The organism is Bradyrhizobium sp. 62B (assembly GCF_030272265.2).
In the GTDB taxonomy this organism is placed as follows: Bacteria; Pseudomonadota; Alphaproteobacteria; order Rhizobiales; family Xanthobacteraceae; genus Bradyrhizobium.
The window spans coordinates 1,933,723-1,987,241 of sequence record NZ_CP092841.2; the positions used below are offsets into that span (position 1 = coordinate 1,933,723).

Annotated in this window: 61 protein-coding genes and 1 tRNA gene (2 of these 62 only partly in view); 36 read left to right on the plus strand and 26 right to left on the minus strand. The window is 65.2% G+C overall.

The genetic code is table 11. The features are described from left to right. The 4 genes in view from ML401_RS09115 to ML401_RS09130 are tightly spaced (at most 23 nt apart) and all read right to left on the minus strand, a layout consistent with a single transcriptional unit that may run on beyond the window. A protein-coding gene (locus tag ML401_RS09115; RefSeq protein WP_194406672.1) for an NUDIX domain-containing protein crosses the window boundary here: on the minus strand, positions 1 to 161 show its 5' end (the start). It extends 421 nt beyond the left edge of the window; 161 of the gene's 582 nt are visible here — the first part of the coding sequence; it begins with the start codon at positions 159 to 161; its stop codon lies off the left edge, out of view. Between the two features lie 15 nt (positions 162 to 176). Then, on the minus strand, positions 177 to 611 hold the full coding sequence (locus ML401_RS09120; protein ID WP_285811541.1) for a GNAT family acetyltransferase: 435 nt from the start codon (positions 609 to 611) through the stop codon (positions 177 to 179). Then, entirely contained in the window at positions 608 to 2,035 is a 1,428-nt protein-coding gene (locus tag ML401_RS09125; RefSeq protein WP_285811543.1) for an FAD-binding oxidoreductase, read from the minus strand. Before ML401_RS09125 ends, ML401_RS09120 begins: the two co-directional genes overlap by 4 nt. A 23-nt stretch (positions 2,036 to 2,058) precedes the next feature. Further along, a complete protein-coding gene (locus tag ML401_RS09130; RefSeq protein ID WP_212065550.1) occupies positions 2,059 to 3,048 on the minus strand; it encodes an L-threonylcarbamoyladenylate synthase in 990 nt (329 codons plus the stop codon). A gap of 68 nt (positions 3,049 to 3,116) precedes the next feature. Between ML401_RS09130 and ML401_RS09135 the strand changes: the two genes are divergently transcribed. Then, a tRNA-Pro gene (locus ML401_RS09135) sits at positions 3,117 to 3,193 on the plus strand. 204 nt (positions 3,194 to 3,397) lie between these two features. Here the strand turns inward: ML401_RS09135 and ML401_RS09140 are convergent. Both ML401_RS09140 and ML401_RS09145 read right to left on the minus strand, forming a co-directional pair. Continuing rightward, complete coding sequence (locus ML401_RS09140) at positions 3,398 to 3,709, minus strand: P-II family nitrogen regulator (protein ID WP_285811546.1); 312 nt, start codon at positions 3,707 to 3,709, stop codon at positions 3,398 to 3,400. Between the two features lie 7 nt (positions 3,710 to 3,716). After that, on the minus strand, positions 3,717 to 4,772 hold the full coding sequence (locus ML401_RS09145; protein WP_376717348.1) for a sodium-dependent bicarbonate transport family permease: 1,056 nt from the start codon (positions 4,770 to 4,772) through the stop codon (positions 3,717 to 3,719). An 11-nt stretch (positions 4,773 to 4,783) separates the two neighbouring features. Between ML401_RS09145 and ML401_RS09150 the strand changes: the two genes are divergently transcribed. Both ML401_RS09150 and ML401_RS09155 read left to right on the plus strand, forming a co-directional pair. Continuing rightward, entirely contained in the window at positions 4,784 to 5,641 is an 858-nt protein-coding gene (locus ML401_RS09150) for a LysR family transcriptional regulator (protein WP_249157378.1), read from the plus strand. Positions 5,642 to 5,870: 229 nt separating this feature from the next. After that, positions 5,871 to 6,335 carry a fasciclin domain-containing protein gene (locus ML401_RS09155; RefSeq protein WP_349629308.1) on the plus strand — a complete coding sequence of 155 codons (465 nt, stop codon included), beginning with the start codon at positions 5,871 to 5,873 and terminating at the stop codon, positions 6,333 to 6,335. A 78-nt stretch (positions 6,336 to 6,413) separates the two neighbouring features. Here ML401_RS09155 and ML401_RS09160 read toward each other — a convergent pair whose 3' ends face one another. After that, a complete protein-coding gene (locus ML401_RS09160) occupies positions 6,414 to 6,740 on the minus strand; it encodes a hypothetical protein (protein ID WP_194406679.1) in 327 nt (108 codons plus the stop codon). A gap of 208 nt (positions 6,741 to 6,948) precedes the next feature. Then, positions 6,949 to 7,173, minus strand: coding sequence for a hypothetical protein (locus ML401_RS09165; RefSeq protein ID WP_194406680.1), 225 nt, complete (start codon positions 7,171 to 7,173; stop codon positions 6,949 to 6,951). Between the two features lie 274 nt (positions 7,174 to 7,447). Here ML401_RS09165 and ML401_RS09170 point away from each other — a divergent pair, with 274 nt between their 5' ends. From ML401_RS09170 to ML401_RS09180, 3 genes are all read left to right on the plus strand, one after another. Continuing rightward, positions 7,448 to 8,419, plus strand: coding sequence for an N-carbamoyl-D-amino-acid hydrolase (locus ML401_RS09170; RefSeq protein WP_285811551.1), 972 nt, complete (start codon positions 7,448 to 7,450; stop codon positions 8,417 to 8,419). A gap of 377 nt (positions 8,420 to 8,796) precedes the next feature. Next, entirely contained in the window at positions 8,797 to 9,216 is a 420-nt protein-coding gene (locus ML401_RS09175; RefSeq protein ID WP_211419364.1) for a DUF4118 domain-containing protein, read from the plus strand. A 162-nt stretch (positions 9,217 to 9,378) separates the two neighbouring features. Then, positions 9,379 to 9,576 carry a hypothetical protein gene (locus ML401_RS09180; RefSeq protein ID WP_194406683.1) on the plus strand — a complete coding sequence of 66 codons (198 nt, stop codon included), beginning with the start codon at positions 9,379 to 9,381 and terminating at the stop codon, positions 9,574 to 9,576. Between the two features lie 14 nt (positions 9,577 to 9,590). Here the strand turns inward: ML401_RS09180 and ML401_RS09185 are convergent, their stop codons facing one another. Then, positions 9,591 to 10,823: a class I SAM-dependent methyltransferase gene (locus ML401_RS09185; protein WP_259204776.1), complete on the minus strand. Its 1,233-nt coding sequence runs from the start codon at positions 10,821 to 10,823 to the stop codon at positions 9,591 to 9,593. A gap of 149 nt (positions 10,824 to 10,972) precedes the next feature. On the opposite strand from ML401_RS09185, the gene rfbC reads away from it, so the two are divergent. Both rfbC and ML401_RS09195 read left to right on the plus strand, forming a co-directional pair. After that, positions 10,973 to 11,497, plus strand: coding sequence for a dTDP-4-dehydrorhamnose 3,5-epimerase (gene rfbC / locus ML401_RS09190; RefSeq protein WP_259204777.1), 525 nt, complete (start codon positions 10,973 to 10,975; stop codon positions 11,495 to 11,497). Then, positions 11,494 to 12,390, plus strand: coding sequence for an NAD(P)-dependent oxidoreductase (locus tag ML401_RS09195; protein ID WP_285811556.1), 897 nt, complete (start codon positions 11,494 to 11,496; stop codon positions 12,388 to 12,390). Before rfbC ends, ML401_RS09195 begins: the two co-directional genes overlap by 4 nt. Positions 12,391 to 12,601: 211 nt before the next feature. Here the strand turns inward: ML401_RS09195 and ML401_RS09200 are convergent, their stop codons facing one another. Continuing rightward, positions 12,602 to 13,579: a LysR family transcriptional regulator gene (locus ML401_RS09200; protein ID WP_285811558.1), complete on the minus strand. Its 978-nt coding sequence runs from the start codon at positions 13,577 to 13,579 to the stop codon at positions 12,602 to 12,604. A 119-nt stretch (positions 13,580 to 13,698) separates the two neighbouring features. Here ML401_RS09200 and ML401_RS09205 point away from each other — a divergent pair, with 119 nt between their 5' ends. The 11 genes from ML401_RS09205 to ML401_RS09255 all read left to right on the plus strand — a co-directional run bounded on the left by ML401_RS09205 (position 13,699) and on the right by ML401_RS09255 (position 26,047). Next, positions 13,699 to 14,736, plus strand: a complete 1,038-nt coding sequence (locus ML401_RS09205; RefSeq protein ID WP_285811560.1) for a class 1 fructose-bisphosphatase — start codon at positions 13,699 to 13,701, stop codon at positions 14,734 to 14,736. A gap of 12 nt (positions 14,737 to 14,748) precedes the next feature. Continuing rightward, positions 14,749 to 15,624, plus strand: coding sequence for a phosphoribulokinase (locus tag ML401_RS09210; protein WP_211419358.1), 876 nt, complete (start codon positions 14,749 to 14,751; stop codon positions 15,622 to 15,624). A gap of 16 nt (positions 15,625 to 15,640) precedes the next feature. Next, a complete protein-coding gene (gene tkt / locus ML401_RS09215) occupies positions 15,641 to 17,659 on the plus strand; it encodes a transketolase (protein ID WP_285811561.1) in 2,019 nt (672 codons plus the stop codon). 12 nt (positions 17,660 to 17,671) lie between these two features. Next, entirely contained in the window at positions 17,672 to 18,757 is a 1,086-nt protein-coding gene (fba, locus tag ML401_RS09220; RefSeq protein ID WP_285811563.1) for a class II fructose-bisphosphate aldolase, read from the plus strand. 31 nt (positions 18,758 to 18,788) lie between these two features. Next, positions 18,789 to 20,249 carry a form I ribulose bisphosphate carboxylase large subunit gene (locus tag ML401_RS09225; protein WP_194406692.1) on the plus strand — a complete coding sequence of 487 codons (1,461 nt, stop codon included), beginning with the start codon at positions 18,789 to 18,791 and terminating at the stop codon, positions 20,247 to 20,249. A gap of 11 nt (positions 20,250 to 20,260) precedes the next feature. Continuing rightward, positions 20,261 to 20,668 (plus strand): ribulose bisphosphate carboxylase small subunit, encoded by a 408-nt coding sequence (locus tag ML401_RS09230; RefSeq protein ID WP_194406693.1) that lies wholly within the window; start codon positions 20,261 to 20,263, stop codon positions 20,666 to 20,668. A gap of 98 nt (positions 20,669 to 20,766) precedes the next feature. Continuing rightward, positions 20,767 to 21,699: a CbbX protein gene (gene cbbX, locus ML401_RS09235; protein WP_285811565.1), complete on the plus strand. Its 933-nt coding sequence runs from the start codon at positions 20,767 to 20,769 to the stop codon at positions 21,697 to 21,699. Further along, on the plus strand, positions 21,696 to 22,433 hold the full coding sequence (gene rpe / locus ML401_RS09240; protein ID WP_285811567.1) for a ribulose-phosphate 3-epimerase: 738 nt from the start codon (positions 21,696 to 21,698) through the stop codon (positions 22,431 to 22,433). The genes cbbX and rpe overlap by 4 nt, the downstream gene beginning before the upstream one ends. Before the next feature lie 190 nt (positions 22,434 to 22,623). Next, entirely contained in the window at positions 22,624 to 23,775 is a 1,152-nt protein-coding gene (locus ML401_RS09245) for an FIST signal transduction protein (protein ID WP_285811569.1), read from the plus strand. A 2-nt stretch (positions 23,776 to 23,777) separates the two neighbouring features. After that, positions 23,778 to 25,649: a bifunctional diguanylate cyclase/phosphodiesterase gene (locus ML401_RS09250; protein WP_285812648.1), complete on the plus strand. Its 1,872-nt coding sequence runs from the start codon at positions 23,778 to 23,780 to the stop codon at positions 25,647 to 25,649. Positions 25,650 to 25,834: 185 nt separating this feature from the next. After that, positions 25,835 to 26,047, plus strand: coding sequence for a hypothetical protein (locus ML401_RS09255; protein WP_194406698.1), 213 nt, complete (start codon positions 25,835 to 25,837; stop codon positions 26,045 to 26,047). A 15-nt stretch (positions 26,048 to 26,062) separates the two neighbouring features. Here ML401_RS09255 and ML401_RS09260 read toward each other — a convergent pair whose 3' ends face one another. After that, the gene (locus ML401_RS09260; protein ID WP_211419351.1) at positions 26,063 to 26,899 is read right to left on the minus strand and encodes a universal stress protein; all 837 of its coding nucleotides are present in this window, start codon (positions 26,897 to 26,899) and stop codon (positions 26,063 to 26,065) included. A 211-nt stretch (positions 26,900 to 27,110) separates the two neighbouring features. Here ML401_RS09260 and ML401_RS09265 point away from each other — a divergent pair, with 211 nt between their 5' ends. Both ML401_RS09265 and ML401_RS09270 read left to right on the plus strand, forming a co-directional pair. After that, complete coding sequence (locus ML401_RS09265) at positions 27,111 to 28,658, plus strand: Do family serine endopeptidase (protein WP_285811572.1); 1,548 nt, start codon at positions 27,111 to 27,113, stop codon at positions 28,656 to 28,658. Positions 28,659 to 28,927: 269 nt separating this feature from the next. Then, entirely contained in the window at positions 28,928 to 29,290 is a 363-nt protein-coding gene (locus ML401_RS09270; protein ID WP_194408207.1) for a hypothetical protein, read from the plus strand. Between the two features lie 12 nt (positions 29,291 to 29,302). Here the strand turns inward: ML401_RS09270 and ML401_RS09275 are convergent, their stop codons facing one another. After that, positions 29,303 to 29,590: a DUF6496 domain-containing protein gene (locus ML401_RS09275; protein ID WP_285811573.1), complete on the minus strand. Its 288-nt coding sequence runs from the start codon at positions 29,588 to 29,590 to the stop codon at positions 29,303 to 29,305. A gap of 78 nt (positions 29,591 to 29,668) precedes the next feature. Then, the gene (locus tag ML401_RS09280; protein ID WP_135162095.1) at positions 29,669 to 29,863 is read right to left on the minus strand and encodes a DUF3072 domain-containing protein; all 195 of its coding nucleotides are present in this window, start codon (positions 29,861 to 29,863) and stop codon (positions 29,669 to 29,671) included. Between the two features lie 115 nt (positions 29,864 to 29,978). Here ML401_RS09280 and ML401_RS09285 point away from each other — a divergent pair, with 115 nt between their 5' ends. Further along, a complete protein-coding gene (locus ML401_RS09285) occupies positions 29,979 to 30,200 on the plus strand; it encodes a hypothetical protein (protein ID WP_285811576.1) in 222 nt (73 codons plus the stop codon). A gap of 18 nt (positions 30,201 to 30,218) precedes the next feature. Beyond that, positions 30,219 to 30,428, plus strand: a complete 210-nt coding sequence (locus ML401_RS09290; protein ID WP_285811578.1) for a hypothetical protein — start codon at positions 30,219 to 30,221, stop codon at positions 30,426 to 30,428. A gap of 96 nt (positions 30,429 to 30,524) precedes the next feature. Here the strand turns inward: ML401_RS09290 and ML401_RS09295 are convergent, their stop codons facing one another. Both ML401_RS09295 and ML401_RS09300 read right to left on the minus strand, forming a co-directional pair. After that, entirely contained in the window at positions 30,525 to 30,773 is a 249-nt protein-coding gene (locus ML401_RS09295; RefSeq protein WP_194406705.1) for a hypothetical protein, read from the minus strand. A gap of 94 nt (positions 30,774 to 30,867) precedes the next feature. Continuing rightward, positions 30,868 to 31,125 carry a hypothetical protein gene (locus tag ML401_RS09300; protein WP_194406706.1) on the minus strand — a complete coding sequence of 86 codons (258 nt, stop codon included), beginning with the start codon at positions 31,123 to 31,125 and terminating at the stop codon, positions 30,868 to 30,870. A 142-nt stretch (positions 31,126 to 31,267) separates the two neighbouring features. On the opposite strand from ML401_RS09300, the gene ML401_RS09305 reads away from it, so the two are divergent. Beyond that, the gene (locus tag ML401_RS09305) at positions 31,268 to 31,489 is read left to right on the plus strand and encodes a hypothetical protein (protein ID WP_211419713.1); all 222 of its coding nucleotides are present in this window, start codon (positions 31,268 to 31,270) and stop codon (positions 31,487 to 31,489) included. A 90-nt stretch (positions 31,490 to 31,579) separates the two neighbouring features. On the opposite strand, the gene ML401_RS09310 is transcribed toward ML401_RS09305, so the two are convergent. Then, on the minus strand, positions 31,580 to 33,070 hold the full coding sequence (locus ML401_RS09310; protein ID WP_285811581.1) for an HWE histidine kinase domain-containing protein: 1,491 nt from the start codon (positions 33,068 to 33,070) through the stop codon (positions 31,580 to 31,582). A 13-nt stretch (positions 33,071 to 33,083) separates the two neighbouring features. Continuing rightward, positions 33,084 to 39,377 (minus strand): HAMP domain-containing protein, encoded by a 6,294-nt coding sequence (locus ML401_RS09315; RefSeq protein WP_211419344.1) that lies wholly within the window; start codon positions 39,375 to 39,377, stop codon positions 33,084 to 33,086. Between the two features lie 277 nt (positions 39,378 to 39,654). Here ML401_RS09315 and ML401_RS09320 point away from each other — a divergent pair, with 277 nt between their 5' ends. Further along, positions 39,655 to 39,948: a hypothetical protein gene (locus ML401_RS09320; RefSeq protein ID WP_285811584.1), complete on the plus strand. Its 294-nt coding sequence runs from the start codon at positions 39,655 to 39,657 to the stop codon at positions 39,946 to 39,948. 5 nt (positions 39,949 to 39,953) lie between these two features. Here ML401_RS09320 and ML401_RS09325 read toward each other — a convergent pair whose 3' ends face one another. After that, complete coding sequence (locus ML401_RS09325) at positions 39,954 to 40,466, minus strand: DUF4142 domain-containing protein (protein ID WP_285811585.1); 513 nt, start codon at positions 40,464 to 40,466, stop codon at positions 39,954 to 39,956. 93 nt (positions 40,467 to 40,559) lie between these two features. On the opposite strand from ML401_RS09325, the gene ML401_RS09330 reads away from it, so the two are divergent. The 3 genes from ML401_RS09330 to ML401_RS09340 all read left to right on the plus strand — a co-directional run bounded on the left by ML401_RS09330 (position 40,560) and on the right by ML401_RS09340 (position 41,291). After that, positions 40,560 to 40,754, plus strand: coding sequence for a hypothetical protein (locus ML401_RS09330; protein ID WP_194406712.1), 195 nt, complete (start codon positions 40,560 to 40,562; stop codon positions 40,752 to 40,754). 116 nt (positions 40,755 to 40,870) lie between these two features. Next, positions 40,871 to 40,999, plus strand: a complete 129-nt coding sequence (locus ML401_RS09335; RefSeq protein WP_285811587.1) for a hypothetical protein — start codon at positions 40,871 to 40,873, stop codon at positions 40,997 to 40,999. Positions 41,000 to 41,069: 70 nt separating this feature from the next. Then, a complete protein-coding gene (locus tag ML401_RS09340) occupies positions 41,070 to 41,291 on the plus strand; it encodes a hypothetical protein (protein WP_194406713.1) in 222 nt (73 codons plus the stop codon). Between the two features lie 163 nt (positions 41,292 to 41,454). Here the strand turns inward: ML401_RS09340 and ML401_RS09345 are convergent, their stop codons facing one another. Further along, entirely contained in the window at positions 41,455 to 41,703 is a 249-nt protein-coding gene (locus tag ML401_RS09345; protein WP_285811589.1) for a hypothetical protein, read from the minus strand. Between the two features lie 171 nt (positions 41,704 to 41,874). On the opposite strand from ML401_RS09345, the gene ML401_RS09350 reads away from it, so the two are divergent. Further along, entirely contained in the window at positions 41,875 to 42,033 is a 159-nt protein-coding gene (locus ML401_RS09350; RefSeq protein ID WP_194406715.1) for a hypothetical protein, read from the plus strand. A 148-nt stretch (positions 42,034 to 42,181) separates the two neighbouring features. On the opposite strand, the gene ML401_RS09355 is transcribed toward ML401_RS09350, so the two are convergent. The 7 genes from ML401_RS09355 to ML401_RS09385 all read right to left on the minus strand — a co-directional run bounded on the left by ML401_RS09355 (position 42,182) and on the right by ML401_RS09385 (position 47,460). Beyond that, positions 42,182 to 42,667, minus strand: a complete 486-nt coding sequence (locus ML401_RS09355) for a hypothetical protein (protein WP_259204798.1) — start codon at positions 42,665 to 42,667, stop codon at positions 42,182 to 42,184. Beyond that, positions 42,667 to 43,014, minus strand: coding sequence for a DUF3147 family protein (locus tag ML401_RS09360; protein WP_194406718.1), 348 nt, complete (start codon positions 43,012 to 43,014; stop codon positions 42,667 to 42,669). The genes ML401_RS09355 and ML401_RS09360 overlap by 1 nt, the downstream gene beginning before the upstream one ends. Continuing rightward, positions 43,011 to 43,598 carry a phosphatase PAP2 family protein gene (locus ML401_RS09365; RefSeq protein WP_285811592.1) on the minus strand — a complete coding sequence of 196 codons (588 nt, stop codon included), beginning with the start codon at positions 43,596 to 43,598 and terminating at the stop codon, positions 43,011 to 43,013. Before ML401_RS09365 ends, ML401_RS09360 begins: the two co-directional genes overlap by 4 nt. Before the next feature lie 95 nt (positions 43,599 to 43,693). After that, complete coding sequence (locus ML401_RS09370; RefSeq protein ID WP_376717349.1) at positions 43,694 to 44,584, minus strand: SDR family oxidoreductase; 891 nt, start codon at positions 44,582 to 44,584, stop codon at positions 43,694 to 43,696. Between the two features lie 202 nt (positions 44,585 to 44,786). Beyond that, positions 44,787 to 45,341, minus strand: a complete 555-nt coding sequence (locus ML401_RS09375) for a DUF4142 domain-containing protein (protein ID WP_211419337.1) — start codon at positions 45,339 to 45,341, stop codon at positions 44,787 to 44,789. An 86-nt stretch (positions 45,342 to 45,427) separates the two neighbouring features. After that, positions 45,428 to 45,655: a hypothetical protein gene (locus tag ML401_RS09380; RefSeq protein ID WP_194406722.1), complete on the minus strand. Its 228-nt coding sequence runs from the start codon at positions 45,653 to 45,655 to the stop codon at positions 45,428 to 45,430. Positions 45,656 to 45,663: 8 nt separating this feature from the next. Next, complete coding sequence (locus ML401_RS09385) at positions 45,664 to 47,460, minus strand: thiamine pyrophosphate-requiring protein (RefSeq protein ID WP_285811596.1); 1,797 nt, start codon at positions 47,458 to 47,460, stop codon at positions 45,664 to 45,666. Positions 47,461 to 47,598: 138 nt separating this feature from the next. Here ML401_RS09385 and ML401_RS09390 point away from each other — a divergent pair, with 138 nt between their 5' ends. The 7 genes from ML401_RS09390 to ML401_RS09420 all read left to right on the plus strand — a co-directional run. After that, on the plus strand, positions 47,599 to 47,973 hold the full coding sequence (locus tag ML401_RS09390) for a PRC-barrel domain-containing protein (RefSeq protein ID WP_212065479.1): 375 nt from the start codon (positions 47,599 to 47,601) through the stop codon (positions 47,971 to 47,973). 15 nt (positions 47,974 to 47,988) lie between these two features. Continuing rightward, positions 47,989 to 48,147 (plus strand): hypothetical protein, encoded by a 159-nt coding sequence (locus ML401_RS09395; protein WP_211419335.1) that lies wholly within the window; start codon positions 47,989 to 47,991, stop codon positions 48,145 to 48,147. A gap of 198 nt (positions 48,148 to 48,345) precedes the next feature. After that, on the plus strand, positions 48,346 to 49,500 hold the full coding sequence (locus tag ML401_RS09400) for an HlyD family secretion protein (RefSeq protein WP_285812649.1): 1,155 nt from the start codon (positions 48,346 to 48,348) through the stop codon (positions 49,498 to 49,500). Continuing rightward, on the plus strand, positions 49,497 to 51,116 hold the full coding sequence (locus ML401_RS09405) for a DHA2 family efflux MFS transporter permease subunit (RefSeq protein WP_285811600.1): 1,620 nt from the start codon (positions 49,497 to 49,499) through the stop codon (positions 51,114 to 51,116). The genes ML401_RS09400 and ML401_RS09405 overlap by 4 nt, the downstream gene beginning before the upstream one ends. 96 nt (positions 51,117 to 51,212) lie before the next feature. Beyond that, on the plus strand, positions 51,213 to 52,214 hold the full coding sequence (locus ML401_RS09410) for a nitronate monooxygenase family protein (protein ID WP_212065476.1): 1,002 nt from the start codon (positions 51,213 to 51,215) through the stop codon (positions 52,212 to 52,214). 107 nt (positions 52,215 to 52,321) lie between these two features. Next, the gene (locus ML401_RS09415) at positions 52,322 to 52,741 is read left to right on the plus strand and encodes a hypothetical protein (protein WP_211419332.1); all 420 of its coding nucleotides are present in this window, start codon (positions 52,322 to 52,324) and stop codon (positions 52,739 to 52,741) included. Positions 52,742 to 52,859: 118 nt separating this feature from the next. Next, positions 52,860 to 53,519 carry the 5' end (the start) of an alkaline phosphatase gene (locus ML401_RS09420; protein WP_285811602.1) on the plus strand. It continues 915 nt past the right edge of the window, so only the first 660 of its 1,575 coding nucleotides appear in the window; it begins with the start codon at positions 52,860 to 52,862; the stop codon falls past the right edge of the window.

Genomic DNA, 53,519 nt, shown 5'->3' on the forward strand with positions numbered 1-53,519 from the left:
GGCAGCACGGCGGCGGCGTTGTCGCGCTCATAGGTCTCGCGATGCTGCGTCTGCCATTCGCCGCTGGCGCGCCGGTACTCGAACGTGGTGTTCTTGAGCGTGGTCCAATTGTTCGAGAGCACGCGGACGTCCTTGATGCGGACGCGGTCGGAAACGGTCATGATCTTCTTCCGGAACTAGGTGGGAGTGCGGCCGTCGAGCCACTTCTGGAACATCACGGAGGTCGATAGCTCGAAGCCCAGCGAGCCGTAGAACGCATTGGCCGCTTCGTTCTCGCGGCGGACCAGGAGCTGCAGCTTCGAAATTCCGGCCGCGCGCAGCCAGTCCTCGGCCGCCGCCATGATGAGGCGGCCGAAGCCGCGCTTCTGGCAGTCTGGATCGACCGCGACGTAATAGACCCAGCCACGATGGCCATCATGGCCGACCATGATTGTCGCGACGATCTCCCCGCCCTCGCGGCCGATCAGCACGGTGGAATTGTCGCGCCGCCGCGCCAGGGCGATGTCGGCATGCGGATCGTTCCAGGGCCGCGTCAGGCCGCAGCGCTGCCACAGCGCCACCACCGGTTCGACATCGGCATCGGTGATCGCGGAGATCGCGAGCGCACTCACAGCACCTTCCCCGGATTCATGATGCCCTGCGGATCGAGCATCGCCTTGATCGCGCGCATCAGCTCGATCGCGGTCTTGTCCTTGACTTCGGGCAGCTCGTCGCGCTTGAGCACGCCGATGCCGTGCTCGGCGGAGATCGAACCGCCCATGCGCAGCACGATCTCGAACACCACGGCGTTCACATCGTGCCAGCGCGCCAAATAATCGGCGGTGTTGGCGCCGACCGGCTGGCTGACATTGTAATGCAAATTGCCGTCGCCGAGATGACCGAACGGCACCGGCCGCGCGCCCGGGATCAGCTTCACCACGGCGGCATCCGCCTCGGCGATGAAGGCGGGCACGGCGGCGACGGGCACCGAGATGTCGTGCTTGATCGAGCCGCCCTCGGGCTTCTGCGCCGCCGACATCTCCTCGCGCAGCTTCCAGAAATTGTTGCGCTGGGCAAGGCTCGCCGCGATCACGGCGTCGTCGACGATCTCCTCTTCCATGGCGCGGGCCAGGATCGTCTCCAGCGGCGTGCGGGCGTCGTCGCCGGGGGAGGACAATTCCATCAGCACGTACCAGGGATGTTTCTCTGCGAGCGGATCGCGCACGTCGATGCCGTGCCGCACCGAGAAGTCCACCGCCATCTCCGACAGCAGCTCAAAGCTCGTCAGCGCATTGGCGGCTTCGCCTTGCGCGATCGTCAGCAGCTTCAAGGCCGCCGCCGGCGACTTCAGCCCGACATAGGCGGTCTCGACCGCTCGCGGCTTCGGAAACAGTTTCAGGGTCGCCGCGGTGATGATGCCGAGCGTGCCTTCGGCGCCGATGAAGAGATTGTGCAGATTGTAGCCGGTGTTGTCCTTCTTCAGCTTCGAGAGCGTGTTGAGGACGCGCCCGTCAGCGAGCACGACCTCTAATCCCAGCGCCATCTCGCGCGCCACGCCATAGGCGAGCGCGGCCGTGCCGCCGGCATTGGTCGAGAGATTGCCGCCGATGGTGCAACTGCCTTCCGCGCCCAGCGACAGCGGAAACAGCCGGTCCACCTCGGAGGCTTTCGCTTGCGCGACCTGCAGCACCACGCCGGCCTCACACGTCATGGTGTTGGAGGCGGTGTCGACCTCGCGAACCTTGTCGAGCCGGCGCAGCGACACCACGACCTCGCCATTGTGCGGCGTCTGCCCGCCGACGAGCCCGGTGTTGCCGCCCTGCGGCACCAGCGCGATGTTGTGCGCGGAGGCGAGCTTGCAGATTTCGGAGACTTCGGCCGTCGAGCCCGGGCGCAGCACCAGCGGCGAGCGGCCGTGGAACAGATTGCGCTCCTCGGTGACGTAGGGCTGGATATCGTTGGCATCGGTGATCGCGTGGCGCTCGCCGACGATCTCACGGAATTGTTCGATCAGCTCCGGCGCAAGCGGCGGGATGGCGGGTGTTTTGACGTTCATTCTGATGTCTCTTCTCAAGCTTCTTATCGCGCAACCGCCGCCCGGCGCAGCCGGTCGTTGATCGCTTCACCCAGATCGTCCTCGGGGATCGCCATCACCGCAATCGCCCGCGGGCCCTTCGCATCGAGCTCGCGAAGATAGCCGAACAGATTGGCGGCGGCTTCATCGAGATCAGCTGTGAGCGACAAATTCATGACGGCGGCGGCGGCCTCCATGCCGGGCAGGCGCGCAGGTCCGAACGCCAGCAGCGCCTCGCCTGGCGCCACGTCCTGCGCTTTGAGCCGCACAGGCGCGCGCGGCGCGTAGTGCGAGGCCAGCATGCCCGGCGCCAGCGGCTGGCTGTCGTCGCTATCTGTCTCCACAGGCGGCCGCGCCAGGCTCGCGCCCAGCACCGCCTCGATCCGCTCGCGCGACAGCCCGCCGGGCCGCAGCAGCATCGGCGTCTCGAAGCACCCGACAATGGTCGATTCGACGCCGACCGCGACAGGGCCGCCGTCGACGATCAGGTCGATCCGGCCCGCCAGGTCGCTCTCGACATGGGCCGCCAGCGTCGGCGAGACGTGGCCGGAGATGTTGGCGGACGGTGCCACCACCGCCCCGCCGAAGGCGCGCAGGATTGCCTGGGCGACCGGGTGGGCAGGAATGCGGATCGCGACTGTGTCGAGGCCGGCCGTGGCAAGATCCGCCACCGGGCAGTTCTCCGTCTTCGGCACCACCAGAGTCAGCGGCCCCGGCCAGAACGCCTCGGCCAGCTGCAACGCGCGCGCGTCGAACCGCCCGATCCGCCGCGCAGCGGCGATATCAGGCACATGAGCGATCAGCGGATTGAACGCCGGCCGCCCCTTGGCGGCGTAGAGATGGGCGATCGCCGTCGCATTGGCGGCGTCGGCCCCGAGCCCGTAAACCGTCTCGGTCGGAAACGCGACCAGCCCGCCGGCCGCCAATGTCCGGGCGGCAGCTTCCGCGCCGGCCCCACCGGCCGGTAAAATCAGCGTTTCAAGGCCCGTTTTCACAGGGACAAAATTCCTCATCTCGGCCGCTTGCGGTGCGTCAAACCCGACGCTATAAGCCGCCTTCTTGTCGGAGTGTGGCTCAGCCCGGTAGAGCACTGCGTTCGGGACGCAGGGGTCGCAGGTTCGAATCCTGCCACTCCGACCATTCTTCCAAAAGTTGACGTTTTCCAGAGGCTTGGCAGACCGGCTGTCAGCGCCTTGGAGCGCCTTTCTGCTACGATTTCGGGATCGGGTCCACGGCCGATTTGGCGGGGCAGGGCCGCTTGTTCCGGCGGCCCGGCATGAAGCTTTGCACACCGCCAAGGTTCGTCGGTCCAGGCGCCGGCCCGACCAGCCGCGCCTTTTGCCGTCAAAACCGCTCCGGACGCACCACCTGCACGTCACTGACCGAGACCAGGCCCACCTGCCGGGCGACGATGGCGAAGATGGCCTGAAGCAACTCGTCCAGGCGAGCTGCGTCCACGATACACCACAGCGCGAACATTCCGGCGGCATCGCCGATCTGGCCATCCGCTTCCCACCGACCGGCGTGGCCACGCCCGCCGGCGAGGGGCGCGACGGAGTAACCGCGCACGCCCGTGCGCTCGAGTTCGTCGGTCAGCCGCTTCAGCAGCGCCCGCTCGATCAGGATTTCGATCCGCTTCTTGGCAAACATCTGCATGCTGTCCTCATCGTGCGATGATCTGGGCGGCGGCGATGTAGAGCGGGATGCCGACGATCAGATTGAAGGGAAAGGTTAGGCCGAGCGAGAGCGTGAGAGCAATCGCCGGGTTCGCGGCGGGCAGGGCCAGCCGCATCGCGGCCGGGACCGCGATGTAGGAGGCGGATGCGCCCAAGGTCATCAGGATCGCGGTGCTGCCGGCCGACAGTCCGATCAGCCAGGCGAAGGCCGCAGCGAACGCGGCGCCGATGAGCGGCATTACCCAGGCAAAGCCTGCGACCGCAGCAGACAGCGATTTCCAGCCGTCCCGCAGCCCGCGTCCCGCGATCAGGCCCATGTCAAGCAGGAAGACGCAGAGGAAGCCGGGGAATGCATCGAGCAGGAACGGCTTGAGGGAGGCCATGCCGCGCTCGCCGGTGATGCAGCCGACGGCAAAAGCGCCGAGCAAGGCCACGATGGAGCCGTTGAGTGCGATCTCGCGCAGGAAGTCGCCGGAGAACTCGCCTTTCGCTTTCCCTTGTCCGCTGCGCGCGATCAGCAGCGCCGAGAAGATCGCCGGTGTCTCCATCGCGGCCGCGACCGCGATCATATAGCCATCAAAGGGCAGCGCGAGCTGGGTGAGCGCGCCGGTCACGGCCACGAACGTCACGGCCGAGATGGATCCGTAGTGACCGGCCACGGCGGCGGCGTTGATGTGGTCGAGGCCCGCGCCATAGCGCAGCAGGGCGTAGGCAATGAAGGGCAGGCCGGCCGACAGCACCACGCCGGCCCCGATCGTCAACGCCAGCGCCAGCGTCAGGCCCTGATGGGCGACCTCGGCGCCGCCGCGAAAGCCGATCGAGATCAGCAGATAGAGCGAAAGGAAGCGCGATCGCCTCCGGCACGGAGAGGTCAGAGCGGCCGAGCGAGGCGCCGAGGCCCATGCCGAAGAACAGCACCGAGGGTGAGACGAGATTCTGGACGGCGAGCGCGAGCAAGGGACCTCCTGGCGGGTTGGGCGAACGGAGGGCTGCATAGCTTTTCGTTTGTGTTTGTCAAAATTGATTGTATCAAGAATCATCATTGAAAAAGGCAATGATGATGCCTCGTTTCCGCCAAAACCTCGACATCGACCTGATCAGGTCCTTCGTCACCATCGTCTCGCTCGGCAACTTCACGCGCGCCGCGCGGACGCTGGGCTTGCAGCAGTCGACGATCTCCCTGCAGATCCGCCGGCTCGAGCAAATGGTCGGTGGCAAATTGCTCGAACGCTCGCCGCAAGCGGTCGCGTTGACCCCGGAAGGCGAGACGTTCTTCGACGATGCCCGGCGCATGCTCGACCTGAATGACGAAATGGTTGCGCGCATTCAGGAGCCGGCGATGCGGGGCCTCGTTCGCCTCGGCGCGCCCGAGGATTTCGCGACCCGCCATCTGCCCGACGTGCTCGCCCGGTTCGCTCACGCCTATCCCCAGGTCGATCTCGAAGTCACCTGCGATCTGACGATGAACCTGATCGAGCGCTTTCGCAAAGGTGCCTTCGATCTGGCTCTTATCAAGCGCGAGCGTTCGATCGAAATCCCCGGCACCCGCGTGTGGCGTGAGCCGCTGGTCTGGGTCACCGGCGGCGTCGATCTCAGGCAAGGCGTTCTTCCGCTCGCGGTCTCGCCGAAACCCTGCGTCTACCGGAAGCGCGCAACCGAAGCGCTCGACCGCGCCAGACGATCATGGCGTGTCGCCTACACCTGCGGTTCGCTGGCCGGGACGCTTGCCGCGGTCCGCGCGCGGCTTGGCGTGACGGTGCTTCCGAAGGATATGGTCCCTCCCGATCTCCACGTGGTGGACGGAAAGCCAATGCCCGATCTCAAGGACACGGAGATCGCGATCCTTGAACGCGACCGTCTTCCGCTGCCGGCGCAGCGGCTGAAGGATTTCGTGATCAAGACCTTGAGCTGAATGTCCGGCCCGGACCGGTGGGATGTCGGTGCGGCGTCTCGTCACTGTCTGTCGAATCTAAAAAGGGCGGTGATCCAGCCGTCGCGAGGCTTCGTTTCAAGGGGGTCGATCGCAACGGATCGGACGATGGGTGCGCGATAGCGCGCGCACCCATCGCGTCGGCATGGATCAATCACACCTGGAGAATTTGATGACGCCCGCAATTCGTTCGTTCGTGGCCGGAGCGGCCATGGTCGCTGGCCTGCTTGGTTCGTCTGCGGCACGCGCCGCCGACATCGTGGACACGGCGGTGTCTGCCGGCTCGTTCACCACGCTGGTGACGGCCGTGAAAGCGGCCGGCCTCGTCAATACGCTCAAGGGCAAAGGCCCCTACACCGTGTTCGCGCCCAATGATGCAGCCTTCGCCAAGTTGCCGCCCGGAACGGTCGAGTCGCTGTTGAAGAACAAGGCCAAGCTGGCGGCCATTCTGAAGTATCACGTCATCCCAGGCCGCGTGAAGGCTGCCGATGTCGCTGGCAAGTCGCTCAAGGTGGCGACCGTTCAAGGTCAGCCCGTGAACGTCGACGGAAGTCTCGGTGTCCGCGTCAACGATGCGCACGTGATCCAGCCGGATATCGAAGCGTCCAACGGCGTCATCCACGTCATCGACACCGTTCTGCTGCCGCCGGCTCGCGCAAAGAAAATGCACCATTGAGACGACTGCCCTACCGCCTGGCCGCTGCGGCGGCCAGGCATTTGCGGGACGAGGTCGTCGGCAGTCTGGCGCGGGGCTCTACCGCCGCGCTATCACAACGCCCGCGAGGAACGCGACCATCAGCGCCGGCAGCGGCGCCTCGCGCACCATGCCGCGGACGATGTCCGGCCAGTGCTGCTCGGGGACCAGTCGCGGCGATCGCACCTTTGGTGCGGATTCGATGCCCCAGTTCGAGGCGAGCTCGGCGACCTCGCTTTCCGCCAGGCGCACGCCGTCGCGCACGCGGAAGATCGCAGCCTCCGATCGCTCGCGCGGCGCGAGTTGCATCAGCGTCGCGACAGCGGTGCGCAACGTCATCTCGCCAAAGCCTTGCAGCCGTACCTGCTCCTCGGGGTCGGAGGTCATGCCAAATCCCTCACAGCGCAAAATGGCGCGCGAGGGCGAAGGCCGCCGTCGCGCACAGGACCAGCGTGGACACCGCGCCGGCCACGCCGCGTGCGAGATGGGCTCGCGTCAGGTGCCTGGTCATGATCGTGCTCCATGCTCTCATGGAAATGGCGGCACGTGACGTTGGTTCCTTCAGCGCCCCGAATCGACAAGCTCGCCCTGCTGATTACTTCCGCAGCAACTCGCTCAAGGCCGCCGTCGCCTCGGCGCAGCGGATGTCGTCGATCTCGCGGGACAGGCTGAGCGCGCTCGCTTTGAGCTCTTCGAGCTTCCCGCTCGAAGAATGCAGGCTTTCCAGCTGACCCAGGCGCTTGTTGAGATCGTCCAGTTTCGATTGGAGATGCCCGATGCTGGCGTCCCCGTTCACTTTCCAAACGCGTTGTGCACGCATCGTCGTTCCCCTGATAGTCTCACGGCCTTGTGAGAGCGGTTCGTGGCCGGATTGGGAGTTTGTTTTGTCCGGCTTCAGACCGTGGGGAACCGTTGCATATCCGCAACGAAGTTCCCGATTCTCAGCGAAGGCTCGCGCGGCTCCGCACGATGATACCCGCAGGCACGGAATTTGATTGTGTGCCGTCATGACGAAGGGCGAGGCGGCCTGTGCGTGCGGTGCGCCGCTCGCTAGGCTTGGGCCCGACGCACTCCGGGATATGAGGGACTGACGCGTGACGAGATTTGTGACTGTTGCAGCCGGCCAGCTTGGCCCGATCGCCAGGAGCGAGAGCCGGACCCAAGTCGTGGCACGGCTGATGGCCTTGATGCGCGAGGCGAAGGCCAGTGGCTGCGACCTCATCGTCTATCCCGAGCTCGCGCTGACGACGTTTTTTCCGCGCTGGTATTTTGAGGATCAGGCCGAAATCGACAGCTTCTTCGAGCGCGAGATGCCGGGCCCGGAGACGCGAGCCCTGTTCGATCTTGCGCGCGCGAGCGGCATCGGCTTTTGCCTCGGCTATGCCGAGCTGGCGGTCGAGGCCGGAATCGTCAGGCGCTACAACACGTCCATTCTCGTGGACAAGAGCGGCGCGATCACCTTGAAGTATCGCAAGGTTCATCTGCCCGGTCATGCCGAGCATGAGCCTTGGCGGAAATTTCAGCATCTGGAGAAGCGGTATTTCGAGCCGGGCAGCGGCTTCGGCGTCGCCAATGCGTTCGGCGGTGTGATGGGCATGGCGATCTGCAATGACCGCCGCTGGAGCGAGACCTATCGGGTGATGGGCCTACAGGGCGTCGAGATGGTGATGATCGGGTACAACACGCCGGTGCACAATCCGCCCGCGCCCGAGCATGACGATCTCTCGCTGTTCCACAACCACCTGGTCATGCAGGCCGGCGCCTATCAGAACGGCACCTTCGTGGTCGGCGTCGCCAAGGCCGGCGTCGAGGAGGGCGTCGACCACATCGGCGGCAGCTGCATCATCGCGCCCTCGGGCGAGATCATCGCGCGCTGCGCCACCAAGGGCGACGAGCTCGCGCTCGCCCGCTGCGATCTCGACCTCTGCAACTCCTACAAGCGCACCACCTTCAATTTCGACGTCCACCGTCAGCCGCAGACCTATGGCATGATCGTGGACCGGAAGGGCGTGACGACGATGGCGGATGGATCGCCCGTGGGCAAAGGCATGATCTCCTCGTCGTAGCCCGAATCAGCGCAGCGATACCCGGGGACAGGCCGTGGCCGTCGCCCGTTTCGCCCGCCGTCACTCCCGTGCCCCGGACGCACCGCCGCGCCCCCGGCGATGCGGAGCATCGTCCGGGGTGGTGCGTTGGAGAGCCGGGGACCATCGCACCGCATTGTACTGTGCCGCTGCTGGATCCGGCCTCTGCGCCGCAACGCCAAACGGCGTTGCAGCTTGTCCGGGACACGCACCCCAACCAGCCTGCAGGCCTCCCCGGGCCGTGCTTTGCGGCTCGTTTACCAATCCCATTCGGCTGCAATTTCCATCTCGCGGTTTGCCTGCGCCTGTAGTACTTTCGTCTCAAGCGGGCTCGGTCAACGGGCGGCAGGGGGAGGCTGATGAGGCGTGCGGGGCTGTTTGGCGTACCGCGGGTACGGCCATGGTCGTGGCAGGCGTTTTTGCTTGGATGCGTCGTTGTCGCTGTGTCGGCTGTGTTTCAGGGCATCTGCGTTTCGCTCGGCGCAAAGCTCTATTTTGCGGCGTTCCTGCCTGGCCTGTTCGTGCTCGGCCTCGTCGCGGGCACGCCGGCGGCGGGATTTGCCGCGCTGTTCACCATTCCCCTGGTGTGGTGGGCGTTCATTCCGCCCTTCTTCGAGTTCAACGCGCTGAGCAGCGCAAATACCGATTCCATCAACCTGTTCTGCCTGCTCGCGGTGCTGCTGATCGGCCTTGCCGATCTCTGCCGCGAGACGATGAGGATCATCAGCCGCGGCGGGCTGAAGTCCCCGGGCGAGAGCGCGGCAACGAATCCGCAATAAATCGCTTCTGAAACCGTCTTCGAAATCGTCCTGGCGGCACGTCGCGCGTTGCGTGCGCGCAACAGTCCGGCAACCATCCGCGAGCTTGCCGCGCGCCGCTAACTTTTCGAAAAAGATTTGGCCGCAGTTTCTCCCCCGGGAATGACGAGGGAGTTTTCGGACATGAACGGTCACGCCATCTTGGAGAATGTGCGCCGCTATCGCGGCATCGCATCGCTCTATCGCCAGACCGCTGCGTTCCGCCCGGGCCAGAGCTGGTCGCTGCTGGAGCAGGCGAAGGATTGGGAAGAGCGGGCTCTGTCGGAGCTGGAAGCCTATTTCGCGTTGCGCGCGGACCATTCCGCTCCGCTCGCTGCCTGATCGTTAACCATCGCTCAGGATACGATCGAAAGGTCGGGCGCGGGCACCACGAATTGTCCGCCCCAGGCGCGAGCCTCCGCCAGCTGCGCGATGATCTCGTCCTTCAGATTCCAGGGCAGGATGAAGACGTAATCGGGCCTCGCTGCGATCAAGGCGGCGGGATCGCGGATCGGCAGATGCGTTCCGGGCAGCAGCAGGCCCTGCTTGTGCGGATTGCGGTCCACGGTGAACGAAATCAACTCGGGCGTGACGCCGCAATAATTGAGCAGCGTGTTGCCTTTCGCGGGCGCGCCATAGGCCACCACCGTCTTGCCCGCGCGCTGCGCGCCGGCGAGAAAGCCGCGGATCATCTCGCGCTTCGCCGCGACCTTCGCCTGAAAATCACGATAGGTCGCAGGCTGGTCGAGTCCGGCGTCCCTTTCGCGTTGACGCAACCTTTCGAGCGTGGGCGAAGCGCCCTGAGGCGCGGCTTCGGCGCAGACATGCAGGCGCAGCGAGCCGCCATGGGTCGGCAATTCGTCCACGTCGAAGACGCGCAAGCCATGCGCGCGAAACACCGTCTCCAGCGTCGCGAGCGAGAAGTACGAGAGGTGTTCGTGATAGATCGTGTCGAACTGGATCTGTTCGATCAGATGCAGCAGATGCGGCAGCTCCAGCGTCGCACGGCCGGTCTCGGGCAGGAGAATGCGCAGCCCCGCGACGAAATCGTTGATGTCGGGGACGTGCGGCAGCACGTTGTTGGCGACGATCAGGTCCGGCTCGTGGCCTTCGGCGCGGAGCGCTGCGGCGGCATCGCGGCCGAAATAGCAGGTCCGGGTCGGAATCCCCTTTGCGATCGCCGTTGCCGCCGGACCGCTGGCCGGCTCGATCCCAAGCGCGCGGATGCCGGCGCGTTGAAAATATTGCAGCAGATATCCGTCATTGCTGGCGATCTCGATCACCTCGGACGCTGCACCGAGCCTCGCGCGGGCGATCATCTCGGCAGCGTAGCTCTCCGCGTGACGCAGCCAGCTCTCGGAATAGGACGAATAGTAGAGATAGCGGTCGAAGATGTTGGCCGCAGGCTCGAATTGCGGAAGCTGGACCAGTCCGCAGGCACCGCACGCGCGGGCATGCAGCGGATAGGTCGGCTCGGCCGCATTGGCCCGCTCCGTCGGCACGAAGGAGTTCGCCAAAGGCGACAGGCCGAGATCGACGAAGGTCTCGTCGAGCGCCCGCGCGCAGAAGCGGCATCGATGCCTGTCCATGAACGGGGCGTCCCGTTGTGCCGTCGTGCGGCGGCTGTTAGCTCTTCACAAGCCATGGAAACTCCGACAACGTTGCGCATGATGCAACCCCAAAGGCGTCGGGGTGAACGGATGTTCGCAACGGCGGTGTCGCGGTGCGGGGGCCTGAGATGAAGTTCACTGCATTGGCTCTGCCGGGCGTGGTTGAAATCGGGATCGAGCCGGAGCCTGATGCGCGCGGATTCTTCGCCCGGCTGTTCGACACCGAGACGTTCGCGGCGCATGGACTGCCCACGCATTTCGCGCAACACAGCCTGTCCCGCAACGAACGCGCCGGCTCCTTGCGGGGCTTGCATTACCAGGCCAGCCGGCCGGAGGCCAAACTGGTGCGCTGCATTGCCGGCCGCGCCTTCGACGTGATCGTCGATTTGCGCCGGTCGCTGCCGAGCTACGGACAATGGTGTTCGCTCGAGCTCTCTGCCGATCGGCACAATGCCGTGTTCATTCCCGCCGGATGCGCGCACGGCTTCCAGACGCTCGTGGACGGGACCGAGCTGATGTATTGCATCGACGTGCCCTATGATGCGCAAGGCGCAGCCGGCATTCGCTGGGACGATCCGTCGCTGGCGATCGCATGGCCGCTGCCTGATCCGATCCTGTCCGCGCGCGACCGCGCGCTGCCTTATCTCGCATGAGGCGGGTGCTGGTCACGGGCGCATCAGGCTTCATCGGCCGCGCATTGCTGCCTGTGCTGGCGGCTCGCGGCTTCGAGGTCCATGGCATCGCGCGCGCGGCGCAACCGGCGATGTCAGGCATGACGTGGCACGCGGCCGATCTCCTCACCGAAGCCGGCCGCGAGGATGCACTGGCCGCAGTGCGGCCGACGCACCTCGCTCATCTCGCCTGGGAGGCTCGGCCGGGCCGCTACCGCGAGGATCCCGTCAACCGGCTCTGGGCGGAGGCCAACATCGACCTGCTCGCGCGCGCCCGGGCCTGCGGCACCGAGCGGATCCTCGGCATCGGAAGCTGCCTCGAATACGGACCGCAGGGCGGACCTTGCGAGGAGCGCACCAGCCAATGCCGTCCCACGACATTGTACGGACAAGCCAAGCTCGCCGCGGCCGAAGCCTATATCGCGGCGGGCGCCGCCTGGGGCCGCGTGTTTGTCCCGTTCGGCCCGCACGAGCCCGAAGCGCGCCTCATTCCGTCGCTGATCCGAAGCCTTCACGCGGGACGGCCCTTCGACTGCTCGCATGGCGGGCAGCTGCGCGACTTCGTCTATGTCAATGACCTCGCACAGATGATCGCCGCCGTGCTCGACAGCGATCTCACCGGCGCGGTCAATCTCGCCAGCGGTGACGTGCGCAGCCTGCGCAGCGTGATCGAGCACGTCGCTGGGCTCCTCGATGCGCGCCATCTGGTCAGGTTCGGCGCCGTCACCGCCACGGGCGTCGACGCCGAGCCGATCATGGCCGCCGACGTCCGCCGCCTTCGCGAGGTGATCGCAGGCATACCGTCCATCGGGTTCGAAGAGGGGGCCGCACGCGGCGTTGCGTGGTGGATCGATCGTCTGTCGGGGAGGGCGTGAGATGCAGTTACCCCGCTGCACCCGTGGCAATTACGGAGTTGTCTCGCGGCCCGCCTATGCTAGCAACGGGCCGATCCAAATCACCTTCACGCCGGCCGGGGCAAGCGATGACCACGTTCAACCGCATCTTCACGACGGAGCGCCTGCTCCAGATCATCGTGATCCTGGCGGCCACCGTCGCGATGAAGCTGATGAGCTGAGCGCCGGCGCATTATCGCCCGCCGAACTCGGGCACGTCGGGCAGATAGTTCGACCCTTCCGAGCCCAGAAAATCGAACATCGCCTGCGCCGGCGGCAGCAGCACCTTGTCGCTGCGGCGGATCACGTACCATTGCCGCACGATCGGCAGGCCCGCGACGTCGAGCACGACGAGCCGGCCCTCGGTGAGCTCGTGCGCCACGGTGTGGGCCGAGATGAAGGCGATGCCGAGCCCGGCGATCACAGCCTGCTTGATGGTCTCGTTGCTGCTCATCTCCATGCCGATGATCGGCTCGAGGTCCGACTTCTGGAACATGCCCTCCATCAGCGTCCGCGTGCCCGAGCCGGGCTCGCGGGTGAGGAAGGTCTCGTGCACGAGATCGGTCAGGTTGAGGCCGGAATCCTTCTCCAGCCAGTGTCCCTTGCGCGCGACGATGATGTGCGGATTGCGGCCGAGCTGGCGGACGTCGACGGTGACGTCGGCCGGTGGCCGACCCATCACCGCGAAATCGAGGTCGTAGCCGTGCATGGCCCCGCGGATCTCCTCGCGATTGCCGATGGTGAGCTTGATCTCGATCTTGGGATAGCGCTTGGAGAACGCCGCGATCGCATGCGGCACGAAATATTTCGCGGTCGAGACCGCGCCGAGATGTACCGTGCCGCCGGTCCGTCCCGCGAGCAGATCGAGTGCGCCCTGGCAATCCGTGATGGCGGCCTCGACCCTCTCGGCCAGCGCCAAAACCTCCTTGCCCGCCTCCGTCAGCAGCATGCCGTCGCCGGTCCGCTGCACCAGCGGCAAGCCTGCGAGGTCCTGCAGCTGCCTGAGCTGCTGGGTCACGGCCGGCTGGGTCAGGCCGAGATGGCCGGACGCGGCCGTCACACTGCCCTTGGCCGAGAGCGCGGCAAGCGAGCGCAGCTGCCGGATCGTCAGATGCCGGAGCTGAGCCGCCGCATGGCTAGGACCATTATAAGAAAATTCTTTGACGGTCATTATGAATAGAAATTTTCCTTATTAAGTTGCCCCTGTCAATCTCCTGATGCCGGGACTGACCGCAACGACCTCCAGAGGGGAGGGAACGGATGCGGCGCCGGCAAAGGGGATGGACGCAGATGACCGGGCAACTCAGGCTGGACGATCACCTTCAACGGTATTCCGAGACCGCGCCGCATGCGCTGGCTGTGGCCGCCGCGGTCGATGCCATCGCGGCAGCAGCCATCGAGATCGCCGACCTCATCGCGTCAGGCGATCTCGCGGATGCCTCCGGCCTGACGACGGGGCGCAACAGCGACGGCGACGTCCAACGCAACCTCGACGTCCAGGCGGATGTGATCCTGCGCCGCTGCCTCAGCAAGCTGCCGATCGCTGCGCTGGCCTCGGAGGAGATGCGCGAGGCCCAGATCGGCGATCGCGAGGCAAAGATCTGTATCGCGATCGATCCGCTCGACGGCTCCTCCAACATCGACATCAACATGACCGTCGGCACGATCTTCTCGATCCTGCCTGCCCCGGATGACCTCACGCTCGCCTTCCATCAGCGCGGCTCGGCGCAGCTTGCGGCGGGCTTCGTCACCTACGGCCCGCAGACTTCCCTGGTGCTGACGCTTGGCGAGGGCGTCGACATCTTCATGCTCGACCGCAAGGCAGGCTGCTTCCGCCTCGCCCGCAGCGGCGTGCAGATCGCCGAGGCCTGCGAGGAATTCGCGATCAACGCCTCGAACCGCCGGCACTGGGATCCGCCGGTGCGCGCCTTCATCGACGAATGTCTCGCCGGCGTCGAAGGGCCCGCCAACCATGATTTCAACATGCGCTGGATCGGCTCGCTGGTCGCCGAGGCCTATCGCATCCTCACCCGCGGCGGCGTGTTCCTCTATCCCTCCGACGCGCGCCCCGGCTATGGCGACGGCCGCCTGCGCCTTGTCTACGAGGCGCATCCGATGGCCATGATCATCGAGCAGGCCGGCGGCTCCGCCACCACCGGGCGCGAGCGCATCCTCGACCTCTCGGCGCACAGCCTGCATCAGCGCGCGCCGCTGATCATGGGCTCGAGCAACGAGGTGCGCCGCGTCGAGGAGCTGCATTGCGATCCGCTGCTGGTTGCCAGCGTCTCGGCGCCGCTGTTCGCGCGGCGTGGCTTCTTCCGGCTGTGAGGAGGGTGACGCATGTCCAGGAAGCATCCGATCATCTCCATCACCGGCTCCTCCGGCGCCGGCACCACCTCGGTGAAGAAGACGTTCGAGCAGATATTCTTCCGCGAGAAGGTCAACGCCGCCTACATCGAGGGTGACGCCTTTCACCGCTATGACCGCGCCGAGATGCGCGCGCAGATGGCCAAGGAAGCCGATCGCGGCAACAAGCATTTCAGCCATTTCAGCCCCGGGACCAATCTGTTCGAGGAGCTGGAGCGCGCCTTCCGCGACTATGGCGAGACCGGGACGGCGGTGACGCGGCACTATGTGCACGACGCAGAAGAGTCCGCGCTGCACGGCGCGGCGCCCGGCACCTTTACCGATTGGGAGAAGCTGCCGGAGAACTCGGACCTGTTGTTCTACGAGGGCCTGCACGGCGCCGTGGTCACCGACAAGGTCAACGTCGCGCGCTATGCCGACCTCAAGATCGGCGTCGTGCCGGTCATCAATCTCGAATGGATCCAGAAGCTGCACCGCGACCGCAGCGCGCGCGGATATTCGACCGAGGCCGTCACCGACACCATCCTGCGGCGGATGCCGGATTACATCCACTACATCTGCCCGCAATTCTCCGAGACCGACATCAACTTCCAGCGCGTGCCGACGGTGGATACCTCCAATCCGTTCATCGCGCGCTGGATCCCGACGCCGGACGAATCGATGGTGGTGATCCGCTTCAAGAATCCGCGCGGCATCGACTTCCCCTATCTGCTGTCGATGCTGCCGCAGAGCTGGATGTCGCGCGCCAATTCCATCGTCTGCCCCGGCGCGAAGCTCGATCTGGCGATGCAGCTGATCCTGACGCCACTGATCATGCAGCTGATCGAGCGCAAGCGCAGCCTGAAGTGAACAGGGAGAGACACCGATGAACATCTCCGTCCACGCCGAAGCCGACCTCTCGGCGGTCACGCACAATGATCTCGCCAACGCCGTCCGCTTCCTCGCGGTCGATGCCATCGAGACGTCGCAGTCGGGCCATCCCGGCCTGCCCATGGGGATGGCCGATGTCGCAACCGTGCTGTTCTCGCGCTTCCTGAAATTCGACTCGGCTCATCCCAATTGGCCGGACCGCGACCGTTTTGTCCTCTCGGCCGGCCACGGCTCGATGCTGCTCTATGCGCTCCTGCATTTGACCGGCGGAGACGTCAGCCTCGACGACATCAAGGCCTTCCGGCAGTGGGGTTCGAAGACACCCGGGCATCCGGAATACGGGCACACCCCTGGTGTCGAGACCACCACGGGTCCACTGGGGCAGGGGATCGCGACCGCGGTCGGCATGGCGCTCGCCGAGCGCATGGCCAATGCCCGGCACGGCGACGGCCTCGTCGATCACTTCACCTATGTGATCGCCGGCGACGGCTGCCTGATGGAGGGCCTCAGCCAGGAAGCGATCTCGCTCGCCGGCCATCTCGGGCTCGGCCGTCTGATCGTGCTGTTCGACGACAACGGCATCTCGATCGACGGACCGACCTCGCTGGCCACCTCCGATGATCAGCTCGCGCGTTTCGCCGCCTCCGGCTGGTCGGTGCGCAGCATCGACGGGCACGATCCCGATGCCATTGCGCAGGCGATTGCAGAGGAGCGGGAGACCGCAAAGCCGTCGCTGATCGCGTGCCGCACCATCATCGGCTACGGCGCGCCCGACAGGCAAGGCACGGAGAAGGCGCATGGCGCGCCGCTGGGTACCGAGCAGGCCGCGGCGGCGCGGCGAACCCTCGGCTGGGATTATCAGCCCTTCGTGGTGCCGCTGCCGATCCTCAAGGCGTGGCGAATGATCGGGCAGCGCGGGCAGGTCGATCGACTCGCCTGGCTCGATCGCTATGAACGAGCGACGCCGGAGCAGCGCGACATGTTCGTCGAAGGCAAGGCCGTTGCTCTGCCTGCCGCCTATGCGCTGGCCGCCGCGAGATTGCGCGAACGCTTCGCATCCGAACGTCCGAAGCTCGCGACGCGGCAGGCCTCGCAACAGGTACTCGATGGCATCGCCGGGACGATTGCCGGCCTGGTCGGCGGCTCCGCGGACCTGACGCATTCGAACCTTACGCATGCCAAGGTGCAGGCGCCCGTCAAGCGCGGCGCGTTCGCCGGCGACTACATCCATTACGGCATTCGCGAGCACGGCATGGCCGCGGCGATGAACGGCCTCGCGCTTCATGGCGGCTTCATTCCTTATGGCGGCACGTTCCTGGCGTTCTCCGATTACAGCCGGCCCGCGATCCGCCTTGCGGCGCTGATGCGGCTGCGCGTCATCCACGTGATGACGCACGACTCGATCGGCCTCGGCGAGGACGGCCCGACGCACCAGCCGGTCGAGCATCTCGCGGCGCTGCGGGTGATTCCCAACCTCCTGGTGTTCCGCCCCGCCGACGCGGTGGAGACCCTGGAGGCCTGGGACTGCGCACTCAGCTCCGAGAACCGTCCGTCCGTCCTGTGCCTGTCGCGGCAGGCGCTGCCGACCTTCCGCAGCGACGCGCGCGGCAGAAACCGCGTCGCGTGCGGCGCCTATCTCGTGGTCTCGCCGGACGGCGGCCGCGACGTGACGCTGATGGCGACCGGCTCGGAAGTCTCGATTGCGCTGGAAGCCGCTCGCCTGCTTGCGACCGAGCATATCCGTGCGGCCGTGGTGTCCGCGCCGTGCTTCGCCCTGTTCGAGGAGCAGCCCGACGATTACCGCGCCACCGTGCTCGGCACCGCGCCGCGCGTCTGTGTCGAGGCCGCCGTCGCCGGCGACTGGCATCGCTGGATCGGCACGGACGGCGAATTCGTCGGCATGCGCGGTTTCGGCGCTTCGGCGCCAGCGCCGGTGCTGTATCGCGAATTCGGCATCACGCCCCAGAGCATCGCGGAAGCCGCCCGCCGGGCAATCGCCCGCAAGCGCCGATAAGGAGGATCAATCGTGGCTCGTATCACCCTTCGCCAATTGCTCGATCACGCGGCCGGCCATGGCTACGCGGTGCCGGCATTCAACATCAATAATATGGAGCAGGGCATCGCGATCATGCAGGCGGCGGCCGAGGTCGATGCGCCCGTGATCATCCAGGCCTCGCGCGGCGCGCGCAGCTATGCCGGCGATCTCATGCTCTCGCACATGATCGATGCGCTGGAGCGGACCTATCCGGACATCCCGCTCTGCATGCACCAGGACCACGGCAACGACGAAGCCACCTGCGCGTCCGCGATTGCCCATGGCTTTACCTCGGTGATGATGGACGGTTCGCTCAAGGCCGATGCCAAGACTGCCGCCGATTACGACTATAACGTCGCGATCACCCGCCGCGTCGTCGATCTCGCCCATTGGGTCGGCGCCTCCGTCGAAGGCGAGCTCGGCGTGCTCGGCTCGCTGGAACACGGCGGCGGCGAGCAGGAAGACGGTCATGGTGTCGAGGGCAAGGTCAGCCACGACCAGCTCCTGACCGATCCCGACCAGGCCGTCGACTTCGTCCGCGCCACCAAGGTCGATGCGCTGGCGATCGCGATGGGCACCTCGCACGGCGCCTACAAGTTCAGCCGGAAACCGGATGGCGACATCCTGGCGATGCGGGTGGTCGAGGAGATCCACCGCCGGTTGCCGAATACGCATCTCGTCATGCACGGCTCCTCCTCGGTGCCGCAGCCGCTGCAGGACATGTTCAACCAGTTCGGCGGTGAGATGCCGCAGACCTGGGGCGTGCCGGTGGAAGAGATCGTCCGCGGCATCAAGAGCGGCGTGCGCAAGGTCAATATCGACACCGACTGCCGGCTGGCGATGACCGCGGTGTTCCGCAAGGTCGCGGCGCAGACGCGCTCAGAGTTCGATCCACGCAAATTCCTCAAGCCGGCGATGGACGCGATGCGCGAGCTCTGCCGCGATCGTTTCGAGCAGTTCGGCACCGCGGGCCACGCCAGCAAGATCAAGGTCATTCCGTTGAGCGAGATGGCGCGGCGTTACCGCGCCGGCGAGCTCGATCCGCGCATCGGCGCGCGCGAGCCTGTTGCGGCCTAATCATTCAGAGAGAGAAGAGCAGGAGAGAGCCATGAATGCACACGCAGGCACCGTCCGCGGCAAGGAACGCTATCGTTCGGGCGTGATGGAATACAAGCGCATGGGCTATTGGGAGCCCGACTACACGCCGAAGGACACCGACGTCATCGCGCTGTTCCGCGTGACGCCGCAGGAGGGCGTCGATCCGATCGAGGCTTCCGCCGCGGTCGCCGGTGAATCCTCGACCGCGACCTGGACCGTGGTGTGGACCGATCGCCTGACCGCCGCCGAGAAGTATCGCGCAAAATGCTATCGCGTCGATCCCGTCCCGGGCTCGCCCGGCTCGTATTTCGCCTACATCGCCTATGATCTCGACCTGTTCGAGCCGGGCTCGATCGCAAACCTGTCGGCCTCGATCATCGGCAACGTGTTCGGCTTCAAGCCGCTGAAGGCGCTGCGTCTCGAAGACATGCGCTTCCCCGTCGCCTATGTGAAGACGTTCCAGGGACCCGCGACTGGCATCGTGGTCGAGCGCGAGCGGCTCGACAAGTTCGGCCGGCCGCTGCTGGGCGCGACGGTGAAGCCGAAGCTCGGGCTTTCGGGCCGCAACTACGGCCGCGTGGTCTATGAGGCGCTGAAGGGCGGACTCGACTTCACCAAGGACGACGAGAACATCAACTCGCAGCCCTTCATGCACTGGCGCGATCGTTTCCTCTATTGCATGGAAGCCGTGAACCGCGCACAGGCGGCTTCCGGCGAAGTGAAGGGCACCTACCTGAACGTCACCGCGGGCACGATGGAGGACATGTACGAGCGCGCGGAGTTCGCGAAGGAGCTGGGGTCGTGCATCGTCATGATCGACCTCGTGATCGGCTACACCGCGATCCAGTCGATGGCCAAATGGGCGCGGCGCAACGACATGATCCTGCACCTGCATCGCGCCGGCCACTCGACCTATACGCGGCAGAAGAGCCATGGTGTGTCGTTCCGCGTCATCGCGAAGTGGATGCGGCTCGCCGGTGTCGACCACATCCATGCCGGCACGGTGGTCGGCAAGCTCGAAGGCGATCCCAACACCACCCGCGGCTACTATGACGTCTGCCGCGAGGACTTCAACCCGACCAAGCTCGAGCATGGCCTGTTCTTCGACCAGTCCTGGGCGAGCCTCAACAAGATGATGCCGGTTGCCTCCGGCGGCATCCATGCAGGCCAGATGCATCAGCTGCTCGATCTCCTGGGCGAAGATGTCGTGCTGCAGTTTGGCGGCGGCACCATCGGCCATCCCATGGGCATTGCGGCCGGCGCGATCGCCAACCGCGTCGCACTGGAAGCGATGATCCTCGCCCGCAACGAGGGCCGCGATTACGTCCACGAGGGTCCGGAAATCCTGGCTCGGGCGGCCGAGACCTGCACGCCGCTGAAGGCGGCGCTCGAGGTCTGGAAGGACGTGACCTTCAACTATCAATCCACCGACACGCCGGACTTCGTGCCGACCGCGCTCGAAACCGTTTAGGGAGATTTGACATGAAGCTGACTCAAGGCTGCTTCTCGTTCCTGCCGGATCTGACCGACGACCAGATCTACAAGCAGGTGCAGTATTGCCTCACCAATGGCTGGGCGGTGAACATCGAGTTCACCGACGATCCGCATCCCCGCAACACCTATTGGGAGATGTGGGGCCTGCCGATGTTCGACCTTCAGGATGCCGCCGGCGTGATGATGGAGCTCGCCGAATGCCGCAGGGTGTATGGTAACAGCTACATCCGCATCAGCGGATTCGATTCCAGCCATGGCTGGGAATCGGTGCGGATCTCCTTCCTCGTCAACCGGCCGCCGCAAGAGGCGGAGTTCGAGCTGGTGCGGCAGGAAGTCGGCGGTCGCGCGATCCGTTACACCACGGTGCGGAAGCCGGCTGCGCACGCCTCTCCATAACCATTCTCCTCCGCGCGGAGCACTCCCTGCTCCGTTTCCTTGGCGGACCACTGCTTCGCCGCTCCCCCGCGGCGAAGCTCTTTTCTTCGAGGGTAGCCATGCTGGATGTTCCCCACGCAACCCCGGCCGAGGCCGGCGAGACCCATTTCGATCTCCGCAAGGAAGCTGAAGCGGCCGGGATCACCGACACGCTGCAGCAGCTCGAGCAGGAGCTGGTCGGATTGAGGCCGGTGAAGAGCCGCGTGCGCCAGATTGCCTCGCTGCTGCTGATCGAGCGCATCCGGCAGCGTGCGGGCCTGGCTTCCGCGCCGCCGACGCTGCACATGTCGTTCACCGGCAATCCCGGCACCGGCAAGACGACGGTGGCGCTGCGCATGGCCAGGATCCTGCACGGCCTCGGCTTCGTGCGGCGCGGGCAGGTGATCTCGGTGACGCGCGACGATCTCGTCGGCCAATATATCGGCCACACCGCGCCGAAGACCAAGGAGATCCTGAAGAAGGCGATGGGCGGCGTGCTGTTTATCGACGAGGCCTACTATCTCCATCGCCCTGACAACGAGCGCGACTACGGCCAAGAGGCCATCGAGATCCTGCTCCAGGTGATGGAAAACCAGCGCGAGGACCTCGTCGTGATCCTCGCCGGCTATGGCGAGCGCATGACGAGCTTCTTTGCCTCTAACCCCGGCTTCCGCTCACGCATCGCCCACCACATCGAATTTCCCGACTATGCGGAGGCCGAGCTGCTCGTCATCGCCGAGTTGATGCTGAAGGAGCGCGGTTATCGCTTCTCGGCGGCGGCGCGCGAGGCGTTCGAGAAATACATCGCGCTGCGCCGGACCCAGCCTTTCTTCTCCAATGCGCGCTCGATCCGCAACGCCGTCGACCGCATCCGGCTGCGGCAGGCCGATCGCCTGGTGTCCGATCTCGACCGCATGCTCGATGTCGCCGACCTCGAAACCATCGATCCCATGGACGTCCTGGCGAGCCGCGTCTTCAGCGGCGGCGCTGATGCGCGGAGTGCAAAATCATGAGCAGAGAGATCATCATCGCGCCGTCGATCCTGGCTGCGGATTTCGCGCGCCTCGGCGAGGAGGTCGCGGCCATCGACGCGGCCGGCGCCGACTGGATCCATTGCGACGTCATGGACGGGCACTTCGTGCCGAACATCAGCTTCGGCGCCGACATCATCAAGGCGATCCGGCCGACGACGAAGAGGATTTTCGACGTGCATCTCATGATCGCGCCTGTCGATCCCTATCTCGAGGCGTTCGCGAGGTGCGGAGCCGACGTCCTCACGGTGCATGCCGAAGCGGGCGCCCATCTCGACCGCTCGCTCCAGGCGATCCGCGCACTCGGCAAGAAGGCCGGCGTGAGCTTGAATCCCGCGACGCCCGAGAGCGCGATCGAATACGTGCTCGACCGTCTCGATCTCGTGCTGGTGATGACGGTCAATCCCGGCTTCGGCGGCCAGTCCTTCCTCGAATCCCAGCTCGAGAAGATCAGGCGCATTCGAGCCATGATCGGCGACCGGCCGATCCGGCTCGAGGTCGACGGCGGTATCACGCGCGACAATGCCGCTGCCGTGGCGGCAGCCGGCGCCGATACGCTGGTGGCGGGTTCCGCTGTCTTCCGCGGCAAGAGCGTTGCCGATTATGCCGCGAACATCCGGGCCATTCGCAGCGCCGCCGAGTCGGGCCGGGTTCCGAAGCGGCAGGATAATGCCGTGCAGCCGATGCGCGTCGGCGAAGGCGCGCGCACCCGGTAGATTACGGGTGGCATCTCCAGGCTATTGCGCGGCGGTATCGAAGTTTTTCCGGAGTCTTACGGAGAATTTGACGCGACTCCGCAATGCCTTCATGCCGGGGTAACCAACGGTGCCGAAGTACGCACGCGATTAACGGCGACGCAATGCGCCGCTTCACAATCTGTGGTTCAAGGACTGCAGAGAGTGTGGGATGCAGATTCAATATCTTCACTGGAATGCTGCCCATGGCTGGCGCGGAGCGGATGCTCTGCGCGAGCCTCCCCAGCTCGTGCTCTATTTCGGCAGCCGAGAGCAGCTGGTGGACGGCCAACGTTATGGCGAGCTGCGCGGGCTCTATCCCGACAGCCATATCGTCGGTTGCAGCACTGGCGGACAAATCCATGGCGACGACATTTGCGACGACGAAGTGGTCGCGGTCGCCTTGCGCTTTGCCCGCACGCAGGTGCGGCTGGTGCAGGAGCTCATTGAGAGCCGCGACGCGTCGCGGGCCTGTGGCGCGCGTCTTGCCCGTCAGGTCATGGCGGCCGATTTGGCGGGCCTGTTTGTCCTGTCGGACGGGTTGGCGGTGAACGGGGGCGAACTGCTTGCCGGAATCACTGAAGTGCTCGGACCGGATTTGCCCGTCACCGGCGGGCTTGCCGGCGATGGAACCCGATTTGAACAGACGATCGTCGGAGCCGACGCGGAGCCGTCGCCCAACCGTGTCGCTGCAATCGCATTCTACGGTGCCTCGTTCCGTTTCGCGCATGGCTGCGCCGGCGGCTGGGATGTGTTCGGGCCCCGCCGCAAGGTGACGAAGGCGGAAGGATCGGTGGTCGTGGAGCTCGACGGCGAGCCGCCGCTGGACCTCTACACCCGCTATCTCGGCGAGGAGGAGGCCGAGGCGATGCCGGGTTCGGGCCTGGCATTCCCGTTGCGCATTCACGACGAGGCGGAACCGAACCGGCAGATTGTACGCTCGGTGTTCGCGGTGGATCGCAATGCCCGCACCCTGACATTCGCCGCCGACATTCCGGAAGGATGTACCGCGCAATTGATGCGCGCCAATTTCGACAGTCTCGCCGCCGGTGCCGGCGAGGCCGGCAGGCAGGCACGCAACGCTCTCGCGGAAGGGGTCGCCGGCGACAAGCTTGCGATCCTGGTCAGCTGTACCGGCCGCCGCAGGGTGATGGGGCAGCGTACGCAGGACGAGCTGGATGCCGTTGCCGCCGAACTCGGCGAGGACGTCGTGCGGATCGGATTCTACTCCTACGGCGAGATCGCCTCGCCGGCCGCGTCCGGCCGCTGCGAGCTGCATAACCAGACCATGACCGTCACTGTCATCGCGGAGGCGGCGGCTTGACCATGCATCGGTTGCTCGCAAGACAAATCCGCCAGGCGACGGACGAATCCGGACAGGTCGATGTGACCAAGCTCTGTGAGCTCGTCGGCGCGGCCTATGAGGAGAGCGACCGGGATCGCCGCCGCACCGACCGTGCGATCAAGCTGATGATCGAGGAGCTCGAACAGACGCACAAGCGCGCCGAGCAGGATCTGCTGCGGGCGCGCGAATTCCTCGACAGCATCATCGAGAACATCCCGATCGCGGTATTCGCCAAGGATGCGAAGGACTCCCGCTACGTCCTGCTCAACCGCGCCGGCGAAGAATATTACGGAATGCCGCGCGAGGAGATGCTGGGCAAGACTCCGGAGCAGATCTTTCCGGACAGTATCGCCCGCGTCGTCAACGAGCAGGATCGCCGCGTCGTCGACAGCGGCTCGCCGATGTTCCTGGAGGGGCATCTGCTCGAAGTCGGCGTCAAGGGCCGCGATCGTCTCGTCAACTCGCGCAAGCTGCTGATCAGGGACGGTGCGGGCGCGCCGCAATATCTGGTCGGCGTGATCGAGGACATTACCGAGAGGATCACGAACGAGGCGCGGATCAGCCATCTCGCGCATCATGATGCGTTGACCGACCTGCCGAACCGTAGCGCCTTCAACGCCGCGCTCGACGAGCGGCTGGAGCGGGCGCAGGAGGCGGCGACCAGTTTTGCCGTGCTCAGCCTCGATCTCGACCGCTTCAAGGAGGTCAACGACGTATTCGGCCATCCCGTCGGCGACATGCTGATGCGGGCTGCGGCGGACCGGCTTGCCGCGGAAGCCGACGGTGCCTTTGCCGCCCGGATCGGCGGCGACGAGTTCATGATCCTGATGCCCGACGACATCAACCAAGAGGACGTTCTGGCGCTCGCCGAACGCCTGGTCGACACGATCGGCAAGGAGCTCGAGGTCGACGACTATCTCCCCCATGTCGGCCTCAGCATCGGCATTGCGTTCTATCCTGATGACGGCGTCAATGCCGCCACGCTGCTCGCCAACGCCGATTCAGCGCTCTATCGCGCCAAGCGCGAGGGCAGGGGGCGGGTCCGGGTCTTCGAATCCGAGATGGACCAGGAGCTGCGCGACCGCAGGCTGTTGCAGCACGATCTGCGACAGGCGCTGGAGCAGAACCAGTTCCTGGTCTACTTCCAGCCGCAGGCGCGGGTGGATGGCGAAGTCATCGGCTTCGAGGCTCTGCTGCGCTGGAACCATCCGACACGCGGCTTCGTGCCGCCGGACCAGTTCATTCCGCTTGCCGAGGAGATTGGGCTGATCGTCGAGATCGGCGAATGGGTCTTGCGCGAAGCGTGCCGCGAGGCGGCATCCTGGCCGCGTCCGTTGCAGGTCGCCGTCAATCTGTCCCCGGTCCAGTTCCAGGCCGGCGATCTCGAACGTTATATCCACCAGATCCTGCTGGAGACCGGGCTTTCGCCGACGCGGCTCGAGGTCGAGATCACCGAGGGCGTGCTGATCGGCGATTTCACCCGCGCGCTCAACCTGCTACGGCGGCTGAAAGCGCTCGGCGTCCGCATCGCGATGGACGATTTCGGCACCGGCTATTCCTCGCTGTCCTATCTCCAGTCCTTCCCGTTCGACAAGATCAAGATCGACCGCGGTTTCATCTCCAACCTGGAGGCGTCGCCGCAATCGGCCGAGATCGTCCGCGCGGTCCTGAGCCTCGCGCACGCCCTGAACATCCCGGTCATCGCCGAAGGGGTGGAGACGGAAGCGCAGCGGGCCTTCCTGGCGCGCGAGGCCTGCGAGGAGATGCAGGGCTATCTGGTCGGCCGGCCTGACCTGATCGAACGCTATCTCGACCTAATCGGCGTGACCGTGGAGCGCCGGCTCTACGCCTAGCCCAAGTCCAGCGGCGCGGTTCCGGGCGTCAGCCCGACACCATTTGGAACTTTGACCCGGACATATATTTCCTAATAGCGAGCCGAGGCCAAGCGCCGCGGGGGGCGCAGCAAATCTTTTGCACTACCGCCATCGGCCTGACGTAAATAGGGGCAATAAGCTCTGCGAATGCGAGGGAGGGTCTCATGGAGAACGTACGTCGCTACCGGGCGCTGGCGTCCCTCTGTCGTCAGCAGGCGGCTTACCGGCCGCTTCAGAACTGGGAACTCCTCGGCCAGGCCGAACATTTCGAGTATCTCGCCGAGGTCGAGCTCAAGGCGCATTTCGACGCCTGCAACGCGAAGCACGACGAGGGCGCCGCAGCGCCCGAGGCCTGGGAGACTCCGGTCGCGGCGTGACGGTGCCTGTCGGTCTCAATGCGACATCAGCGTCGGGACCGTCATGGCTTCCAGCATGGCACGGGTGACGCCGCCGAGAACGCGTTCCTGCAAGCGCGAATGGCCGTAGCCGCCCATCACCAGGAGATCGAGCCCCTCGTCGGCCGCCAGCGACAGGATGGTCGGCTGGATGTCGGCGCGCGTCGCCGACAGGCCGACCGTGCGCGTCGACAGTCCACGCCGGCCGAGATGTCTTGCCAGATTGCTCGCTGACGCTTCGTCCGAGACCGCCTTGGCTTCGTTGATGGTGATGATCACGATCTCCTCGGCGCGCGCCAGGAACGGGGCTGCGTCGTGCACGGCACGGGCCGCGACGCGGCTGCCGTCCCAGCAGATGCCGATCCGCCCTGCCTTGAACGCGCCATGGAAGGTGTAGGGCAGGAACAACACCGGGCCGCCGGATTGGAACAGGATCTCGCCGGGTACGTCGTTGTCGAACGAGCCGTGCGCAGGCTCGGGCTGAAGCACGACGCTGAGGTCGTGCAGCCGCGCCATCTCGCCGAGCGAGCCGGCTGCATCCACCGGGATCGCGCCGAGCGGACGGCAGGCGTAGGAAATGCCGGCGTTCGCCGCTTCGATCTCGAACACCGAGAGGGCCGCCTCGGCCCGCTCCACGGCGCGCTCGCGTTCCAGTTCGAACACGGCGGCAACCGCAGCACCGCCTTCCATCACATAGGCTGCACTGGTTGCGACATAGCCGACCGCGACCGCGTCGAGATGGGCGTTGAACTGCGCTGCCAGCGAAATCGAGCCATCGATCGCGGAGCGCATGGGGCGTTCGGTGGGGATGTGAACGAGAATATCTTTGTACATGGGGCGCCTCCGATGAACATCATCCGGTGGCCGCAGTTTTTCACTGCCCGAAGGACTTGCGTTGAGCTGCATCAAATGTGCGGAAACGATCTTCCGACCGGTGTCCGCTCGCATGTTCTTTGCCAAGATTTAATCGGACGGACGGGACGTCGTAAGGTGACGATGTCCATGTTGGATGCAAGGCGACAGCTTCCAACATGGACATTTCGACATGAACGATCGCGTCAATTCCGAAACCCCGACGTCCCGCAAGATCCTGAAGCCGCGCCGGCTCGCGCTGCTCGGCACCGTGGCCGCACTCGGCGTGGCCGTGCTGGCGGCCTCTCCCGGCTCTTCGAAATTCGGCCCGAGCTCCTTCATTGCGCCGGCGGAGGCTGCGGAATCCGCCGCGACGCCGCCGGGCTTCGGTGATCTCGTCAGCAGGGTCAAGCCGGCCGTCATCTCGGTGCGGGTCAGGATCGACCAGGACAGCGACAAGAGCGCGATGCTGCAACAGAACCGGATGGACTCCGACGAGGGCTCGCCGTTCGACCAGTTCTCGCGGCAGTTCGGCTTCCGTTTCCGCGGCGGCCCGAACGGCATGCCGCGCCAGCGCCATCAGACGATGACAGGCGAAGGCTCCGGCTTCTTCATTTCCGCCGACGGCTATGCCGTGACCAACAACCACGTCGTCGACCACGCCACCTCGGTGCAGGTGACGTTGGACGACGGCACGAGCTACACCGCGAAGGTCGTCGGCACCGATCCGAAGACCGATCTCGCGCTGATCAAGGTGGACGGCAAGACGGACTTTCCGTTCGTCAGATTCTCCGACCAGAAGCCGCGCATCGGCGACTGGGTGGTCGCGGTCGGCAATCCCTTCGGTCTCGGCGGCACGGTAACCGCCGGCATCGTCTCGGCCAGCGGCCGCGACATCGGCAACGGTCCCTACGACGACTTCATCCAGATCGACGCGCCCATCAACAAGGGCAATTCCGGAGGACCGGCCTTCGACATGAGCGGCAACGTGATCGGCGTGAACACCGCGATCTTCTCGCCCTCCGGCGGCTCGGTCGGCATCGGCTTCGACATTCCGGCCTCGACCGCAAAGCTCGTCGTCGCGCAGCTGAAGGACAAGGGCGCGGTGACCCGGGGCTGGCTCGGCGTGCAGGTCCAGCCGGTGACGTCGGAGATCGCCGACAGCCTCGGGCTGAAGGAAGCGCGTGGCGCCATCGTCGACACGCCGCAGGATGGCAGCCCGGCGGCGAAGGCCGGCATCGCGGCGGGTGACGTCATCACCGCCGTCAACGGCACCGCGATCAAGGACTCCCGCGACCTCGCCCGCACCATCGCCACGATTGCGCCGGGCAGTTCGGTGAAGCTCGACGTCTTCCGCAACGGCGGGACCAAGACACTGACGCTCGCCCTCGGCGAGTTGCCGAACGAGCGGCAGGCCAAGGCAAATGGCGGCGCCGACGGGGGCATAGAGCAGCCGAGCGCCGGCACGCCCCGTCTCGGGCTCGGTCTGGCTCCGGCCGGTGACGTCCAGGGTGCCGGCCAGAAGGGCGTTGTCGTCACCGAAGTCGATCCGCAAGGACCGGCGGCGCAGCGCGGCATCCAGACCGGCGACGTCATCCTCAATGTCGGCGGCAAGCCCGTCGCCAATGTCAGCGACGTCCGCTCGGAGCTGGCGCAGGCCAAATCATCCGGCAAGCGCAGCGTGCTGTTGCAGGTCAGGAGCGCCGAGGCGACGAGGTTCGTCGCGGTGCCGCTCGCCTGAGGCGACCCGTGTCTTCCCAACAAGCCGAAGGGCGGCCCTCCGGCCGCCCTTTCCTTTGCCGCCAGGATGTGGGCAAGCGCGGATAACATTCTCGTTAACGGCAGCGATGGTGACCCGGTTCATACGAAAAAGCCGCGTTCGGCCATCACAGTTCCGAGTCGTGGATATGCTCGGCGGCAACGAGGCCGTCGAGAGTTGCAAGCGTGGAACTTCGAACCCGCCGCCGTCTTGTGGAACTGGCCGGTGGTTCGCACTTGATCGGTGCCGACATGGATCGATTGAAGCTCTCGCTAAGGGGGGCGCTGCTTGCGGCGCCGTTCGTGCTCTGGGGTGGAAACGCGCTTGGTCGCGATGACGGCCGCTACGCGGACTCGCCCCTCAAGCCGTGGTTCGACAGTCTGCGCAGCCACCTCGGTCCTTGCTGCTCGGACGCCGACGGTTTTGCCGTCGCCGATCCCGACTGGGAGTCGCATAACGGGCACTATCGCGTGCGGCTCGACGGGGAGTGGGTCGAGGTGCCCGACGAAGCTGTCATCACCGAGCCGAACCGCGCCGGCCGCACCATGGTATGGCCGGTGAAGACGGCTTTCGGAGTCTCGATCCGCTGCTTCATGCCGGGCAGCATGATCTGAGACAGATCAGCATCAACGCTTGCTGGATTTGCGCTTCGACGATTTCTTGGCTGTCTTCTTCGTCGTCCGCTTCCTAGTCGTCTTCTTGGACGTCTTCTTGCTGGCCTTCTTCGGGACCTTCTTGCCCTTCTTGCGCGCCTTCGACAGCCCGATCGCGATCGCCTGCTTGCGACTCTTCACGCGACCGCCACGGCCTTTGCGGCCGCTCTTGGCCGTGCCCTTCTTGTAGCGGCGCATCTCGCTTTCGACATCGCTGCCGGAGCTGCGTGAGTAGCGGCGCTTCTTTGCCTTGCGTGCCATGCATGTTCTCCCTTGGCCGGAAGAACTATTCGACACGGGCATGGTTCCGAAAGAGCGCGCCACCTTCCAGGCGAAAGCCTAGAAGGAATTCGCCAGCTCGATCTCCGCTTCCAGCACCTGGATGCGCCGTGCGGCCTCGGTGGAGGACAGGTCGCGCGCATATTGTGCGGGCTGATAGGCCTCTTCGCTCAGCCGTTTCAGTCTCAGCCCCTGCGCCCGGGTCATCTGCTCGGCGAGAAAGATCCTGGCGTCGTATTTACCTTGAACCTGCATCTGGCATCTCCGTCCTGAATTCGTGGCTTGACTATATGTTCTTATTTTGTTCTAACAAGCCATGGACAACAGAATTAATGAAATTCGACGTAAAATCAGCGCCTTGAGGCTGGAGATGGCCGACGTCGAGGCGTCCGTGCGCGCTTCCGTCAACGGCGATCGCGATTGCACCGAACAGGCCCTGGCGCAGATGGATCTGCGCCGAAAGGTCAACTTGCTGATCGGGGAATGGAAGGCCGCCGGCGGTGCCGATGTCCTGCCTGACGTCCGCGACCGCGTGCGCCTTCGTCTCGTGAAGACAGTCGGTATTCCCCAGCGCGCGAGCAGACGGCGCTGAAATCTTTGAGGGGGCGCCGTGGATGAGGACCCGGACACTTACCGGATCTTGAGGTTGCGCGCCGAGATTCTCGAACTGGGCTCCGCCATCCGGCAGTTGCAGCGCGCGGGTCTTGATGATGCTGCGGCCCAACTTCTGATCGGACGCAAACGGGCGCAGCTCGATCATCTCGTGAAGACGAGTGCTGAGGGGCGCGGGCTCAATCTCGGAACGCGCCGGCCGCCATGAGCTGACCCCTGACCATTTGGTGCTCGATTGCAGACTGAGCACCAAGAAAAAGGCCCCGCGTCGCCGCGGGGCTTTTGATGTCGTGCCGGCTTGGGCTCACTTGGTGTTGGTCATGCCCTTGCTGGTCTTGTTCGTCATGGTGCCGCCCTGGTCGGAGCCGGGGCCCGAACCGCCCTGGCCGGAGGGATCGGCGCCCTTGGACGCCTTGGTGTTGGCGCCGGTGGTCTGCGACGACGACATCGACGATCCATGTTTCGCCTTGTGCGACTTGGCCTGTGCGGCGAGCGGCGCGGCGGCGAGACCGGTCGCCAGCATTGCGGTGAGAACGAGCTTGGTCGTTGTCATGCGAGGGAACTCCCTGGGTTAAATTGACGCAGGCAGCCAACCGCCATTGAGCGCAGGAGTTCCCGACAAAGCCTTCGTGCGCTTTGCGCCCGCTTCAAGATTGCTTGTCCTCGGCGAGGATGAACACGACGCCGGTGAGTGTCGCGCCGATGGCGAAAGTCGTCACCAATGTGAGAGCGAAGATGATCGCGGCCTGGTTTCCGCCGTGACTGAGCAGGCCCGCGACGGCCGGATTGCAGAGGATCAGCGCGAGACTGAAGGCGAGGCCGAGGGCTGCGCCCATCAAGGTATGCGTCATCAGCCTGATGAGGCCGGTCGCAGAGATCAAGTCCGACGACTTCTTTGCGCGCATGGGAACAGCATCCCAATTTGGCATGCAAACGCGGGCGATAATTCGCTGGTTCCATTTGAATGAAGGAATTGTCATCAACGGCTTCATCCGACGTTCATGCCGGGCTTGCGAGGATGAGCACCAGCAAAACGGGAACATCGACATGGGTAAGGTAGTCTTTCTTTACCGCTCGCTGGCCTATCGCAACGCGGCCGCGGACATTCTGCGCAAGGCGCGCAAGCTGCCGCGCGGGGCAGAGCGAAGCGCGGCTCGCCGCTATGCCAGGGCGCTACGCGATCTCGCCCAGACGGAAGCCTGGCTCGAGGGGCGGGTTGCGCGCGAACCGCGGACGATGCGACGCATGATGAGCGCGGCGTCCGGCTGATGCTTTTCCGCTCCGCCCCAATCGGACCGGAAGCTCTCGGTTCTCGCCGGCTCTCGACGCGAGCCCGTCGCGATTTCGCTGGAAAACGCTCTAACCAGACGCGCGCTGCAATTCGGCGGAGCTGGCGTCCTCGAACTTGCCAGATGCGGGCGCCGCCGCCGTCTTGCGTGTCAACGGCACCTCCAGCCGGCACAACAGGCCTTCGGCTCGCCAATCGAACTTGGCCTGTCCACCAAGCTGGGACTCCACGCTCGCAAGCAGGCTCCGCGTGCCGAAGCCGCGCGATTTCGGAGTCATGACGAGTGGGCCGCCGGATTCCTCCCAGTTCAGCGTCAGCAATTGGTCCTCGACCTGCCAGCCGATCGTGAGCCGTCCCGACCTGGTCGAGAGGGCGCCGTACTTGGCCGAGTTGGTGAAGAGCTCGTGGAGGGCGAGCGCCAGCGTCTGGGCCGTTGCCGGCAGTAACTGGACCTCCGGACCTGCCAGGATGATCTGGCCGCCGAGCGAATAGGGCGCCAGCTCCTCGTCGATCAGCCTGGAGAGCTCGGCACCCTGCCAGCTCGACAGCGACAGGATGGTGTGCACGCGCGCCAGCGCGTTGATGCGTCCCTCAACGGCGTTGACATAGGCCTTGACCTCGTCGGCCCGGGTGAGGCGCACGATCGACTGCGCCAGCGCCAGCGCGTTCTTGGCGCGATGATCGACTTCCCGCGCCAGCAGATTCTGCCGTTCCTCGGCACGCTTGCGTTCTGTGATGTCCACGGTGACGCCACTCACGCGCACGACGCGACCGCTATCGTCCACCGTCGCTGCCGCCGTGCCGACGCACCAGCGCACTTCTCCGTCGGGCCGCATGATCCGGAATTCGGTCTCGTAGGCCCGCGTGCCCCGGTTGAACTCGGCGATCGCCTTGCGCAACTGGTCGACGTCATCGGGATGCAACAGCGCCTGAACGTTGGCCGGGTTGACCTCGAAGCTCTCGGGGCTGACGCCGAAGATGCGATATTGCCCTTCGTCCCACATCCAATCGCCGCTGATCCAGTCCCAATCCCAGGATCCCATCTTGCCGGCGGCGATCGCCATGCTGCGCCGCTGCTCGCTCTCGCGCAGCTTCGCCGTGGAGTTCTCCAGCTCCGCCGTGCGCGCGCGGACGCGATCCTCCAGCTCCTGGTTCAGCCGTTCGAGCTCGCGGGTCTTGCGGTAGAGCTCGGCGAACACCTTGATCTTGGCGCGCAGGACTTCCGGCACGACCGGGACCGGCACGTAGTCGACCGCGCCCATTTCGTAGCCGCGCAGCCGGTCGATGTCGCTGACCTGGATGGCGGAGATGAAGATCATCGCGGTCTTCTGGAAGCGCGGATGCTCGCGGATCATCGCGGCGAGCTCGAAGCCGTCGAGCTCGGGCATGCAGACGTCGACCAGGATCACCGCGATCTCGGTCTTGAGCAGCACTTCCAGCGCCTCGCGCCCCGACGAGGCGATCACGAGGTTCTCGCCGAGATCCTTCAAGATCACCTCATAGGCGAGCAGCTTGGCCGGCTGGTCGTCGACGAGGAGGATGTTGACCTTTTCGTGGTCCATTCTCGGGTCCAACTCAGCGGTGCAGCCACATGCGGATCGCAAGCAGCAATTGATCGGTGTTGACGGGTTTGGCGAGATAGTCGGACGCGCCGGCCTCCAGGCACTTCTCGCGGTCACCCTTCATCGCCTTGGCGGTCAGCGCGATGATCGGAAGGCGGGCGAAGGCCGGGTTTTCGCGGATGACGCCGATGGTCTGATAGCCATCCATCTGCGGCATCATGATGTCCATCAGCACGATGGCGATTTCCGGATTGGATTCGACCAGCGTCACCGCCTCGCTGCCGGTCGTGGCCGTTAGCACTTTCATGCCGCGCCGTTCCAGCACGCTCGACAGCGCGAAGATGTTGCGGGCGTCGTCGTCGACGAGCAGGGCGGTCTTGCCGATCAGGTCCTCGTCGGAACTGTTCAGCTTCTCCAGCATGCGCTGCTTCTCGACCGGAAGTTCCGTGATCACGCGGTGCAGGAACAGTGCGGTCTCGTCGAGCAGCCGCTCCGGCGATTCCACGCCCTTGACCACGATGCTGCGTGCCATGGTGTGGAGTTCCGCGTCCTCCTCCGCCGAAAGCTCGCGGCCGGTGAAGACGACCACCGGAACGTTCGACAGCGCCTCGTCGTTGCGGATCTGGTCCAGCACCTCGAAGCCGCTCATGTCGGGCAGCCGGAGGTCGAGCACCACGCAGTCGCAGGGCGCCTCGCGCAGCGTCGAGAGCGCTCCGGCGCCGGTGTCTGTCGTCACGATCTCGATGTCGTCGTGATGCAGCAGCTCGCGGATCGAGAGCTGCTCGGCCTCGTTGTCCTCGACGATCAGGAGCCGCTTGCGCCTGGGACGTGCATATTCCTTGATCTGCGTCAGCGCGGCGGAAACGCCTTCGGTCGTCGTCGGCTTGTTGACGAAGGAGAACGCGCCACGCGCCAGCGCATGCTGGCGGTCCTCGTCCAGCGTGATGATCTGCACGGGGATGTGGCGGGTCAGCGGATTGTGCTTGAGCTGGCTTAGCACGGTCCAGCCGAGCATGTCGGGCAGGAACACGTCGAGCGAGACGGCTCTCGGCTGGTATTGCTTGGCGAGCTCCAGCGCCTCCGCACCGCGGGCGGCGACGAGCACCTTGAAACCCTTGTCGCGCGCGAGGTCGACCAGCACACGCGCGTAATGCGGGTCGTCCTCGACGATCAGGAGGATGCTGTCGCCGGGCTCGAGGTTGAGCCGGTCGTCGGGAAGCTGCTCGATGACGCGCTGCTCCGGCGCGGCCGTCTGGAGCGCCGGCGGCTGGTTATGCTGCTGCGGCACAGGCGCCGCGCGCGGCGCCAGCGTCGGGCCGGAATATTTCAGCGGCAGGTAAAGAATGAAGGACGACCCCTTGCCGGGCGAGCTGCGCAGATGGATCTCGCCGCCCAGCAGGCTCGCCAGCTCGCGGCTGATGGCGAGGCCAAGGCCGGTGCCGCCGTATTTCCGGCTGGTGCCGGCGTCGGCCTGCTGGAACGCCTCGAAGATCAGCTTCTGCTTCTCCAGGGGAATGCCGATGCCGGTATCGGAGACCTCGAACGCGATCACGGCCGGTGCGGAGTTCAGCACCGGGTGATCCGTTCCCCAGCCGCCGAGCGCACCGGCGACCTTGAGGCGAACCTCGCCCTCGGCGGTGAACTTGAAAGCGTTGGAGAGCAGGTTCTTCAGAACCTGTTGCAGGCGCTTGGAGTCGGTGACGATGCTGCGCGGCAGGTTCGGATCGATGTCGATCTTGAACGACAGATTGCGGTTGTCCGCCTCGTGCCGGAACGGCCGCCCGACGGTATCGAGCAGGTTCGCGGTCAGGATTTCCTCGGCGTCGACCGTCACCGTGCCGGATTCGATCTTGGACAGGTCCAGAATGTCGCTGATCAGATTGAGCAGGTCGGTGCCGGCGCCGTGGATGGTGCGGGCGAACTCGACCTGCTTGGCCGAGAGGTTGCCGTCCGGATTGTCGGTGAGCTGCTGTCCCAGGATCAGGATCGAGTTCAGCGGCGTGCGCAGCTCGTGGCTCATATTGGCGAGGAATTCGGACTTGTACTTCGAGGTCAGCGCAAGCTCGGTCGCCTTTTCCTCCAGGGCGCGGCGGGCCTGCTCGATCTCCTGGTTCTTGCGTTCGACCTCGACGTTGCGCTCGGCGAGCTGCTGCGCCTTCTGCTCGAGCTGGTCGTTGGTCTGCTGCAATTCGCGCTGCTGGGTCTGCAGCTCGCCGGCGAGCTGCTGCGATTGCTTGAGCAGGCCTTCGGTCTGCATCGTCGCTTCGATCGAATTGAGCACGATGCCGATGGAGTCGGTGAGCTGCTCGAGGAACGTCATCTGCGACGTCGTGAAGGAGACGAGCGAGGCGAGCTCGATCACGGCCTTGACCTGGCCCTCGAACAGCACCGGCAGCACGACGAGGTTCTTCGGTGCGACGCGGAACAGCGCCGAGTTGATCGGCACCACGTCGGGCGGAATGTCGGCGACCACGCGCGGCCGCTTGTCGAGAGCGCATTGGCCGATCAGGCCGTCGCCGAACTGCAGCACGCGCTGATAGGGGTAGATGCCGTCGCTGGCGTAGGAGGCCAGCAGCAGGAGCTGCGGATTGTCCTCGTTCTCGACCTGGTAGATCACGCCGGTATGCGCATTCACCAGCGGCGACAGCTCGGTCAGCAGCAGCCGGCCGACCGTGGTGAGGTCGCGCTGGCCCTGCAGCATGTTGGTGAATTTGGCGAGGTTGGTCTTCAGCCAGTCCTGCTCGGTGTTCACGTCCGTCGTAAGACGGAGATTCGTGATCATCGTGTTGATGTTGTCCTTCAGTTCGGCCATTTCGCCGCGCGCATCGACCTGAATCGAGCGCGTCAGGTCGCCCTTGGTCACGGCGGTCGCGACCTCGGCAATGGCGCGCACCTGCGAGGTCAGGTTGGCGGCGAGCAGGTTGACGTTGCCAGTGAGGTCCTTCCAGGTGCCGGCCGCGCTCGGCACGTTGGCTTGGCCGCCGAGCCGGCCTTCGACGCCGACCTCGCGCGCCACGCTGGTCACCTGATCGGCAAAGGTCGCGAGCGTCTCGGTCATGTTGTTGATCGTGTCGGCGAGCGCGGCGACTTCGCCCTTCGACTTCACGGTGAGCTGCTGCTTCAAGTCGCCGTCGGCAACCGCGGTCACCACCTTGACGATGCCGCGCACCTGTTCGGTCAGGTTCGCCGCCATGAAATTCACGGTGTCGGTGAGGTCCTTCCAGGTGCCGGCGACGCCGGGCACCTGGGCCTGGCCGCCGAGCTTGCCTTCGGTGCCGACCTCGCGCGCCACGCGCGTCACTTCGCCGGCGAAGGCGTTGAGCTGGTCCACCATGGTGTTGATGGTGTTCTTCAGCTCGAGGATTTCGCCCTTCACGTCGACGGTGATCTTGCGCGAGAGGTCGCCGCGCGCGACCGCCGTTGTCACTTCGGCGATGTTGCGGACCTGTGTGGTGAGGTTCGCGGCCAGGAGGTTGACGTTGTCGGTGAGGTCCTTCCAGGTGCCGCCGACGCCGGGCACGACGGCCTGACCGCCGAGGCGGCCCTCGGTGCCGACCTCGCGCGCGACGCGCGTCACTTCGGCGGCGAAGGAGCGGAGCTGCTCGACCATGGTGTTCAAGGTGTCCTTGAGCAGCAAAATCTCGCCGCGCACGTCCACCGTGATCTTCTTCGACAAATCGCCGCCGGCGATCGCGGTCGCGACCTCGGCGATGTTGCGGACCTGGGCCGTGAGGTTCGAGGCCATGAAGTTGACGTTGTCGGTGAGGTCCTTCCAGGTGCCGGCGACGCCGGGCACCTCGGCCTGGCCGCCGAGCTTGCCTTCGGTGCCGACCTCGCGCGCCACGCGCGTCACTTCGCCGGCAAAGCCGTTGAGCTGGTCCACCATGGTGTTGATGGTGTTCTTGAGCTCGAGGATCTCGCCCTTCACGTCCACGGTGATCTTGCGCGACAAGTCGCCGCGCGCCACTGCGGTGGTCACTTCGGCGATGTTGCGGACCTGGGCGGTGAGATTGCCCGCCATCGAGTTCACGCTGTCGGTGAGGTCCTTCCAGGTACCGGCGACGCCGGGCACGTTGGCCTGGCCGCCCAGGCGGCCTTCGGTGCCGACCTCGCGCGCCACGCGCGTCACCTCGCCCGCGAAGCGGTTGAGCTGGTCGACCATCGTGTTCAGCGTGTCCTTGAGCTGAAGGATCTCGCCGCGCACGTCCACGGTGATCTTGCGCGACAGGTCGCCGCCGGCGATCGCGGTCGCGACTTCCGCGATGTTGCGGACCTGGGCGGTGAGGTTGCCCGCCATCGAGTTCACGGAGTCGGTTAAGTCCTTCCAGGTGCCGGCGACGCCGGGCACGCCGGCCTGACCGCCGAGCTTGCCGTCGGTGCCGACCTCGCGGGCGACGCGCGTCACTTCGCCGGCGAAAGCGTTGAGCTGGTCCACCATTGTGTTCAGCGTTTCCTTCAGCTGAAGGATTTCGCCCGACACGTTCACCGTGATCTTCTTCGACAAATCGCCCTTGGCGACCGCGGTCGCGACCTCGGCGATGTTGCGGACCTGGCCGGTCAGGTTCGAGGCCATTGAGTTGACGCTGTCGGTGAGGTCCTTCCAGGTGCCGCCGACGCCGCGCACGACGGCCTGGCCGCCGAGCTTGCCTTCGGTGCCGACCTCACGCGCGACGCGCGTGACTTCGCCGGCGAAGGCGTTGAGCTGGTCCACCATGGTGTTGATGGTGTCCTTCAGCTCCAGGATCTCGCCGCGCACGTCCACCGTGATCTTCTTCGACAAGTCGCCGCCGGCGACCGCGGTCGTCACCTCGGCGATGTTGCGGACCTGGGCCGTCAGGTTCGACGCCATCGAGTTGACGCTCTCCGTCAAGTCCTTCCAGGTGCCGGCGACGCCGAGCACGTTGGCCTGGCCGCCGAGCCGGCCCTCGGTGCCGACCTCGCGTGCCACGCGCGTCACTTCGCCGGCAAAGGCGTTGAGCTGGTCGACCATGGTGTTGAGCGTCTCCTTCAGCTGAAGGATTTCGCCCGAGACGTTCACCGTGATCTTCTTCGAGAGGTCGCCGCTCGCGATGGCCGTGGCGACGTCGGCGATGTTGCGGACCTGCGCGGTCAGGTTCGAGGCCATGAAGTTGACGTTGTCGGTGAGGTCCTTCCAGGTGCCGGCCACACCGGGCACCTGGGCCTGGCCGCCGAGCTTTCCTTCGGTGCCGACCTCGCGCGCCACGCGCGTCACTTCCGAGGCGAAGGAGTTGAGCTGGTCCACCATGGTGTTGATGGTGTCCTTCAGCTCCAGGATTTCGCCGCGCACGTCCACCGTGATCTTGCGCGAGAGGTCGCCGCGCGCCACGGCGGTGGTCACGTTGGCGATGTTGCGCACCTGGGCGGTCAGGTTGCCGCACATCGCGTTGACCGAGTCCGTCAAGTCCTTCCAGGTGCCGGCGACGCCGGGCACGATGGCCTGACCGCCGAGCTTGCCGTCGGTGCCGACCTCGCGCGCCACGCGCGTCACTTCGGAGGCGAAGGAGCGGAGCTGGTCCACCATCGTGTTGATGGCTTCCTTGAGCTGCAGGATCTCGCCGCGGACGTCCACCGTGATCTTCTTGGACAGGTCGCCGTTGGCGACCGCGATCGTCACCTCGGCGATGTTGCGAACCTGGTTGGTTAGGTTGTTCGCCATCGAGTTGACGCTCTCGGTGAGGTCCTTCCAGACGCCGGTCACCTCGGGCACCTGGGCCTGGCCGCCGAGCTTTCCTTCGGTGCCGACCTCGCGCGCCACGCGCGTCACCTCGGAGGTGAACACGCCGAGCTGCTTGATCATGGTGTTGACGATGGTCGCCGACTGCAGGAACTCGCCGCGGAGCGGACGGCCGTCGACATCGAGCTTGACGGTCTGGAGCAGGTCGCCTTGCGCGACGGCGGCGACCGCGCGCGTGACCTCGCGCGTCGGCCACAGCAAATCGTCGATCAGCGTGTTGACGGAGCCTTCCATGTCGGCCCAGGAGCCCGAGGCGAGGCCGAATTTCACACGCTGCCGGGTCTTGCCTTCGCGGCCGACCACCTGGCCGACCAGCTCGAGCTGTTGCGCCATGCGCTGGTTGGCGGCGATGATTTCATTAAAAGTGTCGGCGATCTTGCCGTCGATGCCGAGATAGTCGCCGCTCATGCGCACGGAGAAATCGCCGCTCCGCATCGCCTGCAAGGCGAGCAGCAGTTCAGCCCGGGAATCCGGATCCGACATACCGTTGGCTTTTGGCTTTGGGACGCGACGACCGGACCGTGATGCAGCTCCGGGATCGAGGTCGCTCATACTGATTCCCCCGCAAGCCTTGGCCGAATCCAAGGCAGACGCATTGGTCAAAATAGAGCGTCAGCCAAATTCGAAATCAAGCGCCAAGGTGCGACGCGAGGAATGGAACCTGCCTTGCTCAGCCCAACGAAAATAACGGCGATCCCCCGATTTGGTTCCATGCGCAGCCGGCAAGAAATGAGGTCCGGGGCCCCGCCGTCTCCTTGGCCCCATTCCCGGCCTCCTTCGGAACGCAGCGCCAAGTCTCGCGGTTAGCCCGAAAAGAGGGAGAACGGACATGAAAGCAGGACTAGCCGCGATCGTCGTCGTGCTGTTTGCCGGATCGGCCTTGGCGCAGGGCGGTGCGCCCAGCGGCCGTGGCGCAGTGACCGGCGACCCGGCCGCAAGCTCCGCCACCCCGAAGGCCGATACGCCGACCACGGGGGCCGCAACCAGATCGAACCCGAGCGGAAGCGGCACCTCGTCTTCGGGCGGCAAGGACGACAATGGCGACGCGGGCCGGGACAAGATGCCGGAGAGCGACCGCACCGTGCGGCCGCACAGCCAGCAGCATCATCCGAACGACAAGTAAGGGGGCTACTTGTCTGCCATGGTGCGCTCGGCATCCTTGACCTGCGCGCGCAGCAGCGGGAGCTGCTCGCGCGCGAAGGCTGCGAGCGCGGCGTTGTCGGGCGCCTTCAGGTAGCTTTCGAGCAGCTTGATGGCCGATTCGTATTCGGGAATCTGCGAGGCATAGAAGCTGCGGATGTAGGTCGGCCCGTCCGAAGCGTCGGGCTCGACCAGGCTGGCGCTGACGGACGTCGTCTTGCCAACGCGCGGCTCTGCGCCAATCGCCTCCTGAATCTGCTTCAGCGCCTTGTCGCGTTTGGCCGCTTCCTCGGCCCGCAAGGCGGCGAGGTTCTTGACCTCGGTGTTGCCCTTCAGATCGGTGCTCTCGAGTAGCCCCTGCTGAAAGCGGCTGAAATCGTACAGGCCGCCGATGACGTCCGTTGCGTTCGGCGGACGGTCGAGCGGCTTGCGTTGGCCGGTGCTGTCGGCAAGCGCAACAGTGCTGATGAATGCCAAAATGATGGCGACGAGAACTCGCATCGATATCAACCGCGGATGGCGGGCGAAGTTCCCCGAACGTTACGATGCGGTAAGGGCATTGCGACCTCGGAGTTCCGTCCCCACGTCTTCCCGATGAAACAGTCTGACATCTTCAGGGACAACGCCGACAATTGCCTTCAGCTCGCCGAGCGCGCCGAGGGACAACCCGCCCACAAGCGCTTTTCGCGCATGGCGGACGCCTGGACGGCGCTCGCCCACGAGCAGGACTGGCTGGATGGCGAGATCCCGCCCGTCGCGGCCCGTCCCCCTCAACATCGGAGCGCGTGAGGGCTCGCCTTTTCGTGAGGGCGCGTGTGAGACCGCTCACGGAATGCAGGCGACCAATCCAGGATGATCAGGGATAGTCAATCGCGTTGGTTTCGATTCCAGAAGGAGGTTTTGCGATGGCTCCACGTCTGGCTCTGCTTTCACTCATTGTCGCCTTTGGCGTCTCGGTCGCGTTTGCGACGGTGACGACGGTGCGTCAGGTGCATCTGGAAAGGACGCCCGCCATCCACGCGGCGCACAGCTAGCATAACGCCGGAACATTCGAGGCCGCAGCGCGTAACCGCTTCGAGACATCAGAAGAGGCGAAGGCACATTATGGCCCATTCCGACCACGGCATCGTCAAGGACAAGCGGGCGGAGGAGCAGCCACGTGACAAGCAGCGCGCGCAATCCGTGCACAAGACCGATCCGCAAAACGCCGATGCGAAAGGCTCGCCATCGCGAGAGGCGACGCGCGATCCCAAGCTGAACGACAACAGCAAGACTCCGGGCTCCGGCATGACACCGGACGATTCCGGCGGCGCGCCGAGCGGCTAGACGTCGAGCTGCGCGAGGAACGGCAGATTGCGCGCGAGGAACTAATCTTCGCGCGAGGCGTCGACAGGTTGCTTCCGGTTGTCATGCCCCGGTGCGCCGGAAGCAATCTCCAAGGACGGCACTTGCCGTGCCGGGGCCGTTCCCTTGTGGAAGGCCGCCCCGACTAGTCGCCGGCGCCGCTTTCGGGGTCTCCCTGCGTGTGCCCTTCAGGTCCGCGGCCGAACACGCCAAAGCTGCTCGACTTCACGCCGGCGGCTGCGTCGACGTCTGCGGCAGCAAGTCCAAATCTGAGAAGCTCGCGGACCGCCGCAGCCCGCGTCGGCATACGATGCTTGAACCGGAAATCGTCAACGGCGGCCAATTCTTCCGGCGAGAGCATGACCTGAAGCCGCTCGGCGCGAAGATCGTTCATGGTCGTCCCGCAAAATGAGTAGATTGAGTAGTTTACTCAACGACCCAACTTGGGGAAAGTTCCACAAGAGGCGACGGAGTCCCTAAATGAGTAGAAATAGGCAGTAAAATCAATGGTTTAGTATTGAACAATGGCAGCGGTCGCGCATTCTCCTTGAGAGGGAGAAAAGCCATGACGGATGAAGTCAGGTTGCCCCGTAAGCTTTCCGAAGAGCCCGAGGCCGCCAAACCGGTGCGGCCGAGCCACCAGAAGGTCATCGAACAAGTCGAGCGCTGGGCCAACAGCCCTGGACTGCAACCACCGAGGACGGAAGATGCGAAGACGGTCTGAGCCCCATACATTCGAACAACGTCTCACGGCGCAGAAGCTGCGGCTCGAGCACGAGCTGTCGGGTCTGCCGGATGGACGCCAGCGCGAGATTGTTCTTGCGCGTATCGACCAGCTTCAGACCGCTGCCGAGATGTACGGCTTTCTGATGCTACGGGGAGATGCCGCGGCCGTTCGCTGATGGCCCGATGCACCCGGTCCGCACGGTGCGAGAGGTGATGCGAAGCTTTCGTCTCAGCCACCACGCCGAGACCGAAACGGCTGCCCATGCCAGAATGGCGGCGACGAACGCGCCAATCGTGGTCGTCGAAACCACGACATAAAAGACGCTTGCGAATGCCGCGAGACCGATGCTTCCGAGGCCGGCACCTGCAGCGTCGAGCGCTGCGGCCTGTTGCCCGCGCCTGTCTCCGCTGAGGCCGGCCTTTTCCTTGGCGCGGCGCTCATGGCTTTCGATCAACGTCGCGCTGGCGCAGAAGATGGCGGGGAGCGCGAGGAAGAGCCCGCCGACGGAAACGCCGAAATAGCTGCCGAGGAGGCCTGCTGCGACCGTTGCAAGGCCGCCAAGCGCGAAACGCACCGCGTATTCGTACCAATGCGTTTGCTTGAGCGAGGATGTCGACAGCTTCACCGGCATCACGCGGCGCCTCCGAAACCGGCAAGCAAACCGAACGCGACGACGATCCAAACCGCAAATGCGAGGATCGTCGCCGGCAGCGCCCCGAGACGAAACCGCATCAGCAGATGGCAGACGGCGAGGCTGTAGCAGCCGAGGGCGACCGCGCCGTAGATCATCGTCCAGCTTTCGGCGGCGACATATTGCGGGCCGTGCTGGACGACGGCGATGCCGAGCGTGGCGAGGGCGACGGATGGTGCGGCACCGAGGAGCCCCGCAAAACTCTTCGGCCGGAGCATGTCGCCTGCGATCGCGAAGGCCGAGACGATCAAGCCGCCGGCGACGAAACGCATGACATATTCCATCATGACAAGCCTCGCGAAGCCGACGCTCGCTGCTGCCTTGACCTTGCCAGCGTGAACGGCCTGAACGATCGCTCGACGATGACGCCAAGGACAAAGCCCGCCACCACGTCGCTCGCCCAATGTGCGAGAAGCACCACGCGCGTCAATGACAAGGTGACGGCGAGCGTGCGTGCCAAGCGGCGCCAGATGGCCGGCAACAGGCCGGCGGCCGAGGCGAGGGCGCCCATATGCACGGCGTGACCGGAAGGAAACGCGTCTCGCGACCGTCCCGAGAAGGGGACGCCATGCCGGTGCCCTGTGACTGTCAACCGGTCAGGCCTGGTCTGATTGAACACCGATTTCAGAACATGCGGCAGTACGGCCGTTGCGAAGGAGACCATCAGGATGTGATTGGCAACGGGGCGATGCTGCGGATGCCGGAGGCGGGTGTAAAGCCATCCGGCCGCCGCGAGCGCGAGGAGCACATGCTCGTCGGCGCCCCAAGTCAGTGCTTGCGCGGCGTGCTCGAGGCTTGAGGTCGTGTTGTCTGCGATCCCGTTCGCGATCGCCGTATCGATCCGGGTGGGTTTGACTGTTACGAGCGCCATCGGTCAGCCGGCGATGTTTCCTCCATGACAGTTTTGTAAAAGCTGGGAGACAAGGATGGTTCCTGAGCTTCGGGAGCTTCCGCCGCGAGGCCTGACTACGGCTGTCCGGATCCGCCGGCGGCGCCATATACCTGGCCAGTCGCATAGCTGGCGTCGACGGCGGCAAGCTGCACATAGATCGAAGCGAGCTCGACCGGCTGGCCCGGACGGCCGAGCGGTGTCATGCCGCCGAATTTTTCCAGCTTCTCCATCGTCGCTCCGCCGGAGACCTGCAGCGGCGTCCAGATCGGCCCCGGCGCGACGCCGTTGACACGGATGCCCCTGGAAGCGAGCTGCTTGGCCAGTGACTTTACGTAGTTCATCGTTGCCGCCTTGGTCTGCGCATAGTCGTAGAGATCCGGCGAGGGATCGTAAGCCTGCTCCGATGTCGTGCCGATGATGCAAGCGCCGGGTTTGAGATGAGGCAAGGCCGCCTTGATGATCCAGAACGGCGCGTAGATGTTGGTCTTCATGGTCGCGTCGAAATCCTCCGACGAGACGTCGAGGATGGAGGCGCGGGTCTGTTGCCGGGCCGCGTTGTTGACGACGATATCGAGGCCGCCGAGGCCTTGCACCGCCTGCTCGACCAGCCTGCCGCAGAAGGCTTCGTCCTTGAGGTCGCCGGGGACCGCAAGTCCGATGCGTCCTTCCTTCTTGATCAGCGCGATCACTTCCTGGGCGTCGGGTTCTTCCGCCGGCAAGTAATTGATGGCGACGTCGGCGCCCTCGCGCGCGTAGGCAATCGCGGCGGCGCGGCCCATGCCGGAATCGCCGCCGGTGATCAGGGCCTTGCGGCCGGCGAGCCGGCCGGAGCCCTTGTAGCTGGTCTCGCCATGATCGGGCCGCGGCTCCATCTGGCCGGCGAGGCCTGGCCAAGGCTGCGACTGCTTCTTGAACGGCGGCTTCGGATAGCGGCTGACGGGATCGATCAAGGCGTGCTCGGCCATGGACGTCTCTCCTTTCGCTGCAGACGCCAGCGAAGCCGCCGCGAGCGTAGCGCTCGCGCCGTGCATGACGTGGCGGCGGGACAATGAGGTTTTGCTGGGATTCGACATGATGCTCTCCGCGGTGGCCAGGGCTCAATGCGCGGAGACGGTCGATGTTGCCAAGCGAAGGACGCCGGGCATGCCGACGTCCTTCAGCAATGTGTTACTTGGTGGACTGGCCGACGCTCGGGGCCTTGCCGAGCTCCTTGGCCATGTCGAGATGGTGCTTGAGCGCCGGCAGCGTCTTGCCGGCCCAGTCCTTCAGCGCGGAATTGTCACCGCCCTTGGCATAGCGCTCGAACAGCGACACCGCATCCTCATGGGCGCTGACCTGGTAGGAGTTGTAGTCCGAGCTGAAATCCTTGCCCGAGGCATTCCTAAGCTTGTCGAGCTTGCTCTGGTGCGAGCTGTCGAGCGCCGTCGGAAGCGTCGCCTCGACCTTCTTTTCGCCGACGAGGCCCTTGAGTTCGGTGCTGGTCTTGGTGTGATCGGTGATCATCTGCTGCGCGAAGCTCTTCTCCTGGGCGTTGCCCTTCTGCTCGGCGAGCTTGCTCGACTCGATCTCGAACATGTCGCTGATCGCGACCTCCTTGACGAAGTCGGCGGTCGAAGGTGCGACGCCGAGCGCCGAGTTGACGCCGGTCTTCTCGCCCAGCGACTGGGCGAGCGCGGGGCCTGCGAAGAGCACGCAAGCAAGGGCGATGACGGCACGTTTCATGTGTGGTCCCTCCAATTGGACGCGCGGCCGCTAGCCGCGCCATGTTGCGCCGATCAACACGCCTCGGGGGCCGTGGTTCCTAACGATCAATCCGTGGGATTGCGCCCGGTGCGCGGATTGATCGGATCGGTCGGCTTGCGTCGAAGCCGCTCGGGCAGAAACGGCTCATCGGAGGCGGCCGTGGCGTCGGCCCGCACGTCGGCATGCCGCTGCGCGCGCTCATGCGCCGTCTTATTGTCGTTGATCTGCCGCTTCACATCGAGGCCGTGGACGGGATCGTTGACGCCGTGCTGGATGTCGCGGAAGTCGCTCATGGTTCACCTCATTGCTTTCCGGGCAGGATCGTTTCGAGCACCTGCCGTGCTGCTCCCTTGATCATCCCGCCTTCGTTCGGGTCGCCCTTCATCAGGGCGAGGGAGAAGTTCTTGGCCTGTTGCAGCGTGATGTGCGGCGGCAGCGGCGGCACTTCGGGATCGGTCTTCACCTCGAACACGACGGGCATCTCGCATCCAAGCGCCTGCTCCCAGGCCGAGCCGAGCAGCTCTGGGCTGTCGACGAAGATGCCGCGCAGGCCGATGAGCTCGGCGAAGCGGGAGTAGGAGACGTCTGGAATGCGCTGCGAGGCCTCGAATTTCGGGTCGCCGTTGATGATGCGCTGCTCCCATGTGACCTGGTTGAGGTCCTCGTTGTTGAAGACGCAGACGACGAGGCGCGGATCCTTCCAGCTGCGCCAGTATTTCGCGGCGGTGATCAATTCCGCCATGTTGTTCATCTGCATCGCGCCGTCGCCGACGAGGGCAATCACCGGCCGATCCGGATGGGCATACTTTGCGGCGAGCGCATAGGGCACGGCGGCGCCCATCGAGGCGAGGCCGCCGGAGAGCGAGGCCGTCATGCCGCGCCGCATCTTGAGGTCGCGCGCGAACCAGTTGGCGCACGAGCCGGAATCGCTGGTGACGATCGCGCGCTCGGGCAGGCGCGGGGACAGTTCCCAGGCAACGAGCTGCGGATTGACCGGGGCTGCGGGCTGATGTGCCCTTCCGTCCAGCGTCTTCCACCATTTCGCGACGTTATCTTCGATTCCCTGGCGCCAGGCGCCGTCGCTGCTGGGTTTCAATCGCGGCAGCAATGCGCGCAGCGTCTCGGCGGCGTCGCCGACGAGGCCGACCTCCATGGGAAAGCGGATCGACAGCATGCTGGCGTCGATGTCGATCTGCACGCCGCGCGCGGCGCCTTCCTTGGGCAGGAATTCGGCGTAAGGGAAGGCGGAGCCGACCATCAGCAGCGTGTCGCACTCCATCATCATGTTGTAGCTGGGCTCGGTGCCGAGCAGGCCGATCGAGCCGGTGACCCATGGCAAATCATCGGGCAATACGGCCTTGCCGAGCAGCGCCTTGGCACAGCCCGCCGACAGCCGGTCGGCGACGGCGATCACCTCGTCGGTGGCACCAAGCGCGCCGGCGCCGACGAGCATCGCAACCTTCTTGCCGGCATTGAGCACCTCCGCGGCGCGATCGAGATCGGCCTCGCGCGGCGTGATGCTGGGTGCGCTGTAGCCGATGCCGGAATGCAGCGTGCCGTGGGCGTGGGGCGGGCTTTCGTAAGGTTCCTCCTGCAGGTCATTGGGCAGGATGATCACGGTCGGGGTCCGCCGCGCCAGCGCGATCCGGACCGCCCGGTCGATCAGGTGCCGCACCTGCGCAGGCGAGGATGCCTGCATGACATAGGCGCCCGCGACGTCCTTGAACATCGAGAGAAGGTCGAGCTCCTGCTGGTAGTGCCCGCCGAGGGCATTGCGGGCCTGCTGGCCCACGATCGCCAGCACCGGCTGGTGATCGAGCAGCGCATCGTAGAGCCCGGTGACGAGATGCGAGGCGCCGGGTCCGGAGGTCGCGATGCAGACGCCGAGCTGGCCTGAGAATTTTGCGTAAGCGGTCGCCATGAACGCCGCCATCTCCTCGTGCCGGGCCTGCACGAAGCCGATCTCGCCGTCCTGCCCCTGGGCCCGGTTCATCGCGCCGAACACGCCGTTGATGCCGTCGCCGGGGTAACCGAAGATGTGGCGCACGCCCCATTGATGCAGACGCTGGACGATGAAGTCGGAGACGGTCTGGGACATCGCGCGAACCCTGGCTGAGTGGATGAGCTCAGAACGGCTGCTTCCCTGCGATGTTCCTGTCTCGTGCCTGGGAACACGGACCGGAACGATCGCTGCCCCCTCGCGGTTGATTCAGAAATGGCTGAGTGGAGAATGACGATGCTGAATCAGGGCGAACTGGACCGCGACGAAATGGGTCGGCTGATCGGAAGCGACAAGGTCGAGGGAACATCGGTCTTTGGGGCCGATCGAAACAAGATCGGCTCGATCGAACGGGTGATGATCGACAAGATCAGCGGCAAGGTCTCCTACGCGGTGCTTGGCTTCGGGGGATTCCTCGGCCTCGGCAATGATCATTATCCGTTGCCCTGGCAATCGTTGAAATACGACACCGAACTTGGCGGTTACATTACCGCGATCACCGCCAAGGATCTGGAAGGTGCTCCCAAATATAGCGAGCAGACCGAATGGAACTGGAGCGATGACGCTGCCGTGCGCGGTATCAATTCCTATTACGGCGTCCCGTTCGCGTAGCAGAAGGATGAACCAATGAGCAAGGAACGGCCCACCGACGATCCCCGTAATCAGAATGATTGGGGTTCGCACAGGCAAACGGACAAGCCCTGGAAAGGCAATCCGGAGAAGGAGCAGGGATCGGACGAGGTGAAGCCCGACCTCGAAAAGTGGCATCGGACCAAGACGCACTGAACCAAACGATTTCGCGGAATAAATAGGAGCGCAGCAAGCACAATGCTGCGCTCTATTTTTGTTGGCAGCGCGATCACGAATGACGGCGGCACGCTGGGTGTGCGGAACCATGTTGCGGCGCCGTGGTTAGGCCCGCGGCGCGCACGACCGGTGCAAATCGGCTTGGTGCCAGCTCAATCCCGAGAGAGGTTGTTGGCCGTGGATGCTCAGACACGGGAGCGTGGGCCGTCCGCGGAGCAGCCGCAGAGGGCGAAGGACGCTCCACCACCGAATCCCGATCCGCCGCGCGACGCCAAGGATCAACCGGAGAAGCCGGCGCCGTCGCTGCGAGACCGGCTTCGCGAGCATTGGCTGCTTGCAACCGCCGGCGCCATCGTGCTGATCGCCGCGATCGTCGGCGGTCTGCTCTACTGGCTCGAGGTGCGCCATTACGAATCCACCGACGATGCGTTCGTCGCGGCGCGCAGCTTTTCGGTGGCCTCGAAGGTCGGCGGCTATGTGACCGACATTCCCGTCACTGACAACCAGCATGTCAGCGCCGGCGATCTTCTCGCCAAAATCGACGAGCGCGACTATCGCATCGCCATCGAACAGGCGGGCGCGCAGGTCGCCGTCTCCAAGGCGAACATTGACAATGTCGAGGCGCAGATTGTTTCGCAAGAGGAGCAGATCAAGCAGGCCCAGGCGCAGCTCGAGCAGGCGCAGGCCCAGCTTCAATTCGCGCAGGAGGAGTTCAAGCGCGCGGAAGAGCTGGTCGAGAAGGGCGCCGGCACCGTGCAGCGCCAGCAACAGACCCGCTCTGATCTCCAGGCGCAGCAGGCCAACACCGAGCGCGCCAAGACGGCGGTGACGTCGGCGCAACTCGGCATCAAGACGCTGCAGGCCCAGCTTGAAGGCGCCAAGGCGCAGCTCGCGCAGTCGCAGGCGCAGCTCGACCAGGCGAAATTGAACCTGCAATACACCAGCGTCGTCGCGGCGCAGTCCGGCCGCGTCGTCAAGCTCTCGGGCGCCAAGGGCACGTTCGTCACCGCCGGCCAGAGCCTGATGATGTTCGTCCCCGACGAGGTCTGGATCGTCGCGAACTACAAGGAGACGCAGCTGAACGACATGCGTCCGGGCCAGCCGGTCGAGATTCGCATCGATGCCTATCCCGGTCGCAAGCTCACCGGCCATGTCGATTCCGTGCAGCCGGGCTCCGGCACCGCGTTCAGTCTGCTGCCGGCCGAGAACGCCACCGGCAACTACGTCAAGGTGGTGCAGCGCGTGCCGGTGAAGATCGTCGTCGACAACTGGCCGGCCGATCTGCCTGTCGGTCCCGGCATGTCGGTCGTGCCCTGGACCAGGGTGCGATGACGGACGCCGCGCAAGGCGGCGCGTCTGCGGGCGGCTGGTCGCCGCAGCGTTCGGCGGCCGGCGGGCACAATCCCTATCTCATCGCCTTCGTGGTCTCGATCGCGACCTTCATGGAGGTGCTCGATACCACCATCGCCAATGTCGCGCTGCGTCACATCGCGGGCAGCCTCGCGGTCGGCATCGACGAGAGCACCTATGTCATCACCAGCTATCTGGTCGCGAACGCCATCGTGCTGTCGATCTCGGGTTGGCTGTCGACGGTGATCGGCCGCAAGCGCTTCTATATGATCTGCGTCGCGACGTTCACATTGTCCTCGTTGCTGTGCGGCTTCGCCTGGAATCTGCAGTCGCTGGTGCTGTTTCGCATTCTTCAGGGCCTCGGCGGCGGCGGCATGGCCACCAGCGAGCAGGCGATCCTCGCCGACTCCTTCCCGCCGCACAAGCGCGGCCAGGCCTTCGCGATCTACGGCGTCGCCGTCGTGGTCGCACCGGTGATCGGCCCGACACTCGGCGGCTGGATCACCGACACGTACACCTGGCAGTGGGTGTTCCTGATCAACGTACCGATGGGGCTATTGTCGTTGTTTTTGGTCGGGACGCTGGTCCGGGAGCCCTCAGGCGCGGAGGAGGAGAGGGAGAGGCTGCTCAGCAAGGGCCTGCGCGTCGACTATATCGGCTTCCTGCTCGTCGCGATCGGGCTCGGCTCGCTCGAATTCGTGCTCGATGAAGGCCAGCGCAACGACTGGTTCGGCTCGAACATGATCATCGTGTTCGCGCTGCTCGCCGCCGCCTGCCTGCTCGCGCTGATCCCGTGGGAGCTGACGCGCGAAGATCCCATCGTCGATTTGCGCCTGCTCGGCCGCCGCCAGTTCGCCGCCTGCTTCCTGGTGATGCTCGCCACCGGTGCCGTGCTGATCTCGACCACGCAGCTCCTGCCGCAACTGCTCCAGACCGAGCTGAACTACACGGCGATGCTGGCCGGCCTCGCGCTGTCGCCGGGCGGCATCGCGACCCTGGTGCTGATGCCCGTGGTCGGCCGCCTCGTCAGCTCGGTGCAACCGAAATACCTCATCATGTTCGGCGCGGCGATCGTCGCGTTCTCGATGTGGCATCTCACGGGACTGACCGGCGACATCACCTACGGCTACGCGGCGCTGTCCCGCATCTTCCTTGCGCTCGGTCTGCCATTCCTGTTCCTGCCGGTGACGACCGCGTCCTATGACGGCGTGCCACCGGACAAGACCAACCAGGCCTCGGCCCTGATCAACGTCGCCCGCAACATCGGGGGATCCATGGGCGTCGCGCTGGCCCAGACGGTGCTGGCGCAGCGCCAGCAATTTCACCAGAGCCGCCTGATCGAGCACGCCGCATCTTCCGATCTCGGCTATCAGCAGACCATCGATGCGATGACGCGCTACTTCCAGGCGCAGGGCTCCAATGCGAGCGATGCGGCGTCGCAGGCGCTGGCCTGGGTCGGTCGCACCTTGCAGCAGCAGGTCGATCTGCTCGCCTATATCGACGTGTTCTGGACGCTTGCGATCGTCGCGGTGCTGATGATCCCGACGGCAGCCGTGCTGCGTCCGATCAAGCTGGGTGGGCCGGCGCGGGGGCATTGAGGAAGCCTTGCGTGCAATCTCAGAGAAAGGGTGACCGCGGCGCGAAAGTCCGGCTAGACTGCACCCAATCCAAAGCCAATTCCGGGAGGTAGTTACGTGAAGACCGCGATCACCGAGCTGTTCGGCATCGAGCACCCCATCATCCAGGGCGGCATGCATTTCGTCGGCTTCGCCGAGCTGGCCGCCGCCGTCTCCAATGCCGGCGGGCTCGGCATCATCACCGGTCTCACGCAGAAGACGCCGGAGCTGCTCGCCAAGGAGATCGCGCGCTGCCGCGACATGACCGACCAGCCGTTCGGCGTGAACCTCACCTTCCTGCCGACCTTCGCGGCGCCGCCTTATCCGGAATATATCGCGGCCATCGTCGAAGGCGGCATCAAGGCGGTGGAGACCGCAGGCCGCAGTCCGGAGCAGTACATGCCGGCGCTGAAGGCCGCCGGCATCAAGGTGATCCACAAATGCACCTCGGTCCGCCACTCGCTGAAGGCCGAGCGCATCGGCTGCGACGCCGTCAGCGTCGATGGCTTCGAGTGCGGTGGTCACCCCGGCGAAGACGACATTCCCAACATGATCCTGCTGCCGCGCGCGGCAGAGGAATTGAAGATTCCGTTCGTCGCCTCCGGCGGCATGGCGGACGGGCGCAGCCTGGTCGCGGCCTTGTCGCTGGGTGCGGCCGGCATGAACATGGGCACGCGCTTCATCGCCACCAAGGAAGCCCCTGTCCATCAGAACGTGAAGAACGCGCTGGTCGCGGCCACCGAGCTCGACACCCGCCTGATCATGCGTTCCTTGCGCAACACCGAGCGCGTGTTGAGGAACGCCAATGTCGATCGCCTGATCGAGATCGAGCGCGAGAAGGGCGACAAGCTGAAGATCGACGACATCCACGACCAGGTTGCGGGCGTCTACCCCAGGATCATGCTGGAAGGACAGATGGACGCCGGCGCCTGGAGCTGCGGCATGGTCGCCGGGTTGATCCACGACATCCCATCCTGCAAGGAACTCATCGATCGGATCATGGGGGAGGCGGAACAGATCATCCGCAGCCGTCTGATGGGGTTCCTGGATGGGACGGCGGCGACGCGAAAGGTCGCCTGACACCGCCAAACTTCTTAACCACGGCGGCACTAGGCCACTGGAATTCCACGCGACGCCTCCCAAATAAGGGTAAATTACCCTTTCAAAATCAATTTCAGGAGGCGTCCGTGGTCCTGAAAAGCGGTTCTTTTGCAATTGCCGTTGCCCTCGTGCTCGCATGGGGCGGCATCGCGCGCGCTGACGACTACAAGCCAAACGAATATCTCGGTCTCGATCTCTCCAGGGCCGTGCTGTCTCCAAAACGTCTCGGGCCCGAGACGCAATTTGCACCGGTCGCCCTCGAAGCGCGCGGCGGCAACGAGGCGCAGGCGCGCGCGGAGCCCGTCGACGTGCCGAAGAAGGTGGCCGCCGAACGGGTCCGTGCGGCCGAGCCGAAGGTCGCGCATGCGAGGCCCGCGCAGCCGCGCGGCGCAGCCCGCACCAAGCTGGCGCATCGTCACGGCAACCCGCTCGACGCGCAGGCGATGGACACCCGCATCCAGACCTGGCCCTGCCGCTCCGGCGGCATCTGCAACTGGAAGCACTGAACGGGGGGCACCCCGTCATCCCCGCGTCGCAAAACCGTAGGCGGTGAGTCAAGAAACCGTAAGCTGGAAGTTAAGGAGCGCAGGCACCTTCCGTCGCGATTCGACGAAGGTTTCCTGAATGGCAACGCTCCGCGCCTCGCGCGCATGGACCCGGCGACAATTCCTGGTCCGTTCGACTTCAAGCCTGGCGGTTGCCTCGCTCGGCACGCTCGCGACACCCTATCTCAGCCGCGCCGCTGATCGTCCGCAAGTCGCAGGCGGCATCCAGTCGGGCGACGTCTGCGATGGCTCCGCCGTCATCTGGGCGCGTGCCGACCGTCCCGCGCGAATGCACGTGGAGTGCTCGACGGTCGAGAGCTTCAAGACCATCATTACATCAGCTTCGCGCGACGCGCTGCCGGACGCGGATTTCACCGCAAAGCTGCAGCTCGACGACCTGCCGCCCGGGCAGGACATGTTCTATCGCGTCCGCTTCGACGACATCGCAACCGGCCTTCGCGGCGAAAGCCGCATCGGCCATTTCCGCACCGCGCCGGCAGCAGGCCGGTCGATCTCGTTCGTGTGGTCCGGCGATGTCGGAGGGCAGGGCTGGGGCATCGACATCTCGCGCGGCGGCTATCGCAGCTATCGCACCATGCTCGACAATCGTCCGGACTTTTTCATCCATTCCGGCGATCACATCTACGCCGACTGCACGATTCCTGCCGAGCAGAAACTGCCGAACGGCGAGACCTGGCGCAACCTCGTGACCGAAGAGAAGTCCGAGGTCGCGCACACG

Excerpts from the sequence above, each read along its gene's own strand:
- ML401_RS09340 (WP_194406713.1), top strand. The coding sequence starts at position 41,070 with ATGGCCCATTCCGACCACGGCATCGTCAAGGACAAGCGGGCGGAGGAG.
- ML401_RS09275 (WP_285811573.1), bottom strand. The coding sequence starts at position 29,590 with ATGGCACGCAAGGCAAAGAAGCGCCGCTACTCACGCAGCTCCGGCAGC.
- ML401_RS09295 (WP_194406705.1), bottom strand. The coding sequence starts at position 30,773 with ATGACAACGACCAAGCTCGTTCTCACCGCAATGCTGGCGACCGGTCTC.
- ML401_RS09370 (WP_376717349.1), bottom strand. The coding sequence starts at position 44,584 with ATGGCCGAGCACGCCTTGATCGATCCCGTCAGCCGCTATCCGAAGCCG.
- ML401_RS09255 (WP_194406698.1), top strand. The coding sequence starts at position 25,835 with ATGGAGAACGTACGTCGCTACCGGGCGCTGGCGTCCCTCTGTCGTCAG.
- ML401_RS09145 (WP_376717348.1), bottom strand. The coding sequence starts at position 4,772 with ATGATGATTCTTGATACAATCAATTTTGACAAACACAAACGAAAAGCT.
- ML401_RS09230 (WP_194406693.1), top strand. The coding sequence starts at position 20,261 with ATGAAGCTGACTCAAGGCTGCTTCTCGTTCCTGCCGGATCTGACCGAC.
- ML401_RS09285 (WP_285811576.1), top strand. The coding sequence starts at position 29,979 with ATGGCCGACGTCGAGGCGTCCGTGCGCGCTTCCGTCAACGGCGATCGC.
- ML401_RS09365 (WP_285811592.1), bottom strand. The coding sequence starts at position 43,598 with ATGGCGCTCGTAACAGTCAAACCCACCCGGATCGATACGGCGATCGCG.
- ML401_RS09165 (WP_194406680.1), bottom strand. The coding sequence starts at position 7,173 with ATGCGTGCACAACGCGTTTGGAAAGTGAACGGGGACGCCAGCATCGGG.
- ML401_RS09270 (WP_194408207.1), top strand. The coding sequence starts at position 28,928 with ATGGATCGATTGAAGCTCTCGCTAAGGGGGGCGCTGCTTGCGGCGCCG.
- ML401_RS09335 (WP_285811587.1), top strand. The coding sequence starts at position 40,871 with ATGGCTCCACGTCTGGCTCTGCTTTCACTCATTGTCGCCTTTGGCGTC.
- ML401_RS09300 (WP_194406706.1), bottom strand. The coding sequence starts at position 31,125 with ATGCGCGCAAAGAAGTCGTCGGACTTGATCTCTGCGACCGGCCTCATC.
- ML401_RS09345 (WP_285811589.1), bottom strand. The coding sequence starts at position 41,703 with ATGAACGATCTTCGCGCCGAGCGGCTTCAGGTCATGCTCTCGCCGGAA.
- ML401_RS09180 (WP_194406683.1), top strand. The coding sequence starts at position 9,379 with ATGAACGGTCACGCCATCTTGGAGAATGTGCGCCGCTATCGCGGCATC.
- ML401_RS09225 (WP_194406692.1), top strand. The coding sequence starts at position 18,789 with ATGAATGCACACGCAGGCACCGTCCGCGGCAAGGAACGCTATCGTTCG.
- ML401_RS09315 (WP_211419344.1), bottom strand. The coding sequence starts at position 39,377 with ATGAGCGACCTCGATCCCGGAGCTGCATCACGGTCCGGTCGTCGCGTC.
- ML401_RS09360 (WP_194406718.1), bottom strand. The coding sequence starts at position 43,014 with ATGATGGAATATGTCATGCGTTTCGTCGCCGGCGGCTTGATCGTCTCG.
- cbbX (WP_285811565.1), top strand. The coding sequence starts at position 20,767 with ATGCTGGATGTTCCCCACGCAACCCCGGCCGAGGCCGGCGAGACCCAT.
- ML401_RS09160 (WP_194406679.1), bottom strand. The coding sequence starts at position 6,740 with ATGACCTCCGACCCCGAGGAGCAGGTACGGCTGCAAGGCTTTGGCGAG.
- rfbC (WP_259204777.1), top strand. The coding sequence starts at position 10,973 with ATGAAGTTCACTGCATTGGCTCTGCCGGGCGTGGTTGAAATCGGGATC.
- ML401_RS09405 (WP_285811600.1), top strand. The coding sequence starts at position 49,497 with ATGACGGACGCCGCGCAAGGCGGCGCGTCTGCGGGCGGCTGGTCGCCG.
- ML401_RS09185 (WP_259204776.1), bottom strand. The coding sequence starts at position 10,823 with ATGGACAGGCATCGATGCCGCTTCTGCGCGCGGGCGCTCGACGAGACC.
- ML401_RS09245 (WP_285811569.1), top strand. The coding sequence starts at position 22,624 with ATGCAGATTCAATATCTTCACTGGAATGCTGCCCATGGCTGGCGCGGA.
- tkt (WP_285811561.1), top strand. The coding sequence starts at position 15,641 with ATGAACATCTCCGTCCACGCCGAAGCCGACCTCTCGGCGGTCACGCAC.
- ML401_RS09140 (WP_285811546.1), bottom strand. The coding sequence starts at position 3,709 with ATGCAGATGTTTGCCAAGAAGCGGATCGAAATCCTGATCGAGCGGGCG.
- ML401_RS09380 (WP_194406722.1), bottom strand. The coding sequence starts at position 45,655 with ATGAGCGACTTCCGCGACATCCAGCACGGCGTCAACGATCCCGTCCAC.
- ML401_RS09210 (WP_211419358.1), top strand. The coding sequence starts at position 14,749 with ATGTCCAGGAAGCATCCGATCATCTCCATCACCGGCTCCTCCGGCGCC.
- ML401_RS09375 (WP_211419337.1), bottom strand. The coding sequence starts at position 45,341 with ATGAAACGTGCCGTCATCGCCCTTGCTTGCGTGCTCTTCGCAGGCCCC.
- ML401_RS09200 (WP_285811558.1), bottom strand. The coding sequence starts at position 13,579 with ATGACCGTCAAAGAATTTTCTTATAATGGTCCTAGCCATGCGGCGGCT.
- ML401_RS09155 (WP_349629308.1), top strand. The coding sequence starts at position 5,871 with ATGGTCGCTGGCCTGCTTGGTTCGTCTGCGGCACGCGCCGCCGACATC.
- ML401_RS09250 (WP_285812648.1), top strand. The coding sequence starts at position 23,778 with ATGCATCGGTTGCTCGCAAGACAAATCCGCCAGGCGACGGACGAATCC.
- ML401_RS09355 (WP_259204798.1), bottom strand. The coding sequence starts at position 42,667 with ATGCCGGTGAAGCTGTCGACATCCTCGCTCAAGCAAACGCATTGGTAC.
- ML401_RS09385 (WP_285811596.1), bottom strand. The coding sequence starts at position 47,460 with ATGTCCCAGACCGTCTCCGACTTCATCGTCCAGCGTCTGCATCAATGG.
- ML401_RS09280 (WP_135162095.1), bottom strand. The coding sequence starts at position 29,863 with ATGCAGGTTCAAGGTAAATACGACGCCAGGATCTTTCTCGCCGAGCAG.
- ML401_RS09195 (WP_285811556.1), top strand. The coding sequence starts at position 11,494 with ATGAGGCGGGTGCTGGTCACGGGCGCATCAGGCTTCATCGGCCGCGCA.
- ML401_RS09260 (WP_211419351.1), bottom strand. The coding sequence starts at position 26,899 with ATGTACAAAGATATTCTCGTTCACATCCCCACCGAACGCCCCATGCGC.
- ML401_RS09205 (WP_285811560.1), top strand. The coding sequence starts at position 13,699 with ATGACCGGGCAACTCAGGCTGGACGATCACCTTCAACGGTATTCCGAG.
- ML401_RS09150 (WP_249157378.1), top strand. The coding sequence starts at position 4,784 with ATGATGATGCCTCGTTTCCGCCAAAACCTCGACATCGACCTGATCAGG.
- ML401_RS09390 (WP_212065479.1), top strand. The coding sequence starts at position 47,599 with ATGCTGAATCAGGGCGAACTGGACCGCGACGAAATGGGTCGGCTGATC.
- ML401_RS09305 (WP_211419713.1), top strand. The coding sequence starts at position 31,268 with ATGGGTAAGGTAGTCTTTCTTTACCGCTCGCTGGCCTATCGCAACGCG.
- ML401_RS09265 (WP_285811572.1), top strand. The coding sequence starts at position 27,111 with ATGAACGATCGCGTCAATTCCGAAACCCCGACGTCCCGCAAGATCCTG.
- ML401_RS09325 (WP_285811585.1), bottom strand. The coding sequence starts at position 40,466 with ATGCGAGTTCTCGTCGCCATCATTTTGGCATTCATCAGCACTGTTGCG.
- ML401_RS09175 (WP_211419364.1), top strand. The coding sequence starts at position 8,797 with ATGAGGCGTGCGGGGCTGTTTGGCGTACCGCGGGTACGGCCATGGTCG.
- ML401_RS09125 (WP_285811543.1), bottom strand. The coding sequence starts at position 2,035 with ATGAACGTCAAAACACCCGCCATCCCGCCGCTTGCGCCGGAGCTGATC.
- rpe (WP_285811567.1), top strand. The coding sequence starts at position 21,696 with ATGAGCAGAGAGATCATCATCGCGCCGTCGATCCTGGCTGCGGATTTC.
- ML401_RS09320 (WP_285811584.1), top strand. The coding sequence starts at position 39,655 with ATGAAAGCAGGACTAGCCGCGATCGTCGTCGTGCTGTTTGCCGGATCG.
- ML401_RS09395 (WP_211419335.1), top strand. The coding sequence starts at position 47,989 with ATGAGCAAGGAACGGCCCACCGACGATCCCCGTAATCAGAATGATTGG.
- ML401_RS09310 (WP_285811581.1), bottom strand. The coding sequence starts at position 33,070 with ATGGACCACGAAAAGGTCAACATCCTCCTCGTCGACGACCAGCCGGCC.
- ML401_RS09330 (WP_194406712.1), top strand. The coding sequence starts at position 40,560 with ATGAAACAGTCTGACATCTTCAGGGACAACGCCGACAATTGCCTTCAG.
- ML401_RS09350 (WP_194406715.1), top strand. The coding sequence starts at position 41,875 with ATGACGGATGAAGTCAGGTTGCCCCGTAAGCTTTCCGAAGAGCCCGAG.